The following is a 57,092-nucleotide window of genomic DNA, read 5'->3' as shown; positions in this document are numbered from 1 at the left end:
CGCCTCGCGCAGCGGCCTGCCGTCGACGGTGCTCCTCGACGGGACCGGCACCATGGTGTCGCCGTGCGAGCCGAGGGTCAGGGTCTTCACCGACCGCACCGGCACGGCCAGGGCCTCGGCGACGAAGTTGGTGAACCGGGCGGAGTCGAGCATGCCGGCCTGGCCGAGCACCCGGTTCCTCGGGAACCCGGTGGCGAGCTGGGCCAGCGCGGTCATCTCGTCCAACGGGTTGGACACGACGATGACCACGGCGTCCGGGGCGTGCCGGGCCACGTTCTCGGCGACCTGGCGGACGATCTTGGCGTTGGTCTCCAGCAGGTCCATCCGGCTCATGCCCGGCTTGCGCGGCAGGCCCGCGGTGACCACCACGACGTCCGAGCCCGCGATGGCCTCGTACCCCTCGCCGTCCGGGCCGGTGGTGACGCCGACGACCGTGGTCTCGAAGCCCTCTACGGGGCGCGACTGGTTGAGGTCCAGGGCGAGGCCGGCCGGCTTGCCCTCCACGATGTCGGTGATCACCACGGTGTCGAAGACGTCGTACTCGGCCAGGCGCTGCGCGGTGGTGGAGCCGTAGAAGCCGGCCCCGACGACAGTGACCTTCTTACCCATGGTCGTCCCACTCCCTGATACCCGGCGGATTACCGGCCCGTATCAGTCATCCTGGCACCGATCGGGGCATAACCGGCGACCTTTCGACAGGATGAGTCGAGGCCCCGCCGCCGGCCCCGGACGGCAGCCACGGACCGGACGGCAGCCACGGAGACGGCAGCCACGGACCGGACGGTGGCTCAGTTGCCCTCGGCGCGCTCGACGACGTTGGTGAGCAGCATGGCGCGGGTCATCGGGCCGACGCCGCCGGGCATCGGGACCAGCTTCCCGGCCACCTCGGCCACCTCGGGGGCGACATCGCCGGTGTAGCGGCCCTTGCCGTCCTCGCCGATCACCCGGGTGATGCCCACGTCGACCACCGTCGCACCGGGGGTGACCATGTCCGCGGTGAGCAGCCCCGGCACCCCGGCCGCGACGATGACGACGTCCGCCGCCCGGGTGTGCGAGGCCAGGTCGAGGGTGCCGGTGTGGCACAGGGTCACCGTGGCGTTCTCGCTGCGCCGGGTGAGCAGCAGGCCGAGCGGGCGACCCACGGTGTTGCCCCGGCCGACGACGGCGACATTGGCGCCCCGCAGGGCCACGTCGTGCCGGCGGAGCAGCTCGACGATGCCGCGCGGGGTGCAGGGCAGCGGGCCGGGGTAGCCGAGGACCAGCCGACCGAGGTTGACCGGATGCAGCCCGTCGGCGTCCTTGTCCGGGTCGATCATCTCCAGCGCGCGCTGGGTGTCGAGGTGGCCCGGCAGCGGGAGCTGGACGATGTACCCGTGGCAGGCCGGGTCGGCGTTCAGCTCGGCCAGCGCGTCGTCGACCTGCTGCTGGGTCGCGTCGGCGGGCAACTCGCGACGAAGCGAGGCGACGCCCACCTCGGCGCAGTCGCGGTGCTTGCCGTTGACGTACGCCTGGGAACCGGGGTCCGCCCCGACCAGGACGGTGCCCAGCCCCGGGGTGATGCCGCGCTCCGCCAGTGCCTTGACCCGCGTCCGCAGCTCGTCCTTGATCTCCGCCGCGGTCGCCTTGCCGTCCAGGATCGTCGCCGTCACGTCCAGATCGTCTCACGCCCCGGGCACGTCGATCCGGGGACCCGCGCCCGCCGCGACGGGCGGCCGGCCCGACCCTGGGCCGGGCCCGGCCCACCACAGTCCGTGACGATGAGCCCGCGTGGGCATTGTCACTGATTGTGACGATCTGTGGACCGCATCACCGGTCGATCCGGGCGGACGGCCCGGCTGGGCCGCATACCGAACTCTCGGCGGCCGACCGGACGCATGGCGCGTATTGATGCATCTCGGCTTGATCCGCGCCCCCGAGGGCCGCTGACAGCCCATTTCTCCGACAGGGCGTAGCAGGGCGGGCGGCTGCGGGCAAGGCCGGAGACCCCGCTCCGTGACCGGTTCGCCACGGCTCCGTTGCCGATCGCCGCTCCCTCGACCTACCGTTACCGATCGTTGCGCAGCGTTACCCCAGCGCCGGGCCTGACCGCGCAGCGTAATGGAGATGAGGAGACCGAATGCGTGTTCGTAGGCTTGCCGCCTGGACCGCCCTCCCGCTCGCGGTGACCCTGGGCCTGGTGGCCTGCGGCTCGGGCGGCGACGGCGGATCCGGCGAGAGCGACCCCAACGCGGCCGTGCGGATCGAGATCGCCGAGCCGCAGCACCTGGTGCCGACCAGCACCAACGAGACCAGCGGCGCGCAGGTGCTCAGCGCCCTGTTCAGCCCGCTCGTCGACTACGACGAGGCGAACAAGCCGTACGAGGTGGCCGCCGAGTCCGTGACGTCGTCGGACAACAAGGTCTGGACGGTCAAGCTCAAGGACGGCTACACCTTCCACAACGGCGAGAAGGTCACGGCCGAGAACTACATCGACGCCTGGAACCACGGCGCGTACGCCCCCAACGGGCAGAACTCCAGCTACTTCTTCGAGAAGATCGCCGGCTACGACGATCTCCAGGGCGAGCAGCCGAAGGCGAAGACGCTGACCGGTCTGAAGAAGGTCGACGACCTGACCTTCACCGTGACGCTGTCCCAGCCGTACAGCGAGTTCCGGACCATGCTCGGCTACACGGCGTTCTACCCGCTGCCGAAGGCGGCGTTCTCCGCCCCCGGCGTGCTCGCCGAGGGGTACGAGCAGGCCCCGATCGGCCAGGGCCCGTTCCGGATGAAGGGCTCGTGGCAGCACGACGCCAAGGTCGAGGTGGAGAAGTACGACGCCTTCCCCGGCCAGCAGCCGAAGGTGGCCGGCGTCGAGTTCCGGATCTACCAGCAGCCGACCGCCGCGTACGCGGACGTGTTGTCGGACAACCTCGACGTGATCAAGACGATCCCGACCGAGAACCTGTCGACCGCCGGCACCGACCTCGGCGACCGGTTCAAGCAGAGCCCCGCCTCGCAGCTCCAGGTGCTGGCCTTCCCGACGTTCCAGAAGGAGTTCAGCAACCCCGAGGTGCGCAAGGCGATCTCGATGGCGATCGACCGGGACGAGATCACCAGGTCGGTATTCAAGGACTCGCAGCAGCCGGCCCGCTCGTTCGTCTCGCCGGTCGTCGCGGGCTACCGGGAGAACACCATCGGCGCCGCCGGCGAGTTCGACCCGGCCAAGGCCAAGGCGGCGTACGAGGCCGCGGGCGGCCCGAAGAAGATCGAGCTGTCGTACAACGGCGACGGCGGCCACAAGGACTGGATCGACGCGACCTGCAACCAGCTCAAGGCCAACCTGGGCGTGGATTGCGTGGGCAACGCCGAGCCGAAGTTCGCGGACCTGCTGACCAAGGTCAAGGCCAAGCAGCCGGTCGGCCTGTTCCGGATGGGCTGGGTCATGGACTACCCGTCGATGGAGAACTACCTGGGCCCGCTGTACAGCAGCAACGGCTCGTCGAACTACTACGGCTACAGCAACCCCGAGTTCGACAAGCTGCTCGCCGAGGGCGCCAAGGCCCCGAACGAGGAGGAGGCGGTCAAGAAGTACCAGGCCGCGGAGGACCTGCTGGCCGAGGACATGCCGGTGATCCCGCTCCGGTACGGCCAGAACAACTTCGGTCACTCGACCAAGGTCATGAACGTGGAGATGGACCTCTTCGACCGGATCGACCTGCTGAAGATCGAAGCCGTCAAGTAGCTCCCCCGGGAAGGCGGGTCGGGTCGCCGCGAGGTGACCCGACCCGCCACCGATTTGCCCCTTTTCAGGAAGACTGCTCAGTATGCTCCGCTTCATTCTGCGGCGACTGCTCCAGATGGTCCTCGCCTTCTTCGGGACCACGCTGATCGTCTACGCGCTGATGTTCGCCGGTCAGGGCGACCCGATCCAGGCGCTCGCGGGGGAACGCCCGGTCACCGCCGCCCAGCGGGCATACCTGACGGACAAGTTCCACCTCGACCGGACCGGTGTCGGCGGCTTCTTCTACCGCTACTTCGACTACCTGAAGAACCTGCTCCAGGGCGACCTGGGACAGTCGCTGACCGGCCGGCAGATCGGCGACATCCTCGCCGCCGCCTGGCCGGTCACGGTCAAGCTCGCCCTGATCGCCATGGCGGTGACGATCGTCTTCGGGGTCACCGCCGGGGTGATCGCCGGCATCCGACGGGGCAGCGTCTTCGACAACGCGACGCTGGTGCTCACCCTGCTGGTGCTCGGCATCCCCACGATCGTGCTGGCCCCGCTCGCCCAGTACCTCCTCGGCGTCAAGTGGCAGCTCTTCCCGGCCACCGCCGGCGCCGATCCCGACCTGTACGCGCTGCTGCTGCCCGGCATCGTGCTCGGCTCGCTGTCGCTGGCCACCGCGCTGCGGCTGACCCGGACCTCGGTCGCGGAGAACCTGCGCGCCGACTACGTCCGCACCGCCCGGTCGAAGGGCCTGGTCAAGCGGCGGATCGTGGGCGTGCACGTGCTGCGCAACTCGCTCATCCCGGTGATCACCTTCCTCGGCGTCGAGCTGGGCAACCTGATGAGCGGCGCGATCATCACCGAGGGTGTGTTCAACATCCCCGGCGTCGGGTTCAACCTGTTCCGCGGCATCCGCACCGAGGACGGCCCGCTGGTGGTGGGCATCGTCAGCGTGCTCGTCGTGGTCTACCTCGTCTCCAACCTGGTGGTGGACGTCCTGTACGCCGTACTCGATCCGAGGATCCGCTATGAGTGAAGCAGCGTGCGCAAGTGAGCGCAGCGAGGTGGCGGCATGAGTGACTTCGAGACCGTGGCGGCCACCGAGAACCAGGCCGCGCGACGGGGGCCGTCGGGCGAGCCCGGGGCGCCCAACCAGGTCGGCGTGCCGCGGAAGCCGCGCAGCCTGGCCGGCGACGCCTGGCGCGACCTGCGCCGCAAACCGATCTTCTGGATCAGCCTGTTCCTGGTCGTCCTGATCGCCGCGATGGCGGTCGTCCCGGCGCTGTTCACGGCCAACGACCCGCGCGACTGCGTGCTCTCCCGCCAGCACGCCGGGCCGTCCGGCGGGGCCATCTTCGGGTACGACTTCCAGGGCTGCGACACGTACGCCCGGGCGGTCTACGGGGCCCGCGCGTCGCTGCTGGTCGGCGCGCTCTCGGCGCTGTTCACCGGGCTGATCGCGGTGGTCGTCGGGATGCTCGCCGGGTACTTCGGCCGGTGGGTCGACGCGGTGCTCTCCCGGGTGATCGACATCGTGCTCGGCATCCCGCTGCTGCTCGCCGCGATCGTGCTGCTCAAGCGGGTGAGCGCCAGCAGCGACAACGTCCGGCTGTTCGCGGTGATCTTCGTGCTGGCGGTGCTCGGCTGGACCACGGCGGCCCGGGTGATCCGCTCCTCGGTGATCACCGCCAAGGAGCAGGACTACGTCGCCGCCGCCCGGATGCTCGGTGCCGGCAACGGCCGGATCATGTGGCGGCACATCCTGCCGAACGCGCTCGCCCCGGCGATCGTGGTGCTCACCATCGCGCTCGGCTCGTTCATCTCCGCCGAGGCGACGCTGAGCTTCCTCGGCATCGGCCTCAAGGCGCCGACCATCTCCTGGGGCATCGACATCGACGCCGGCCGGGTGCACATGCGGGAGTCCGCCACCCCGCTGGTGGTGCCCTCGACCTTCCTCGCGCTGACCGTGCTGGCCTTCATCATGCTCGGCGACGCGATCCGTGACGCCTTCGACCCGAAGCTGCGGTGATCCCCTCATGAGCCACTCCGCCGTCAGGCCGACGCCGGCCTCTCCGACGCCCGAGGGCGGCCACCTCCTGGATGTCCGGGACCTGCACGTCGAGTTCCGCACCAGCGAGGGGGTGGCCCGGGTGATCAACGGCGTCTCGTACCACCTGGACGCCGGCGAGACCCTGGCCGTGCTCGGCGAGTCCGGGTCCGGCAAGTCCGTCACCGCGCAGGCGATCATGGGCATCCTGGACACTCCCCCGGCGCACGTCCGCTCCGGGCAGATCCTCTACCGGGGCCAGGACCTGCTCGGCCAGTCGGAGGAACAGCGTCGCCAGGTGCGCGGCAAGGAGATCGCGATGATCTTCCAGGACGCCCTGTCCGCGCTGAACCCGGTCTTCCCGGTCGGCTGGCAGATCGGCGAGACGCTGCGCCACCGGGAGGGGATGTCCCGGGGCGACGCCAGGGCCCGGACCGTCGAGCTGATGGACCTGGTACGGATCCCGGCGGCGGCCAGCCGGCTCGGCGACCACCCGCACCAGTTCTCCGGCGGGATGCGGCAGCGCGTCATGATCGCGATGGCACTGGCGCTGAACCCGAAGGTGCTGATCGCCGACGAGCCGACCACCGCGCTGGACGTCACCGTGCAGGCCCAGATCATGGACCTGCTCGCCGACCTGCGGCGGGACCTGGACATGGCGATGATCCTGATCACCCACGACCTCGGCGTGGTGGCCGGCGTCGCGGACCGGATCGCCGTCATGTACGCGGGCCGGATCGTCGAGCACGCCGACGTCCGCTCGCTGTACCGGGCGCCGGCGCACCCGTACACGAAGGGGTTGCTGGAGTCGATCCCGCGCCTGGACGTGCGCGGCCAGGCCCTGTCGACGATCAGAGGGCTGCCGCCGAACCTGATGCGGATCCCCTCCGGATGCCCCTTCCACCCCCGGTGCCCGTACGTGCAGCAGGTCTGCGTCGACGTGGTGCCGCACGACCTGGTCCTCGGCGACGGCCGGACCAGCGCGTGCCACTTCGCGCAGGAGGTCCGTGATGACAGCGCCCGCTAGCCCGGCCAAGGTGCGGGGCGAGACCGTCCTCGCCGTCGACAACCTGGTCAAGCACTTCCCGATCACCAAGGGGGTGCTGTTCCAGCGCCAGGTCGGCGCGGTACGTGCCGTCGACGGGGTCAGCTTCGAGCTGCGCCGGGGCGAGACGCTCGGCATCGTCGGCGAGTCCGGCTGCGGCAAGTCCACCCTGGCCCGGCTGCTGATGCGGCTGGAGACGCCCACCTCCGGCCGGGCCACTCTGGAGGGGAAGGACCTGTTCAGGGCGTCTGGGGCGGAGCTGCGCCGGCTACGACGCAACATGCAGATGGTGATGCAGGACCCGTACACCTCGCTGAACCCGCGGATGACGGTCGGCGACATCATCGGGGAGCCGTTCGACATCCACCCGGACGCCGCGCCGAAGGGCAGCAAGCGCAAGCGGGTGCAGGAGCTGCTGGACGTGGTCGGGTTGAATCCGGAGCACGTCAACCGGTACCCGCACCAGTTCTCCGGCGGCCAGCGTCAGCGCATCGGCATCGCCCGGGCGCTCGCCCTGCGCCCGGAGATCATCGTCTGCGACGAGCCGGTGTCGGCCCTGGACGTCTCCATCCAGGCCCAGGTCATCAACCTGCTGGAACAACTCCAGGACGAGTTCGGCCTGTCCTACATCTTCATCGCCCACGACCTGTCCGTGGTGCGGCACATCTCCGACCGGGTCGCCGTGATGTACCTCGGCAAGATCGTCGAGGTCGGCACCGAGGACGAGATCTACGAGCGGGCCACCCACCCGTACACCCAGGCGCTGCTGTCGGCGGTGCCGGTGCCCGACCCGGACGCCCGCGACGACCGGACCATGATTCGGCTCGTCGGCGACGTGCCCAGCCCGGCGGATCCGCCGAGCGGCTGCCGCTTCCGCACCCGCTGCTGGAAGGCCCAGGAGGTCTGCGCCCGCGAGGAACCCCACCCGGTCCCCCGGGCGGCCGACCCCCACCCGTCGGCCTGCCACTTCGCCGAGCTCCGCCCCACCACCACCTGACCCGCCGCCGCCCGGCTGCGGGCGGCGGCGGGCGGGCGGGTCAGTGGAAGAAGTGGCGGGTGGCCGTCAGGTACATGGTGATCCCGGCCTCCTTGCAGGCGGCGATCACCTCCTCGTCACGGATCGAGCCGCCCGGCTGGATGATCGCCTTCACCCCGGCCTCGATGAGGATCTTCGGGCCGTCGGCGAACGGGAAGAACGCGTCCGAGGCGGCGACCGAGCCCCCGGCCCGCTCGGCGCCGGCCCGGGTGACCGCAAGCTGCGCCGAGTCGACCCGGTTGACCTGACCCATGCCGACCCCGACGGTCGCGCCGTCCTTGGCCAGCAGGATCGCGTTGCTCTTCACGGCGCGCACCGCCCGCCAGGCGAACGCCAGGTCGCGCAGCGTCGCCTCGTCGGCCGCCTCGCCGGTGGCCAGCCGCCAGTTGGCCGGGTCGTCGCCGTCGGCGTCGATCCGGTCGGCCAGCTGGACCAGGATACCGCCGGTGACCTGCCGCCACTCCGCCGGCAGCGGGGCGTACGCCGGGGCGCGCAGCAGCCGGATGTTCTTCTTGCCCTGGAGGACCTCCACCGCGCCGGGCTCGAACTCCGGCGCGACCAGCACCTCGGTGAAGATGTCGGCGACCTGCCGGGCCAGCTCCACGGAGACGGGCCGGTTGACCGCGATCACCCCGCCGTACGCCGACACCGGGTCGCAGGCGTGCGCCCGGCGGTGCGCCTCGGCCACGTCGCCGCCGACCGCGATCCCGCACGGGTTGGCGTGCTTGATGATCGCCACGGCCGGCTGGTCGGCGAAGTCGTTCGCCGCCCGCCACGCGGCGTCCGCGTCGACGTAGTTGTTGTACGACATCTCCTTGCCGTGCAGCTGCTCGGCCTGGGCCAGGCCCGCCGGGCTGCTCGGGTCGGCGTAGAGCGCGGCGGCCTGGTGCGGGTTCTCGCCGTAGCGCAGCACCGGCCCGCGGCGCAGCGCCAGCCCGGCGAACTCCGGCCACCCCCCGGCGTCCGGGGCCAGGGTGACGGCGCACCACTCGGCCACGGCCACGTCGTACTCGGCGATGGCGGCGAACGCGCGGGCGGCCAGCACCCGGCGCTGGGCCAGGGTGAACCCGCCCTCGCCGAGGGCCGCCAGCAGGGCCGGGTACCCGGCCGGGTCGGTGACCACGGCCACCGAGGCGTGGTTCTTGGCGGCGGCGCGGACCATCGCCGGGCCGCCGATGTCGATCTGCTCCACGCACTCCTCGACGCCGGCGCCCGAGGCGACCGTGGCCTGGAACGGGTAGAGGTTGGACACCAGCAGGTCGATCCCGGCGATGCCGTGCTCGTCGAGCTGGGCGGCGTGCGAGTCCTTGCGCAGGTCGGCCAGGAGGCCGCCGTGGATCGCCGGGTGCAGGGTCTTCACCCGGCCGTCGAGGATCTCGGGGAAGCCGGTCACCGACTCGACCGGGGTCACCGGCACCCCGGCGTCGGCGATCCTCGACGCGGTGCTGCCGGTCGAGACGAGCTCCACGCCGGCCGCGTGCAGGGCCCGGGCCAGCTCGACCAGGCCGCTCTTGTCGTAGACGCTGACCAGCGCCCGCCGGATCGGGCGGCGCTCGGCCTCAGTGGCACTCACGGAAAGGTGACCTTTCTTCCGGTGATCGTCCAACCTTCGCGGACCAGCCGACCGACCTGCTCGACGAGCTGGCGCCGCTCGGCGGACTTGATGCGCTCGGTGAGCGCATCCTCGTCGTCGTCGTCGAGCACCGGCACGGCGACCTGGGCGACGATCGGGCCGGTGTCCATCCCGGCGTCGACGAAGAAGAGGGTGGCCCCGGTGATCTTCACGCCGTAGGCGAGGGCGTCCCGGGGGCCGTGGATGCCGGGGAACGCCGGCAGCAGGGTGTTGTGCGTGTTGAGGTAGCGGTCGCCGAACGCGGCGAGGAAGTCGGGGCCGACCAGCTTGAGGAAGCCGGCGGAGACCACCAGGTCGGGGCGGTGCGCGGCGACCTGCGCGGTGAGCGCGGCGTCCCAGTCCGCCCGGGTCGGGTGGTCGGAGACCCGCTCGACGAAGGTCGGCACCCCGGCGGCGGCGGCCCGGTCCAGGCCGGCGATGCCGTCCCGGTCCGCGCCGACGGCGACCACCCTGCCCCCGTACGCCGGGTCGACGGCGGCGTCGAGCAACGCCTGGAGATTACTGCCGGAGCCGGAGACGAGGACGACGATGCGGGCGACGGGCGCGGGCTCGGTCACGCCGCCACCCTATCGGGCAGGTCGGGGCCGCCCTCGTGTGGGCGGGCAGGCCGGACCGGCCGTCCGCGTGGGCAATCAGGATCCGGACAACGACGAATTGGTGACCGCCGTTGTCGCCCCCACCCTGTACTCTGCCGGTCGCTCGGTGCCCGGCACAAGCCTGGCTCCGCACCCGTCAGTGACCCGACATGCGCGTTGTGTCGATGGATTAGAGGAGTAGGCCGCGATGCAGCCCGACTACAAGTCCCCCCAACCGCAACAGATCAATAACAACATGACGATGTCCATCGTGGCCATCTTCCTCTTCTGGCCGCTGGCCATCCCGGCGATCATCAACGCGTCGAAGGTCAACCCGCTCATCCAGCAGGGTGACTACGCGGGGGCCCAGGCGGCGGCCGCCGAGTCGAAGAAGTGGTCCAAGTGGGCCCTGATCGTCGGCATCGCCTGGTATGTGATCGCCATCGTGTGCTGCGCGCTGGGCGGCATTGGGGCGATCATGGGTGCGGAGACCAGCACCACCAGCTACTGACAGCAGCCTCAGGCAAGGAGCACCAGCGAATGCAGCCCGGTCAGGACCCGTACGGCCAGCAGCCCAACGACCCGAACCAGCCGCAGTACCACGACCCGCACGCCCAGCCCCCACAGGCGCCTTACGGGCAGCAGCCCACATCGGGGCAGCCGTACGGGCAGGACCCGTACGGCCAGCAGCCGCAGGCGCCGTACGGCCAGCAGCCTGCCGCCGGTCAGCCGTACGGCCAGCCGACGTCGGGTCAGCCGTACGGCCAGCCGACGTCGGGTCAGCCCTACGGCCAGCCCGCCCCGGGTCAGCCCTACGGGCAGGACCCGTATGCCCAGCAGCCCTACGGAGCCGCGCCGGGCTACCCGAACGCCGGCTACCCGCAGGCGCAGGGCCAGCAGAACACCCTCGGCCTGGTGTCGATGATCCTCGGCATCGCGTCGATCCCGCTGGTCTGCTGCCTGTACCTGGGCATCCCGGTCGGCATCGCCGCGATCGTCACCGGCTACCTCGGGCGGCAGAAGGCGAACCAGGGCCTGGCCAGCAACGACAGCCAGGCCAAGACCGGTCTGATCTGCGGTGCGGTGGGTGCCGGGCTCGGCATCGTGCTGTTCATCCTCGGCCTCGTGGCGAACGTCAACCTGCCGACCACCTGAGTCGACAGCACCACCGAGGGGCGCTCCGGGCAGTTTCCGGGGCGCCCCTCGGCGCAGGCGTCAGGAAGGCGTCCGGCCCTTCGACAGGGAGCGGGTGGCGGCGGCGCCGAGCAGGGCACCGGCCGCGAGCACCGCCGTGGCCGTCCCGGCCACCTGCCACGGGACCGGGCCGATCTCGGCCAGCCGCCCCCCGCCGAGCGGCCCGCCGGAGGCCCCCGCGAGCACCCCGAGCAGCAGCCCGGCGACCGGGCCGGCTAGGGCCGCCGGGACCAGCAGGGCCCGCCAGGCCACCTCCGTCCGATCCTCGGCGGCCCGCCGCAGCAGCCGCCGGGCGAGCAGGCAGCCGGCAGCCATGCCGGCCAGGACCGGGATCGCGAGCAGGGCCGCCCCGAAGTCGTCCACCGGCCCGCTGGGCAGGCCGGCCAGCAACGGTACGGCCGGCAGCGCGCCGAGCGAGACCTCGCCGGTGCGTACGGCGGTGTCGGTGCCGACGGCGAACCCGGGACCGAGCAGATAGCTGGTGGACCAGACCGTGGCGTTCGGTGCGTAGGCGAGGCTGACCAGGGTGATCCCGGCCTGCCCGGCCACCCCCGTGCGGTACGCCCCGATCATGTCCGCGGCGTCCCCGCCGCCGGTGGCGATCGCCAGCCCGGCTACTCCCGCCCCCGCCCCGAGCAGCAGCAACCCGGCGACCAGGCCGGTACGCACCCCGTCCCGCACCGGGGCGGGCGCCCGCTCGACGAGCAGGCCGGCCACGCCGGTGGTGCGGGCCGCCCCGGCCAGGGCCGCGAACGCGCCGAAGACCGCGAAGGTCCCGCCGGCGCGGATCGGGGACACCGCCGGCCCACCGACGCCGGCCAGCACTGCGGCGAGGGTGCCGAGCAACGCGTACCCGACGCCGACCGCGCCTGCGGCGGTGAGCGCCTGGCGCGGCGAGCGCCCGCCCCGGGCCCCGATCGCCCGGCTGGTGTGCACGCCGGCCCGGAACAGCCGCCAGACCGCCAGCACCGTGAGCGCCACCGGGGCCAGTCCGACCGGGCCGGCGTCGGTGGTCAGCGGGACCCCGTGGCCGAGCAGCCAGCCGCCCAGCCCGGCGCGCAGCGCCCCGGCGACGGAGCCGGCGTCCTCGCTGAGCTGGGCGAGCCCGAGCACCAGCGCGACCGGTAGGTACGACGTGAGCGCGGCCCAGGTGGCGGCGACCCCGGCGGCGACCGCGAGCGGGGCCCGGCTGCGGCGGGCCTCCCCGGCCCGGGGCGCGGGCACCCGGGGACCCGGTGGGCGGCCGGCGAGCCGGTCGTCGGCGCCCACCCCGGTGGCCGGACGGCGGGGCTGATCAGGGGTGACGGAGGACATCGCGTCTACTCTGGCACGCCGCGCCGTCGAGGGCAGTCCGATACCGCGCCCGATCGGCCGCAAGTTCGTGATCCACCGACTTGTCGCCCACGATCCGGTCTAGCCTCGGCCCAGGACACGAACTTTTCCTGTCGCGGCCTCTTCCGGGTGCCGGCCAGCGTCGGCCGGCTGGAGCAGGTCGACGCGGACCGCTCGGAGGTAGCCGTGAACGCTCCGTATCCACCGCCGCCACCGGCCGCCGGCCGGGACCGCACCACGCTGTGGGGCGTGCTCGGCATCGTCCTGGGCCTGATCTGCTGCGGCGTCCTCGGCATCGTCTTCGGGTACCTGTCTGTCCGGGACGCCAAACGGTACGGCCAGTCGCCGGTGCTGGGCTACCTCGCCATCGCGTTCGGCGTGATCAACATCATCGGCAGTCTGATCCTGCGGGCGAGCGGCAACTACCCGTTCTGGAACAACGACTGATCTACATGACGCGAGGGGGCCGACCGCCCGGTCGGACCCCCTCGGCGTCTCAGGCGGTTCAGCCGGCGGACATGATCTCCCGCATCAGCTTGGCGGTCTCGGTCGGGGTCTTGCCGACCTTCACGCCGACGGCCTCCAACGCCTCCTTCTTCGCCTCGGCGGTGCCCGCCGAGCCGGAGATGATCGCGCCGGCGTGGCCCATGGTCTTGCCGGGCGGGGCGGTGAAGCCGGCGATGTAGCCGACCACCGGCTTGGTCACGTTCGCCTTGATGAAGTCGGCGGCCCGCTCCTCGGCGTCGCCGCCGATCTCGCCGATCATCACGATGGCGTCGGTCTCCGGGTCGGCCTCGAACGCGGCCAGGGCGTCGATGTGGGTGGTCCCGATGATCGGGTCGCCGCCGATGCCGACGCAGGTCGAGAAGCCGATGTCGCGCAGCTCGTACATCATCTGGTACGTCAGCGTGCCGCTCTTGCTGACCAGGCCGATCCGACCGGTGCCGGTGATGTCGGCCGGGATGATGCCGGCGTTGGAGGCGCCCGGCGAGGCGATGCCCGGGCAGTTCGGCCCGATGATCCGGGTCCGCTCCCCCTTGGCCACGTTGTACGCCCAGAACGCGGCGGTGTCGTGCACCGGGACGCCCTCGGTGATCACCACGGCCAGCGGGATCTCCGCGTCGATGGCCTCGATCACGGCGGCCTTGGTGAACTGCGGCGGGACGAAGATCACCGTGACGTCGGCACCGGTCTGGGCCATGGCCTCGGCGACGGTCGCGAAGACCGGCAGCGCGGTGCCGTCGAAGTCCACGGTCTGGCCCGCCTTGCGCGGGTTGGTGCCGCCGACGACGTTGGTGCCGGCGGCAAGCATCCGCCGGGTGTGCTTGGAACCCTCGGAACCGGTCATCCCCTGCACGATGACCTTCGAGTCCTTGGTCAGCCAGATAGCCATGATCAGACCCCCGCAGCCGCCAGCTCGGCGGCCCGCTCGGCCGCGCCATCCATGGTGTCGACCCGCTGTACCAGCGGGTTGTTCGCGCCGTCGAGGATCGCCCGACCGGCCTCGGCGTTGTTGCCGTCGAGGCGGACCACGAGCGGCTTGGTGACCTTCTCGCCGCGCTGTTCCAGCAGGGCGAGCGCCTGCACGATGCCGTTGGCGACCTCGTCGCAGGCGGTGATGCCGCCGAAGACGTTGACGAACACGCTGCGCACCGACGGGTCGGACAGGACGATCTCCAGCCCGTTCGCCATCACCGCGGCGCTGGCGCCGCCGCCGATGTCGAGGAAGTTGGCCGGCTTGACGCCGCCGTGCCGCTCGCCCGCGTAGGCGACCACGTCGAGGGTCGACATGACCAGACCCGCGCCGTTGCCGATGATCCCGACCTCGCCGTCGAGCTTGACGTAGTTGAGGTCCTTCTCCTTGGCGGCCTGCTCCAGCGGGTCCACCGCGGCCTGGTCGATCAGGGCCTCGTGGTCGGGGTGCCGGAACCCGGCGTTCTCGTCCAGGGTCACCTTGGCGTCGAGCAGCAGCAGCTTGCCGTCGCTCGTCGTCGCCAGCGGGTTCACCTCGACCAGCGTGGCGTCCTCGGCGACGAACGCCTGCCACAGCCGGACGGCGACGTCGACGACCTGGTCGGCGACCCCGGCGGGGAAGTTGGCGGCGGTGACGATCTCGCGCGCCTTCGCCTCGTCGACGCCCTTGACGGCGTCGATCGGGGCCTTGACGACCTTGCCCGGGGTCTCGGTGGCGACCTGCTCGATGTCCATGCCGCCGGCGACGCTGGCGATGCAGAGGAAGGTGCGGTTCGCCCGGTCGAGCAGGTACGAGAAGTAGTACTCCTCGGCCACGTCCGCGGTCACCGTGATCATGACCTTGTGGACCGTGTGACCCTTGATGTCCATGCCGAGGATGTCGGTGGCGCGGGCCACCGTCTCATCCTCGCCCTCGGCCAGCTTGACGCCGCCGGCCTTTCCTCGGCCGCCGACCTTCACCTGTGCCTTGACGACCACGCGACCGCCGAGGCGTTCGGCGATCGCGCGGGCCTCCTCCGGGGTGTTGGCGACGCCGCCGGCGAGCACGGGCAAGCCGTGCCGCTCGAACAGGTCCCGCCCCTGGTACTCGTACAGGTCCACGATTGCGCGTCCCGTCCCGTCTCCGCGGCGCGCCGTCGCGCCGCCACCAGCGTGTGAAAACAGTTTGATGCCTGTCATCAGTTGAAACAGGCCATTGGGCGCAGCCTAGCGAGGTCGGCACGGCCGGCAACCGAGCGGGTGCACGGTGTGCCCTAATCCACAACCAGCCCGGCGCTCCCCCGTGCTGCCCGGATCCGGGCAGCCCCGCGCGGTCGGCCGAGCCGTTTCGTTGGGCGGCCGGGTCGTTTCGTTGGGCGGCCGGCGGGGCCGACGGGCCGGGTGGGGGCCGGCTGTGGGATTCCTGTCGACGATGTTCGGCGGGCCGCGTAACCCCCTGGCCAGGGCCTCGTTGAGTCAGATGTCGGAGCGCTGCTGGTCAGCGCGACGGCGGGAGACGGCCGATGCCCTGTCGGTCGAGGGGTGGCGGCGGGGCATCGTGCATAGAGGGGCCGGACGTGTGAGGGGTGCGTCCGGCCCCTCCCCCGTGTCTGGGGGAGGGTGGCGACCGCCGGGTCAGGCGACCGGCTGGGCGACGTTGGCCCGGACCCACTCCACGATCGACCGGGTGGTCGCGCCCGGGGTGAAGACCTTCGCTACGCCGAGCCGTTCCAACTCGGGGAGGTCGGCGTCCGGGATGATGCCGCCGCCGAAGACGACGATGTCGCGCGCGTCCCGCTCACCGAGCAGCTCGATGACCCGCCGGAACAGCGTCATGTGCGCCCCGGACAGCACGGAGAGCCCGACGGCGTCGGCGTCCTCCTGGATGGCGGTCTCCACGATCTGCTCCGGGGTCTGGTGCAGGCCGGTGTAGATGACCTCCATGCCGGCGTCCCGCAGGGCACGGGCGACCACCTTGGCCCCGCGGTCGTGGCCGTCGAGGCCCGGCTTCGCGACGACGACCCGGATACGAGAGCTCATCAGCGGACACCTTTCGAGGCGCTAAGACTGTCACCTGAACGAACGGTAACCCGACGGGTCGGGACCAGGGAATCCGGGCGTCCGAACCAGGAGAAGCGTAGGGGTGCGGGCCGGATTCGGATATCCGGTGGGCGACGTCACCCTGCGCAACGAACGGGCAGCTACGAGGGCATACGTCGACCGTGACGAGACATGACAATAAGGGACACAAACGGACGGATCGACACGCCAATTACCCCGTCTGGCTTGTTACCGGCGTGGTGGTTGGCTAACGTGACCACGGTTGTCATCAGGTCCACCGACGGGTGACGACGCGGCCAGCCGACGTTCACCTTCGCTTCACGGGGCGCCGGCCGACCGCTTCGGAACCCCGACAACGGAGGGTGTGCGTGCGCCAGCGCCTGTCGTCTGAGCCCGATCGATATCGCGGCCGCCGCCGCGTACCCGCGCCCCCGCGCAGCCGCTACGCAGCCGTCGTCACCACCGCGTTCGTCGGTGCGGGCATGGTCGCGCTCGGCGCGGCCGCGCTGCCGGACGCCAAGAGCGTCAGCCCGTCGGTCCTGGACGAGCTCAAGCAGGCGTCCATCACCAGCCAGGACGTCGCGGCCCGCGCAGACTCCGACGAACCGGCCTCCCGGGACAGCCGGACGGAGACGAAGGTCTCCACCGAGCAGGACGTCTGGCTCCTGCCCCTGCAGGACTACGACTTCAACACGCCCTACGGCATGCGCTGGGGCAAGTTGCACACCGGCGTCGACCTGGTCGCCCCGGAGGGCACCCCCTACGTCGCCATCCACGGCGGCACCGTCACCAAGGCCGGCTGGTTCGGCGGCTACGGCTACGCGGTCATCGTCAAGCACACCGACGGCAGCGAGGCCATCTACGGCCACTCCTCAGCGGTGACCGTCAAGGAGGGCCAGCAGGTCAAGGCCGGGGAACAGCTCGGACTGGTCGGCAACACCGGCCACTCCTACGGCGCGCACCTGCATCTGGAGATCCATGTCAACGGGGAGCCACGGGACCCGGTGCCGTGGCTCCAGAGCCGCGAAGTGGACATCAAGATGCAAATCCAGGCGCTTTACAGCGACGTGACCACGCCCTGACCCTGAGCATCGCCCGTTGACCGCCCGGATCAGTCGATCCGGGCGGTTTTTTCGTCGTCCGGCGGGCCGAATGTCTGCTAGGCCACACCGGCAGATGTGACCGGCGACACCTCGACCATGATCACTTATCGGGACGAAGCCCCCCTAGGCGGGAGGGAACGGGCGGGAGCCGGCTGCGGGCGGGGCGACGGAACCCCGCCCCCACCCGCCGGCCACCAGCGCAAACACCAAGATTTCGAGGTCCCTGCCCCTCGAAGACGTGAAGGTCCCCGCCGTGCAGGAAGAGAACATCCGCAACGAGAGCACCCCCGACGCGCCGATCCGCCGCCGACTGCGCCCCCGGCGCGGCGGACGGGCCCTGGTGATCGGCGCGGCGGCCCTGGTCGGGCTCGGTCTCGCCAGCGTCGCCGTCGCCACCACGGGCGGTGGGGACGAGCCGACCCCGGCCGCCGTGGCGATCGACGCCCAGGCCCGCACCGAGGCCGCCGAGCGCGCCGACCGGGCCGTCCGCGAGTCGGTCGCCCCGGTCACCCCGTCCGCCAGCCCCACCACCCCGTCGCCGAGCCCGTCGAGGGCCAGCGCCAGCCCGACGAAGCAGGTCACCACGAAGCCGAAGCCGAAGCCCACGCCGAAGAAGACCAACAAGCCCGCGTCAGCCTGGGTCATCCCGATGGCGGGCGCCCAGATCACCTCCTGCTACGGCCAACGGTGGGGCGCCCTGCACGCCGGCATCGACTTCGCCCTGCCCGCGGGCACCCCGATCCACGCCGCCGCCGCGGGCACCGTGGTCAAGGCCGGTGACGTCGGCGACGGGTACGGCATCTCCGTCTTCGTCGACCACGGCAACGGCTACCTGACCCACTACGCCCACCAGAGCCGCACCGCCGTCGGCGTCGGCGCGAAGGTGAAGGCGGGGCAGGTCATCGGCTACGAGGGCTCCACCGGCGACTCCACCGGCCCGCACCTGCACTTCGAGGTGCACCAGGGCGCGATGTGGAACCAGATCGACCCCGCGCCGTTCCTGCGCGCCCGGGGCATCGACGTGGCCTGCTGACAGCCCGCCGCCCGGGTGCGCCCGCGCCCGGCCGCCCGGCCCGGCAGCGCAAGCCGACCCGCCAGCCCGGCCCGGTCCGGCAGCACGCCGGCCGGGCGGGCCGGCGGGTCAGAGCTTGTCGACCGGGGCGTGCCGCAGCACCAGCCACATCGTCTGGTCGCCGAAGTCGATCTGCGCCCGCGCCCCGGGCCCGTGCCCCTCGACGGCGAGCACCCGGCCCAGGCCGTACCGCTGGTGGTTGACCCGGTCCCCGGCCGCCACCTTGGGCCCCTGGGGCAACTCGCTGGCCGTGGTCAGCCGGCTGCCGTCCACGCCGAGCCGCTTGGCCAGTTGGGCCGCCTTGGGCGTCCCCCCGGCGAAGCCGCCGGGGCGGTCCGCGCGACCCCCGACGCCGCCGCCACCCCCGGCCCACGAGGTGTACGTCCCCTCGGTGCGCTCCCAACGGACCAGCTCCGGCGGCAACTCCTCCAGGAACCGCGACGGCGGGTTGTAGGCCGGCTGCCCCCACGCCGAGCGGGTCACCGAGCGGGACAGGTAGAGCCGCTGGCGGGCCCGGGTGATGCCCACGTACGCCAGCCGACGCTCCTCCTCCAACTCCCGGGTGTCGCCCAGTGAACGCAGGTGCGGGAAGACACCGTCCTCCAGCCCGGTGAGGAACACCACCGGGAACTCCAGTCCCTTGGCGGTGTGCAGGGTCATCAGGGTGACCACGCCCTGGTGGTCCGGGTCGTCGGAGGGGATCTGGTCCGCGTCCGCGACCAGCGCGACCTGCTCCAGGAAGCCGGCCACGGTGGCCCGCTCGCCCTCGGCGCCCAGCGCCTCGATCCGCTCGGTGTACTCCCGGGCGACGCTGACCAGTTCCTGGAGGTTGTCCACCCGGCCGGCGTCCTGCGGGTCGAGGCTCTCCTCCAGCTCGGTGAGGTAGCCCGAGCGGGTGAGCAGCGCCTCCAGCACCTCCTCCGGGGTGCCGGTCTCGGCCAGCTTGCGCGCCCCGTCGAGCAGCGCGATGAAGTCGCCGATGCCGTTGGCGGCCCGGGTGGAGATGCCCGGGGCGTCCTTCGCCCGGCGCAGCGCCGCGCCGAAGGAGACCCGGTCCCGGCCGGAGAGCGCCTCGACGCATGCCTCCGCGCGGTCGCCGATGCCCCGGCGGGGAGTGTTCAGGACGCGGCGCAGGCTGACCGTGTCGTCGTCGTTGACCACCGCGCGCAGGTAGGCCAGCGCGTCGCGGACCTCCTTGCGTTCGTAGAAGCGCACCCCGCCGACCACCTTGTAGGGCAGGCCGATCCGGATGAACACCTCCTCGAAGACCCGGGACTGGGCGTTGGTGCGGTAGAAGACCGCCACGTCGCCGGGGCGGGCGGCCCCGTCGTCGACCAGCCGGTCGACCTCCCGGCTCACCCAGTCCGCCTCGGCGTGCTCGGTGTCGGCGACGTACCCGACGATCTGCTCGCCCGCCCCCGCGTCGCTCCACAGCCGCTTGGGCTTGCGGGAGGTGTTCCGGTCGATCACCGCGTTGGCGGCGTTCAGGATGGTCTGGGTGGAGCGGTAGTTCTGCTCCAGCAGGATCGTGCGGGCGTCGGTGAAGTCCCGCTCGAACTCCAGGATGTTGCGGATCGTCGCGCCCCGGAACGCGTAGATCGACTGGTCGGCGTCGCCGACCACGCACAACTCGGCCGGGTCGATCCCCTCGGTGCCGGAGACCAGCTCCTTGATCAGGGTGTACTGGGCGTGGTTGGTGTCCTGGTACTCGTCGACCAGGACGTGCCGGAACCGGCGGCGGTAGCTCTCCGCGACGTGTGGGTGCGACTGGAACAGGTGCACCGTGGTCATGATCAGGTCGTCGAAGTCCAGCGCGTGCGCCTCGCGCAGCCGCCGCTGGTAGAGCGTGTACGCCTCGGCGAGCGCCCGCTCGTTGGGGCCCTTGGCCCGCCCGGCGAACTCCTCCGGGTCGACCAGCTCGTTCTTCAGGTTGGAGACCTGGGCGGCCAGCCCGCGCGCCGGGTAGCGCTTCGGGTCGAGGTCCAGCTCGCGGGCGACCATCTGCATCAGCCGACGGGAGTCGTCGGCGTCGTAGATCGAGAAGGTCGACTTCAGGCCGGCGTGCTCGTGCTCGGCCCGCAGGATCCGCACGCAGGCCGAGTGGAACGTCGACACCCACATCAGCCGGGCACGCGGGCCGACCAGGTGGGTCACCCGCTCCTTCATCTCACCGGCGGCCTTGTTGGTGAAGGTGATCGCGATGATCTCGCCGGGGTGCACGTCCCGGGCGGCAAGCAGGTACGCGATCCGGTGGGTGAGCACCCGGGTCTTGCCCGAGCCGGCGCCGGCCACGATCAGCAACGGCGAGCCGGCGTGGGTGACGGCGTCACGCTGGGGCCCGTTCAGGCCCTCCACCAACTGCTGTGGGTCGAGCCGGACCGGCGGGCCGGCGCGGCGCGGCGGGGCCGGCTCGGGCTCGGGCTCGGGCGGGGACACGGGGATGTCGAAGAGAGGCTGCATCGCAGGGCGAGTCTATGCCGCCCGCCGGACACTTCCCGACTCACCGCCCCGCCCGCCGCCACCCCCGTGGCCCGGCGCGCAGCCCGAAGAGACCAACCCGTCACCCGACCGGCTCTGGCGCCTCCGTCCCCGATCCACGACGATGACCGGGAAACCCCGGATCCCTCCCCCGTACACGATTTGGGAGAAAAACCATGAGTCAACCGCGCTCGCGCGGTCGGGCGGTGCTGCGTCACCTCGCCGCGCCGGCCCTCGCACTGGCCGTCGTCGCCACCCTGCCGGCCGCCACGCGGCCCGCGCCGGCCCCGGCCGCCGACCCCTGGGCGGCTCTCGCCCCGGTCTCGGTCTCCTACGCCAAGCCGCTCGGCGGCGAGGTCAAGGGCAACTTCCTCAGCTACAACGACTTCCACGGCGCCATCGACCCGCCCGCGGGCAGCGGCGCCACCGTCAACGGCACCCCGGCCGGCGGCGTGGAGTTCCTCGCCACCTGGCTGAAGAAGCTCCGCGCCGAGGCGAAGGCCGAGGGGCGGACCAGCACCACCGTCGGCGCTGGCGACCTGATCGGCGCCTCGCCGCTGGTCAGCGCCGCGTTCCACGACGAGCCGACGATCGAGCTGATGGACGAGATCGGCCTCCAGGTCAGCTCGGTCGGCAACCACGAGTTCGACGAGGGCATCAACGAGCTGATCCGGCTCAACAAGGGCGGCTGCCACCCGGTCGACGGCTGCCAGGACGGCGACGGCTTCGCCGGCGCGAAGTTCACCTACCTCGCGGCCAACACGGTCAGCAAGAAGACCGGCCTGCCGATCCTGCCCCCGGTCGACGTCAAGTTCGTCAACGGCGTGCCGGTCGGCTTCGTCGGGGTCACCCTGGAGGGCACCCCGGGCATCGTCAACCCCGCCGGCATCACCTCGGTCACGTTCAAGGACGAGGTGGAGACCGCCAACAAGTGGGGCGGCCTGCTCAAGCTCTTCGGCGTCAAGGCGATGGTGCTGCTGGTGCACGAGGGCGGCGCGCAGTCCCCGCCGCCGAGCGCCCCTGGCGTCTCCGACTGCGCCAACTTCTCCGGCCCGATCGTGGACATCGTGCGCGGCCTGCGGCCGGAGTTCGGCCTGGTCGTCTCCGGCCACACCCACCGCTTCTACTCCTGCTCACTGCCGAACTCGGCCGGCCAGCAGAGCGTCGTCACCAGCGCCGGCACCAACGGCCAGCTGATCACCGACGTGGACTACTCGCTGGACCGCCGCTCCGGCCGGTTCACCGGGATCTCCGCCCGCAACGTGGTCGTCGAGAACGGCGTCCGCAACGCCGACGGCACCTGGCAGCAGAGCGCACCCGGCGTGTTCGCCCGCAACCCCGCGCTGGTCGACGCACGCGCGAAGGCGCTGTCCGACAAGTACCGCACGGCGGTCGCCCCGATCGCCAACCGGGTGGTCGGGAAGATCAGCGCGGACATCGTCCGGGACGTCCGGCCCAACGGCGAGAGCCCGCTCGGCGACGTGATCGCCGACGCGCAGCTCGCGTACACGGCCGGCGACGGGGCGCAGATCGCCCTGATGAACCCGGGCGGCGTTCGGGCCTCCCTGTCGTACGGGGCGTCGGCCGGCGGCGAGGCGCCGGGTGAGGTGACCTACGGCGAGGCGTTCAGCGTGCAGCCGTTCAACAACCTGGTGGTCACCCAGACGTTCACCGGGGCCCAGCTCAAGAACGTGCTGGAGCAGCAGTTCCCCGGCTTCAACGGGCAGACCGCCCAGCGGATCCTCCAGGTCTCGGCCGGGCTGACCTACTCGTACGACAGCACCGCCCCGGCGGGCTCCCGGGTGAGCGCCCTGGCGCTGAACGGGACCCCGGTCGACCCGGCGGCCAGCTACCGGGTCACCACGAACGACTTCCTGGCCAACGGCGGCGACGGCTTCACCGAGCTGGCGGGCGGCGCCGGCCGGACCACCGCCCCCGGCTTCGACGTCGACGCCCTGGTGTCGTACGTGGGCGCGGGCGCCCCGGTGGCGCCGGGCCCCGCCGATCGGATCACCCGCCTCGGCTGAGGTACGCGCAGGGGCCCCTTCTCCCCGCCTGACGCCGGCTTGGAGAAGGGGTCCCCGCACCGCGAATCCCCGTGGACCCGGCGCGAATCCTTGCGGATCGGGTCGGCGGGTGGGCATACTCGACGACGTGTTCGGTCAGCGCTTCTACTTTTACTACGGCACCGGGAGTCCGGCAGCCGTGGGTCGCGCCTGATCAGATCAGACCTACGAAAAGCCCCGGGCTCTGGAGAGCCCGGGGCTTTTCCGTCCCGGGATCCGGGCACCGGGCCCGACGTCCGAGGGGTACGGCGATGATGGCAGACGTGGTGGAGCAGAGCGGCAGCGTGGCACAGTCCCGGCCGGGCGACGAGCACGAGGCCGGCGGGTCGGCCGGCGATGGCAGGGCGGAGCCCGCGTCGGCGGCCGGCGCGACGCCCCGGACCGGGACCGACGACTCGGTGGCCGCGGCGCGGATCGTCGCCATCCGGGAGCGGATCGACGAGATCGACCGCACCCTGATCGAGCTGTGGCAGGAGCGGGCCGCCCTGTCCCAGGAGGTCGGGGCGACCCGGATGGCTTCCGGCGGCACCCGACTGGTGCTCAGCCGGGAACGGGAGATCCTTGAGCGGTTCCGCCAAACCCTCGGCGCCGACGGCACCCAGCTCGCCCTGCTGCTGCTCCGCGCCGGCCGCGGCCCGCTGTAACCCTCCCCACCGTCCCACCCCCGCCGTCCCGCCCCGCCCCGCCGGGCCACCCGTGACCCGTGGGCCCGCAAGGTCGCGCTAATACACGGAATTAGTGGCCTCGGAGGCGTGCGAGGCCACTAATTCCGTGTATTAGCGCGATCCGGGGCGGCCGGCCCCGCCGGGGCGGGCGGGGCGGGCGGCGGGCGGCGGGGCGGGAACGCCGAACCGCCTGCCGGCGTCGGGCGGACGTCGGCAGGCGGTCGGGGTCGGTCAGCCCGGGAGGCTCAGGCCTCGTGGGTGGCGAGGATCTCGCGCTTCTCCGCGAAGTGGCAGGCGCTCGCGTGGTCCGAGCCGGAACGGATCTCCAGCAGCGGGACCTGCTCGGCGCAGACGTCCTGCGCCTTCCAGCACCGGGTACGGAACCGGCAGCCCGAGGGCGGGCTGACCGGCGAGGGGACATCACCGGTGAGCCGGATGATCGCCTTCTGGTCGCGCAGGGTCGGGTCGGGCACCGGCACCGCCGACAGCAGCGCCTGGGTGTACGGGTGGGTCGGCCGCTCGTAGATCTCGTCCTCGGTGCCGACCTCGACGATCTTGCCGAGGTACATCACCGCGACCCGGTCCGACAGGTGCCGGACCACCGACAGGTCGTGGGCGATGAAGACGTACGACAGGCCGAACTCGTTCTGGAGCTTCTCCAGCAGGTTCATCACCTGCGCCTGGATGGAGACGTCCAGGGCCGACACCGGCTCGTCGCAGACGATGATCTCCGGGCGCAGAGCGAGCGCCCGAGCAATACCGATGCGCTGGCGCTGGCCGCCGGAGAACTGGTGCGGGTACCGGTGGATGTGCTCCGGGTTCAACCCGACCAGGTCGAGCAGTTCCTTGACCTTCTGCCGCCGGCTGCCCTTCGGGGCCACCTCGGGGTGGATCTCGAACGGCTCACCGATCAGGTCGCCGACCGTCATCCGCGGGTTCAGCGAGGTGTACGGGTCCTGCATGACCAGCTGGATCTGTCGGCGCAGCCGGCGCAGCGCGCCGCCGGACAGCTTGGAGATGTCCTGCCCCTTGTAGAGCACGCTGCCGGCGGTCGGCCGCTCCAGGTTCATCAGGACCCGGGCCAGCGTCGACTTGCCGCAGCCGGACTCGCCGACCAGGCCGAGCGTCTCGCCGGACTTCAGCTCGAACGAGACCCCGTCGACGGCCTTGACCTGACCGATGGTCTTCTTGAAGACGATGCCCTGGGTGACGGGGTAGTGCTTGACCAGGTCACGGACCTCGAGGATGTTCTCAGTCACGGTTAACCAGCTCCTCGGCGAAGTGGCAGGCGCTGGCCCGGTTGCTGCCGATCTGCAGCAGTGGCGGCACCTTCTCCCGGCAGACCGGCTGCGCCATGGGGCAGCGCGGGTTGAACGGGCAGCCCGGCGGGATGTTCATCAGGTTCGGCGGCAGACCCTTGATGGTGCGGAGCTGCTGCCCCCGCTCGTCCATCCGCGGGATCGAGTCGATCAGGCCGATGGTGTACGGGTGTGCCGGCTTGCCGTACAGCTCGAAGACGTCGGCTTCCTCGACGATCCGCCCGGCGTACATGACGGCGATCCGGTCCGCGACGTCGGCGACCACGCCGAGGTCGTGGGTGATCAGGATCAGGCCCATCTGCCGCTCGCGCTGAAGCTCGGCGAGCAGGTCCATGATCTGGGCCTGCACGGTCACGTCGAGCGCGGTGGTCGGCTCGTCCGCGATCAGCACCTCCGGGTCGAGCGCCAGCGACATCGCGATCATCGCGCGCTGCCGCATGCCGCCGGAGAACTGGTGCGGATAGTTGCTGAACCGGTCCTTGGCGTTCGGGATCTTGACCTGGTCGAGCATCTCGATGGCACGCTTCTTGGCCTCGGCGCGGCCGAGGCCACGCCGGACCCGGAACTGCTCGGCGATCTGGAACCCGATGGTGAAGACCGGGTTCAGCGCGGAGAGCGCGTCCTGGAAGATCATCGCGATGCCCTCGCCGCGGATGCGGCGGCGCTGCTCCCCGGACATGGCGAGCATGTCCTTGCCGTGGAAGCGGACCTGGCCCCCGGTGACGAACCCGGGCGGCGTGTCGAGGATGCCCATGACGGCCTGCGCGGTGACGCTCTTGCCGGAGCCGGACTCGCCGAGCACGGCGAGGGTCTCCCCCGCGTCGACGTGGTAGGTGACCCCGTTGATGACCTTGGCGACGCCGTCCCGGGTGCGGAACTCCACCCGCAGGTCCTCGACCTCCAGGAGGCGGCCTGAGGGGCGGCCGGATCCGTCGGCGCCCGGCTGGGACTGCTCGGTCACGAGAATGTCGGACAACTCAATCTCCCCTAGCGCAGTTTCGGATCGAGGGCCTCGCGGACCGCCTCACCGAGCATCACGAAGCTGAGCACGGCGGTGACGAGGAACGCGGAGGGGAAGAAGAGCAGGAAGGGCGAGACCCGGATGTAGTTCTGCGCTTCGCTGATCATGATGCCCCACGAGACCACCGGGCTCTTCAGGCCGATGCCCAGGAAGGACAACGTCGCCTCCGCGCCGATGAACGACCCGACCAGGATGGTGCCGTAGACCAGCAGCGGGGCCAGGCAGTTCGGCAGCAGGTGCTTGATGATGATCCGGCCGGTGCCGGCTCCCAGCGCCCGGGCCGCCACGATGTAGTCGGCCTCCCTGGTGGCCAGCACCGAGGAGCGCATCAGGCGCATCACGACCGGCCAGCTCAGCACGACCAGGGACATGATGACCAGGCTCATGATGTACCACTCGTTGTTGCTCGACCCCGCCCCGTTGAAGGTGGTCAGGATGACGATCGCGCCGAGCACGAAGGGCAGGCCGAAGAAGATGTCGCCGAAGCGGGAGAGCAGGGAGTCCACCCAGCCGCCGCGGTAGCCGGCGATCATGCCGATCGTGCCGCCGATCAGCAGCGTGCCGATGGTGGAGACCAGGGCCACGATGATCGAGGCGCGGGCGCCGTAGATGACCCGGGCGAAGACGTCCCGGCCCTGCACGTCGTACCCGAACCAGGCGTCGCCCGAGGGCTCGACCCGGCTGTTCGCCAGCGCGCCGTTGACCGCGTCGCCGTTGGTGAACAGCCACGGGAAGGCCGCCATCAGGATGAAGATCAGAATGAACGTCGCCGAGATCCAGAACAGCGGCTTGCGGCGCAGGTCGCGCCAGGCGTCGCCGAGCAGGCCGCGGGGCTTCTCCCTGCGGACGTTCTCCGGCAGGCCGGCGCCGGCGGGGGCGCCGGGCTCGGCCTCGGTTGACGTGGTCGCTGACGGGGTCGAGACGATCGATGCGGTACTGGGGTCACTCATGCCGCCACCTCGCTCCGCTGGGTGCCGCGACGGTGGTCACGGCACGCTGCGTACAAAAATCGTTCGCCGCGCTGCTCACTCATAGCGGATCCTTGGGTCCAGGGCGGCGTAGAGCAGGTCCACCACCAGGTTCATCAGGAGGTAGACGAGCACGAGGACCACCACGATGGAGACAACGGTAGCGCTCTCCTTGGTGACGATCGCCCGGAGGACGGAGCGGCCGATGCCGTTGATGCTGAAGATGCCCTCGGTGACGATGGCGCCGCCCATCAGCGCGCCGAGGTCGGTGCCGAGCAGGGTGACCACCGGGATCAGCGAGTTGCGCAGCAGGTGTACGCCGACGACGCGGCGCATCGGCAGGCCCTTGGCGATCGCGGTGCGCACATAGTCGGCCCGGCGGTTCTCCGCGATGCTCGTCCGCGCCACCCGGGCGACGTACGCCATGGACGCGCTGCCCAGGACGAAGCCCGGCATGAGCAACTCAGACAGCCGCATCTCGCTGGAGACGGTCGGATTGACGATGCCCCACTTCACGCCGAGCAGCCACTGCAGGATGAAGCCGACGACGAACACCGGCAGCGCGATCAGGAACAGGGTGGAGACGAGGACCAGGTTGTCGAGGAAACCGTTGCGCCGCAGGCCGGTCAGGACACCGGCGGACAGGCCGATGATCGCCTCGATCGACAGGGCCACCACCGCGAGCTTCAGCGTGTTCGGGTACGCGGCGGCGATGATGTCGCCGACAGCGATGTTGTTGTACGTGACGCCGAAGTCCCCCTGGAACAGGTTCTTCATGTAGGTGGCGTACTGCACCCAGATCGACTCGTCGAGCTGGTACTTCTCGGTCATGAAGTTGATGTACGTATCCGGACACCGGCGGTCGCCGCACTTGCCGGCGAACGGGTCGCCCGGCACGGACCAGACGAGCCAGTAGATCAGGAATGTCGTACCGATGAAGACCGGGACGAGTTGCAGTAGCCGTCTCAACAAATAACGGCCCATGGGGTGGTCCTCCTGACAGGGGGCGCGTCGGGCGAGGGGCCGACACGGATGGCGTCAACGTGGCGAGGGATGTTGTACGCCCCTCGCGAGACGGCCCCGGGCCGGACCCACCGGTAGGTGAGCCCGACCCGGGGTCAGACCGTACGGATCAGAGCTCGACCGAGGTGATGTCGAGCTCGCCGACGTTGGTCAGCTCCATCTTCTTGATCTTGTCCGACCGGCCGGACTGCTGGCCGGAGAAGTAGACCGGGATCGAGGGCGCGTCAGCGTCGATCAGCTTGACTGCCTCGGCGAACTTGGCGTGCGAGGCGTCCAGGCTCGGCGCGGCGCTGGCCTCCTTGGCCAGGGCGTCGACCTGCTTGTTGCTGTACAGGCCGTCGTTCGAGGAACCGCCGGTCACGTAGAGCGGGTTGACCCAGTTCTCGACGTCCGGGTAGTCCTGCTGCCAGCCGGCGCGGTACGGGCCCTTCATCTTGTGGGCGTTGATGTTCTGCCGGAACACCGCGAAGGTCGGCACGCCCTCGGCGCGGGCGTTGATGCCGAGGTTGGTCTTGACCTGCTGCGCGACGGCCTCCATCCACTCCTTGTGGCTGGCGTCCGCGTTGTAGTAGAAGACCATCTCGCCGCTGAAGCCACCGGCCTCGGTGAGGAGCTTCTTGGCCTCGTCGACGTTGAACTGGCAGGCGGTGCAGTTGCCCGGCGCCGCACCCGGGGCCAACGGGTTGGCCCAGCTGTCGGCCGGCTTGCGGTTACCGAAGAAGATCTTGTCGGTGACCTCCTGCCGGTTGATCGACAGGGAGACGGCGCGACGCAGCTTCGGGTCGGCGAAGCGCTTGTCGTAGATCGGGAAGGCGATGATGCCGGTGACCGGGGCAACCGACGAGATGGCCCGGTCGCCAAGGTCGGTCTTCCACTTGTCACCCGCGAGGGAGGAGACCGGAACCTGCTGCTGGAAGTCGATGTTGTTGGAGACCAGCTCGCTGTAGACGGCGTCGTCGTTCTGCGAGAGCTTGACGTTGACGTCCTTGATCTTCATCTTGTCGCGCAGCTGGTAGTCCTCGAACCGCGTGAGCTTGATGAGGACGTTGTTCTCCCACGACACGAACTTGACCGGGCCGTTGCCGATCGGCTTCTTGCCGAAGTCCTCCGCGGTGCCCGCGAAGAACGCGTCCGGCAGCGGCATGAAGGTGCTGTAGCCGAGCTTGGTCGGGAACACGGCGGTCGGCGCGGCGAGGGTGACCTCGAAGTTCCAGTCGTCGACGACCTTCAGGCCGGACATCTCCTTGGCCTTCGGCTCCGGGGCCTTCTGCGGGCCGTCCGCGCCATCGGGGTCGGCGGTGTTGACCTCGTCGAAGCCCTGGATGTCAGCGAAGAAGCTGGAGTTCTGCGCGCCGTTCGGCGAGTAGGCACCCCAGTTCCAGGCGTCCACGAAGTTCTTGGCCTTGACGGCGGTGCCGTCGTGGAACTTCGTGCCCTGCTTGATCTTGATCTTGTAGACCTTGGAGTCGGCCGTCTCGATCGACTCCGCCACGGCGTTCCGCGGGGCGCCACCGTCGTTGGGGTACTCGACCAGGCCGGTCCACATCCAGTCGATGATCTTGCCACCGTTGGTCTCGGTGGTGTTCGACGGAACCAGCGGGTTCTCCGGCTCGCCGCCGTCGATCGTGATGACACCGTCCGCGCTGTTGCCGGCGTCGCCGCCGTCGTCGCTGCTGGAGCAGCCGGACGCGACGAGCGCGAAAGCCGCGCCCAACGCGATCGCGCCACTCGCCCGCTTCGAGACTCTCATTCCGAGGGGCCTCCTCTTTCTAGCCTGGTTCCGTCGTGAGTTCTCACGTACGTATGGGGGTGACACCGCCGGCGACCGCAACCGCGCACCGCCGGTTTAACGCAGAAAAATCGGGACACCCCTGATGCACCGATCCGCCGGGCCACCACACCGCACCGGGCTCGGCTCCGCGCAGGGCCGGGCGGCCACGAACCGTGACTGCTCAGCGGCTTCCGTGGTCGCGGGACCATGCGTGGGTGCCTCACGCCGGGGGTGAGGTGCTGCAACTGTGACACCTACCGGCCCGTTACGTGAAGGTGCCGTTATCAAGCCGTTAGTTGGTCGCAGCGTTGCCGATACTTGAAAAAAGATCATGATGCGACCCAAAAGCATCGCTCTGACCAGGGAAAACGTGGCCGGATCCCCTCGCCCAGGTCGGCGCGTAGGCTCGGCCCTGTGAGCTTCCCCGCCTCCGCCCCGGCGCTCGCCGGCATCCACCGTGCGCTGGCCGTATTTGCCCATCCGGACGATGTCGACTTCGGCTGTGCGGGCACCATAGCCGGCTGGGTGGACGAGGGGACGGAGGTGGCCTACCTCATTGTCACCCGGGGTGACGCCGGCGGGTTCGACGACACGCCCCGCGCGGAGGTGCCCCGGCTGCGCGAGGAGGAGCAACACGCCGCCGCCGCGGCCGTCGGGGTGCGCCGGGTCGAGTTCCTCGACGGGTACGTCGACGGCGCCCTCGCCCCGACGACCGCGCTGCGCCGGGACATCACCGCGGTGATCCGCCGGTTCCGACCCGACCGGGTGCTGACCAGTTCCCCGCTGCGCCGCTGGGAGCAACTGGCCGGCCCGAGCCACCCCGACCACCTGGCCGTCGGCGAGGCCACCACCTGCGCGATCTACCCGGACGCGCGCAACCGGTTCGCACACCCCGAGCTGCTGACCGCCGGGCTGGCGCCGTGGGTGGTCCGCGAGGTCTGGTACGCCGGTGGCCCCGGCCCGGACCACGTGATCGACGTCACCGACCGGTACGACCGCAAGGTCGCCGCGATGCGCGCGCACCGCTCGCAGACCGCCCACCTGGACGTGGAGACCTGGGTCCGGGACCGGCTCACCACGGTCGCCGACAACGCCGGGCTGCCGCCGGGCCGGCTGGCGGAGGCGTTCACCGTGCTGCGGACGGAGTGACCGGGCCGGCCCCGGCCGGCGTCAGACCAGGCGGCGGTCCGCCGCCCAGCGGGACAGCTCGTACCGGTTGGACATCTGGAGCTTGCGCAGCACGTTCGACACGTGTGTCTCGACCGTCTTGATCGAGATGTAGAGCTCCTTGGCGATCTCCTTGTACGCGTACCCCCGGGCGAGCAACCGGAGCACCTCGCGCTCCCGGTTGGTGAGCAGGTCCAGCTCCGGGTCGGCCACCGGGGCGTCCGGTCGGGCGGCGAAGGCGTCCAGCACGAACCCGGCCAGCCGAGGGCTGAACACGGCGTCCCCGTCGGCCACCCGGCGCACCGCCGCGGCCAGATCGTCCGGGGAGATGGTCTTGGTCACGTAGCCCCGGGCACCGGCCCGGATGAGGCCGATCACGTCCTCCGCCGCGTCGGAGACGCTCAGCGCCAGGAACCGCACCTGCGGGTGGGTCCGGCGCATCGCCTCCAGCACCGCCCGGCCGCCGCCGTCGGGCATGTGCACGTCCAGCAGCACGACGTCGGGACCGGTGGCGGCGATCCGAGCGACCGCCTCGGCCACCGTGCTCGCCTCGCCCACCACCTCGACATGGGCGCCCAGCTCGGCGCGGACCCCCGCGCGGAACATGGCGTGGTCGTCGACGAGGAAGACGCGCAGCCGCTCGGGGCGGCCCTGTGCCCCCTCGACCGGCCCGTGCTCGGCCATGGTCATCTCTCCCTCTCCGTCGTGGACTGGTCGCGGGAGATCGGCAGGATCAACCGGACCTCGGTCCCCTCACCCGGCTCGGAGCGGATCTCCGCCCGGCCGCCGTGCCGCCTCATCCGTCCGATGATCGACCCCCGGACCCCGTGCCGGTGGTCTCCCACGGTATCCGGGTCGAAGCCCTTGCCCCGGTCCCGGACGAAGGCGCTCACCTGGTCCGGCTCCACCTCCGCGTACAGCGAGACGGTCCGCACCCCGGCGTGCCGGGCCGCGTTCACCAGCGCCTCCCGGGCAGCCGCGACCAGCGCGCCGATCCGCTCGTCGGTGTCCCGGTCGCCCACCACGACCGTTTCCACGGTGATCGCGAAGGTGTCCTCGACCTCGGCCGCGGCCTGCTCCAGGGCCGCCGCGAACCGTTCCGTGGGCGAGGCGGCCGGCTTGTAGAGCCAGTTGCGCAGCGAACGCTCCTGGCCACGCGCCAGCCGCTGCACGGTCGTCACGTCGGCGGCGTTGCGCTGGATCAGCGCGAGGGTGTGCAGCACCTGGTCGTGCACCATGGCGGCCAGCTCCGCCCGTTCCTGCTCACGGATGCGCCCCTCGCGCTCCGAGCGGAGCTGGTTGTACGTCCGCCAGAGCACCGGCGCCGCCACCACCCCCACGCCGGCCAGCCCGACCAGCGCGAAGATGACGCCGTTGAGCACCGCGTCGAAGTTCTGCACCGGCGAGTAGACCGCCACGACGCCGATGATGCCCACCGCGACCAGCACCCCGCCGCCGATGAAGCGCAGCACGAAGGCCCGCCGGTCGCTCTCCTCCACCACCGCGCCCAGCCAGGGCACCGGCATGGACTCGCCCCACTGCCGGCGGCGCTCCGGCGCGGCCTGGTGCCAGATCACCCCGGCGCCCACCGCGATGATCGCGACCAGCCAGCCGGCGGTGCCCGCCGCGCCGACCGAGTCGAAGACCATCACCTGCACCAGCAGCACCCCGAGCCCGATCGCCACGAACGGCAGCAACTGCCCGATGTCCCGCCGGGGCGGGACGGCCGTGTCGCCCGGCCGAAGCGGGACGACCGCCCAGAAGGCGGCATAGAGCAGCATCCCGAGCCCGCTGAGGCCGAGCAGCACCGTGAAGGCGATCCGTACCCGCACCACCGAGATGCCCAGGTGGTCGGCGATGCCGGCGGCGACACCGGCGGCCATCCGGTGCTCGGGCACCCGGTAGAGCCGGGGCGGCTGGATCACGGTGCTGATCGGATACTCCCTGAACAGGTGCGACGGGGCGGGCGCCGGGCCGGCGTGCCGGTCTCGATCGTCACACGCGGGGACCCCAACGGACCACGGGGACGCCCCCGACATCCCGGCCGCCCGGATCTCAGGGTGGGGTCAGGGTCGGGTCCTGAGGCCACCCGGCCGGTCGGGGCAGCAGGATCGAGGCATGACCGAGGAAGCTGCCCCGCCGCCCCGTCCCGGGGCGGCATGGCCGGACGGGCCGCCACCGGCGGATCCGGCGCCCACCACGCCCGCCAGCTGGACCGCACCGACCGTCTTCGGTCCGGCGAGACCCGCCGGGCCGGGGTCGGGTGCGACCGGCTCCCCCGCGACACCGGGTGCCGCCGCGACCGGAACCCCGGCGGGACCGGGCACTCCCGGCGCCGCCGACCCGAGGGCGTCCGCGCCGGGCGGCTGGCCGCCGCCGACCGCCGGGGGCGACCCGGCCTGGTCGCCGCCGGCCGGGGAGCCCCCCGGGCCCCACGGCCCGGGACCGGGCGGCCCGCCGCCACCACCCCCCGGGGCGGGGCCGCCCCCGCCGCCCGAGGGTGCCAGCTTCACCTCCCGGTACGGGCTGGTCCGGCCCCGCGAGGGCCGCTACCTGGCCGGCGTCTGCGCGGCGATCGGCCGGGCCACCAACACCGACCCGGTGCTGTGGCGGGTGCTGCTGGCCGTGCTCGGCTTCTTCGGCGGCATCGGCATCCTGGTGTACGTCACGGCCTGGCTGATCATCCCGGGCGAGGGCGACAGCGCCTCCCCGGTCGAGTCCATGCTGGGCCGGGGCCGGTCCAGCATGTCCCCGCTCACGGTGATCGTGCTGAGCATCCTGGTGGCGGTGAGCTTCGGGTACATCGTCACCGACGCGTTCCGGGCGGTGCTGCTGGGCGCGGCCATCCTGGTCGGCGGCGCGCTGCTGCTCAACCGCGGGCGCGGGACGTTCGACCGGGGCGGCCCGGGTCCGGTGCCCGGCGCACCGGCCGCCACCCCGCCGGGCCCGGTGCCGCCGGTCGCGTGGCCCGCGCCCGGCCTCTTCACCCCGCCTGCCGGCCCCGGGCTGCCGCCGCTCGGGCCTGCGGTCCCCGGTCAGCCCTCCTGGGCGCCGTTCGCCGGGCAGCGGTCCGGGGCGGCGGCGCCCGAGCAGCCCGCCGCCGCTTGGACGGCCGCCCCGGCCAGGCCGGTCGTCGGGTTCCCCGCCTGGCCGCCGGCGGGCACGTCGACCGGCTCCCTCCCCCCGGTCGGCGTGCCCGCGACCGGCTACCCGCCGGTCGCCGCGCCCCAGCCGCCGACCGGCTACCGGCCGCCGTTCGCCCCGCACGGCCCGTACGCCAGAGGCCCGCAGCCGGCTCCCCCGCCGCCCCGCCCGGTCAAGCCCCCGAAGCAGCCCCGGGAACGCTCCCCGCTGGGCGCCGTGACCTTCTCGCTGGTCTTCCTGGCGCTCGGGGTGGTCGCCGTGCTCGACCTGCTGGACGTGATCCACGTGGGCGCGTCGGCGTACTTCGCGGCGGCCCTGGCGACGGTCGGGCTCGGCCTGCTCGTCGGCGCCTGGTTCGGCCGCGCCCGCTGGCTGATCGCCCTCGGGCTGGTCACCGCGGCGGCGCTCGGCATCGCGACCGTCGCCGAGTCCTACGACCGGATCCGGGGCATCGACGGGAACGTCACCTGGGCCCCCACCGACCGTCGTGACCTGGCCGACCGGTACGAGAACAACTTCGGCGACGCCGTGCTCGACCTGCGCGGGATCGACTTCGACAAGCAGGACACCCAGATCACCGTCGCGATCAAATTCGGGACGGCGACCGTGGTGGTGCCGGCGAACGTCGACGTCACGACGATCGCCGAGGTCAACGCCGGGGACGCCAAGGTCTTCGGCAAACGCTCCGGAGGGCTGGACGGCCGGCTCCGGGAGAGCACCGACCTCGGCGCGGACGGCGCCGGGGGCGGGAAGCTGCGCCTGTACGTCCACATCAACGCCGGCAACCTGGAGGTGACCCGGTGAAGGCCCACCGCACCGATGTCGTGTCGCTGGGCTTCGGCCTGGTCTTCGTCGCCCTGGCCGGGTGGTGGCTGCTCGCCCAGCTGCTCGGCCTGGACCTCCCGCCGGTCGGCTGGTTCCTGGCCGGCGGGCTGATCCTGATCGGCGCGCTGGGCCTGGTCGGCGCGCTGCGCTCCGGCCGGGGCGACCGGCGCGACGCCGAACGGCCGGCACCGGCGGACGCCGTGGACGTGGGCTCGGACGACCGGCGTGACGCCGAACGGCCGGCACCGGCGGACGCCGTGGACGCCGGCTTCGGCGACCTGCCGGGCTCCGAACGGCCGTTCACCGAGGCCGGGTCGCCCTCGGCCGACGAGTGGTCCACCGCGGCGGTCACCGACGAATGGCCCGGGGCGGTCGAGGACCGGCCGGTCAGCGACGGCGGGCCGGCCCGCTGGTCGCCGGCGGACCCGCTGGACGCCGACCCCGCCGGCGGGCCACCGCCCGGCCCGGCCGCCGAGCGGGTCACCGAGCCGCTGCCCCGGTTGACGGCCGATCCGACCGTCGTGGGGCCGACGTCCGACCCGGCCGACCCGGACGCGCCGCGCCGCGGGTCGCAGGGGGCGGACGGCTGACCACGGCGGTGCGGTCGCCCGCGCCGGGCGCATATGCTGGCCGGTGGAGAGCTCGCCTCCGCCGGCCGGCACGGGCCGCGCCCACGGCCGCTTCGGCAGGTCGCCGGCCCGTTCTGCGGCCGACCCGACCGGGTCGCCGTGGCGGTCCCGCCGCGATTCCGTCTCTACCCCGTCAGGAGCCCGTCCGACATGACCCAGTCCCCCGCCGTGCGAACCTCCGGCCAGCCTGGTCCGGTCCGCATCGGCGAGCGCGCCGCCCGTACCCTCGTCACCGAGCTCGCCCGGCGCAACGACCCGAAGGTCGCCCTGCTGGTCGGCGCGACCCCGAAGTCCGCGGTGCTGGCCGCGGCGATCGACGCCCTGTTGCCCGGCGACTCCCTCACCGTGGTGCCGTCCGCGACGGCCACGCCCGCCGCGCTGCGCGAGCACGTGACGGCCCAGGGCCGTTGGGTCGCCGACCGGGTTCGGGTGGCCGACTCCCTCGCCGAGGCCGACGCCGCCGAGGTGGTGATCGCCGCCGAGCCGCTCACCGGCACCGCCGAGGAGACCCGCTCGACCATCGACGACCTGACCAAGTACCTCGCCGACGGCGCGGTGCTCAGCCTCGCCGCGCCCGCGGCCCCGGGGCGCACCGCCGGCGCCGCCGCCGAGATCGAGCGGCAGGGCGCGCTGTACGGCGTCGGGGCGGACCTGGTGCTGCGCAACTCCCCGCCGGTACGGGTGCACCGGCTCCGCTTCACCCCGGCCGGCACGGCCGTCGCGGCCCGGCTCGCCCCGGCCCACCGGCCGTCCAGCGTCCCGCTGACCAGGGGCATGCACATCGACTCCAACGGCGTGGCCGCGGCCGGGATCGCCCTCGGGCTCGCCGCGCTGACCCGGGCCGTCCGGCCGAAGTCGAAGCTGTGGCTGCTGCCGGCGCTGGCCGCCGTCCCGGTGGCCGCGTTCTTCCGGGACCCGGAGCGGGACGTCCCCGAGGACCCGTCGGCTGTCGTCGCGGCCGCCGACGGGCAGGTGCTCTCGGTGCAGCGGCTGCACGACGAGCGCTTCGGCGACGGCGAGTGGCTGCGGGTCGCGGTCTTCCTCTCGGTGCTGGACGTGCACGTCAACCGGTCCCCGGTGGCCGGCAAGGTGGTCGACTACTTCGTCGCCGACGGCGGCTTCGTCAACGCGATGAAGCCGGACGCCGAGCACAACGTGGCGGCGTACACGGTGCTGGACACCGAGCACGGCACGGTGGTCGTCGCGCAGCGCACCGGGCTGATCGCCCGGCGGATCGTGCAGCGCGCACCGGTCGGGTCGCTGCTGGCCAGGGGCGAGCGGTTCGGCCTGATCCGGTTCGGCTCGCGGACCGACGTCTACCTGCCGGCCGACGCGGCCGACCCGCTCGTCGGGCCGGGCGACAAGGTCATCGGCGGGTCCACGGTCATCGCCCGCTGGCGCTGACCCGAGGACGACGAAAGGGGCGCCGCTGTTCGCGGCGCCCCTTTCGGGTAGATCGTCGGTCAGGCGGTGCGGCGCTGGTGCAGCCAGAGCAGCGGACCGCTGACCAGGTAACCCATCACGATCAGGGCGAAGGTCAGCCGGACGTCGACGAGCCCGCCGATCACCGGGGCCAGCCAGAGCCACGGCGGCAGCTTGACCAGCCGGGCCAGCTTCGCGTAGGGGAAACTGGAGACCATCGCGACGGCCAACAGCGCGACCCCCGCGATCTGCACCAGGCCGGGCAGCGGCAGCCCGATGGCGACGGTCAGGGCGAGCACGGCCGCGGCCATCGTGGTCGGCACGCCGCAGAAGAAGCGGCCGTCCTTCGGCGAGACGTTGAACCGGGCGAGCCGGATCGCCGCGCAGGCGGCGACGAGCGCTGCGGCCACCGCGGCGGCGGCGGGCGGGGCCTCCCCGGCCAGCGAGGCGTAGACCACCACCGGGGCGGCGAGGCCGAACGAGCACATGTCGGCCAGCGAGTCCATCTGGGCGCCGAACGGACTGGCCACCCCGAACTTGCGGGCGAGCGCACCGTCGAGCCCGTCGAACACGACGCAGGCGATGAGGAGGAGCGCGGCGATGCGCACCTCACCCTGCATGGCCAGGAAGATGGCATTGATCCCGAGCACCAGGCTGGCCAGGGTGCAGGCGTTGACCAGCGCGAACTTGGCCCGGCGGGCCGCCGTCCGGTCGCCCGGCAGCAGCGGGATCGACATCGACGCCTCATCGTCGACCGGGGTGCTGGGGGCGAGGGCCGGGCTCACCGGCACGATCGCCTGGACCTCGGTGCGCTCGTACCGGTCGAGGCCGTACCGGCGGCGCTGCCGGTCGAGGTAGCGGTGCTCGGGCGATGCCAGGTCGGTGCCTGCGGCGGCGACGCCGTCGCGGCGACCCACCCGGACCAGCAGCACTTGGCGGGCGAACGTGCTGCTGCGGCGCAACGGGCCCGCCCAGCGACGCCCTGCGGGGCGCGGACTGTCAGTCGTACGACGCCGGCGCCATGGGGCTCTCGGCACGTTTCCTCCATCACCGGATCGACTGGCCGCCACGGGGGCGGGCGTCCGGCTGTCTCGTGCCGGACCGCTTCTGGCCCGGCAGCCGTTCAAGCGGAGTACACCATTGCACAGGGGAGTGGGGCTTGGCGATAGCTGCCGGCGGTACTTGCACCTGGTCAAACCGCGCGAAACGCCTTGTTATTCCTGTCTCGGGCTTCATCGCCCGTTCCTCCATCAACCCTGCTTCACAGACTACCGGAGCCGTTCGATGTCGGCTGAGCGGGCGGGCGCTATACGACGTGATGTCCGGTTGCCAGGGCCGCGACCTCGGTCATGGGCAGCCCTTCGAGCCGGTCGGGCGGGAACCAGGCCGCCTCGGCCGTCGATCCCCCGGCCAGCTCGGTGACCCGCGCCTCGGTCGGATTCTCGACCTGCACCCGGTAGACCACCCGCACCCCGTGCCAGTCCAGCGGCCGACCCTCCGGCCCCAGCGCGGCGGGATTGTGCAGGTTGTGCACCATCAGCAGCTCCACCACCCGGCCGAGCTGGCCGGCCTCCTCGACCAATTCGCGGAGCAGCCCGCCGGCCGGCTGCTCGCCGTGGTCGGTGCCGCCGCCGGGCAGGTGCCACCAGCCGGCGCCCGGGTAACCGTCCGCGATCATGGTGAGCAGCACCCGGCCGGCCGGGTCGGTGACCAGGCCGTACGCCGCGAAGCGCTGGTGCCGGTCGGCCGTCGGCGGCGGGTATGACGCGCGCGGCGCGGTGCCGGGCGCAGTCCGCCGCAGCGGGGTGACCGGCAGGCCGAGCGCCTCGGCGGTGAACGGCATCAGCGGCAGCCCGGCCGCCTCCTCGATGCTCGACCAGCGCACCAGGTCGGTGGTGCCGTCGGCCTCGTCCCGGAGCGCACCGCCGCTCACCCGCACGGCGAAGACGATCCGGTCGGTGTGCAGCTCGACGCCCGCGCCGGGTAGCGGTGTGACGTCCGCGACAGCGGCGAGCAGGCCGGTCACCTCGACGGCGAGTCCGGTCTCCTCGGCGAACTCCCGCCGCGCGCCGGCCTCGGGGTGTTCCCCGTGCTCCAGGCCGCCCCCGGGGAGCTGCCACACCCCCGGGAATTCGACCCGGTCGGACCCCCGCACGAGCAGCACCCGCCCGGCCCGGTCCCGACAGACCCCGTACGCCCCGATCCGCCGCCGCTGCTCCATGCGCCCTCCCCGTCCGCCCCGGATCGCGTACCCGGTCGATCATGAAGCTATCGCCTACCGAGACGGCGTGTCGCGGCGACAACCCGACGAGCGACCGGCCCGCGCGGGCGCGGCCCGACGGCTGACCTCCGTCAGCGGGCGCGCAGCAGACGGACCGGGCCCGCGCGGGCGGGCGGGGACGGACGGAGGGGACGCTCAGGTGAGCCGGGCGGCCTGGACTGCCTCGGCCGTGACCTCGGTGAGCCGGTCGGTGGGCAGGGCGCCGAGCTCCTCGCGGGCGAACCAGCGGGCCTCGCAGGTGGAGCCGCCGATGTCGGTCACGGTGGGCGGGGCGGGCTGGTCGACCGCCACCCGGTAGAAGGCGCGCACGCCGTGCCAGTCGATCGGGTAGCCCTCGGGGCCGAGCGAGGCGGCGTCGCGGTGGCTGGCCACGCCGAGCAGCTCGACGAGGCGGCCCCGCTGGCCGGTCTCCTCGACCAGCTCCCGGATCAGCGCCGCGCCCGGCTGCTCGCCGTAGTCGGTGCCGCCGCCGGGCAGGTGCCAGCAGCCGGCGCCCGGGTACCCGTCGGAGACCCTGGTGAGCAGCACCCGACCCTCGGGATCGGTCGCCACCGCGTACGCGGCGAAGCGCTGGGCCCGGTGCAGCCCGTCCGGGCCCGGGACCGCGTAGAAGGAGGGGAACTCCGGCGGCTCGTCGGGCACCACGTCGGCCGAGGAGGCGGGCAGGCCGAGGGCGCGCGCGGTGAACGCGCGCAGCGGCAGCTCGCGGGCCTCGGTGCGGGTGAACCAGCGGGCCAGGTCGGTGGGCCGGTCGACCCGGTCGGCCAGCGTGCCGCCCCGCACCGAGACCTGGTAGATGAGCCGGTCGGTGTGGATGGTGATGCCCCGCTCGGGCAGGGCCCGCATGTCCGCGAGCACGTCGTCCAGCCCGGCGACGGCGACCGAGAGCCCGGTCTCGGCGGCGGTCTCCCGGACGACGGTGTGGTTCGGGTCCTCCCCGTGGTCGACCGCCCCGCCGGGGAGGGACCAGGTTCCAGGGGTGCCGGAGCGCTCAGATGCGCGGACCAGCAACAATCGGCCGACTGAATCAGCACAAACTGCGTATGCCGCGATCCTGCGGAGCGGCTCCAGCATGGTGGTCACGGGGGGGAATTCTCCTCGGCCGGCGTTACCTGGATCGAAAAGAGTCAGATTCCTGACTAATGACTGGATCATCAGGGATCGGTCAGGGTAGCGATCCGGGCCCTCACCGAGGTCGCCACGCCGCCCGGCGCGGACCCTGGGGGCATGACCTCGACACCGCCGCACCAGGCCCCGTACAAGCAGCTCCGCCGCCCCACCACCGACCGGATGGTGGCCGGGGTGGCCAGCGGCGTCGGCCGCTACTTCGCCGTCGACCCCACCCTCGTCCGGGTGGCGTTCGCCGTCGCGACCGTGCTCACCGGCGGGCTCGCCGCGCTGGCGTACCCGATCATGTGGTTCCTGATGCCGGAGGAGCCGGCCGGCGCCCCGGCCTGGCCGCACCCGGCGGGCCCCGCGACGCCCGGCCCGTCGCCCACCCCGGGGTACGGCCCGCAGCCGACCTGGCCGCCGGCTCCGGCGACCGTGCCCGGGGCGGCCGGGGCGCCGGACGGGCCGGTGCCGCCGACGGCCGGCTGAGCCGGCGTCACTCCCACTCGATGGTGCCCGGCGGCTTGCTGGTGACGTCCAGGACCACCCGGTTCACCTCGGCCACCTCGTTGGTGATCCGGGTGGAGATCCTGGCGACCACCTCGTAGGGCAGCCGGGACCAGTCGGCGGTCATCGCGTCCTCGCTGGAGACCGGGCGCAGCACCACGGGATGCCCGTAGCTGCGCCCGTCGCCCTGCACGCCGACGCTGCGCACGTCGGCCAGCAGCACCACCGGGAACTGCCAGACGCCCCGGTCCAGGCCGGCGGCGGTCAGTTCCTCGCGGGCGATCAGGTCGGCCTGGCGCAGCAGTTCGAGCCGCTCCCGGTCGACCGCGCCGATGATCCGGATGGCCAGGCCGGGACCCGGGAACGGGTGCCGCCAGACCATCGCCTCGGGCAGGCCCAGCGCCAGGCCGAGCGCCCGGACCTCGTCCTTGAACAGCGTGCGCAGCGGCTCGACCAGGGCGAACTTCAGGTCCTCCGGGAGACCGCCGACATTGTGGTGGCTCTTGATGTTGGCGGTGCCGGTGCCGCCGCCGGACTCCACCACGTCCGGGTAGAGGGTGCCCTGGACCAGGAACTCGACGTCGCCGTGCGAGGCGATCTCCCGGGCGGCGGCCTCGAAGACCCGGATGAACTCCCGGCCGATGATCTTCCGCTTCTGCTCCGGGTCGATCACCCCGGCCAGCGCGCCGAGGAACCTCTCCTGCGCGTCGACCACCTTGAGTTTGATGCCGGTGGCGGCGACGTAGTCCTTCTCCACCTGCTCGGCCTCGCCGGCCCGCAGCAGGCCGTGGTCGACGAAGACGCAGGTGAGCTGGTCACCGACGGCCTTGTGCACCAGCGCGGCGGCGACCGCCGAGTCCACCCCGCCGGACAGGCCGCAGATGACCTCCTTGTCGCCCACCTGCGCGCGGATCCGGGCCACCTGCTCGTCGATGATGTTCGCGGGGGTCCAGGTGGGCTCGATGCCGGCGATGTCGTACAGGAACCGGGTGAGCATCTCCTGGCCGTGCGCGGTGTGCCCGACCTCCGGGTGGAACTGCACCCCGGCCCGGCGGCCGGCCAGGTCCTCGAACGCGGCGACCGGTGCCCCCTCCGACTCGGCGGTGACCGTGAACCCGGCCGGGGCCTCGGTGACGCAGTCGCCGTGGCTCATCCAGACCGGCAGGTCGGCCGGCAGGTCGCGGAGCAACACACCTGGTTCGAGGAGGCGGGGGCGCAGCGGGGTGCCGCCGTACTCCCGGTTGCCGGTGCGCGCCACGGTGCCGCCGAGCGCCTGGGCCATCGCCTGGAAGCCGTAGCAGATGCCGAACACCGGGACGCCGGCGTCGAACATCCCGGCGTCGATCTGCGGGGCGTCGGGGGCGTAGACGCTGGCCGGGCCGCCGGACAGGATGATCGCGGCCGGATTCTTCGCCAGCATCTCGGCCACCGGCATCGAGTGCGGCACGATCTCCGAATAGACCCGCGCCTCACGCACCCGGCGCGCGATGAGCTGGGCGTACTGGGCTCCGAAGTCCACCACGAGGACGGGACGAGGCGTGCTCATGTGCAGGAAGCCTACCGACAGTCACACCCGCTCCGGTGCGCGGGCGGCCCTTCCCGCGCGGATGTTCCGGCGACAGGGGAGCCATCTGCTGCCGGGGGCGTCGAAAGGTGTCCTTCCGCTCACGCCCGCAGGGCGCCGGGGGCGTCCGCCGGGACGGCCGGGTGGGCCGGCGGCACCGGGTCGAGGCGCCGGTACGGCTCCCCGAGCGGCGGGCGCGGATCGGCCTCGCCCTTGTTGGGCCAGAGGGACATCGCCCGTTCCGCCTGGGCGGTGATGGTCAGCGAGGGGTTCACCCCGAGGTTCGCCGAGACGGCCGCGCCGTCCACCACGTGCAGCCCGGGATGGCCGTGCACCCGGTGGTACGGGTCGATCACCCCGTCGGCCGGGGTGACGCCGATCACCGCCCCGCCGAGGATGTGCGCGGTCATCGGGATGTTGAACGGCTCGGTGAGCGCCCCGCCGGGCGTGCCGCCGATCTCCTCGGCGAGCAGCCGGGCGGCGGCGTTGCCGGCCGGGATCCAGGTCGGGCTGGGCTCGCCGTGGCCCGCGACGGCGGCCAGCCGCCGGCCGAACAGGCCGCGCCGCCAGCGGGTGGTCAGCGAGTTGTCGGCGGACTGCATGACCAACGCGATGACGGTCCGCTCCGACCAGTTGCGGACGGTGAGCATCCGGGCGGCGGTCCCGGGCTGGCGCAGCAGGGTGGCCACCCAGCGCCGGACCCGGTGCGGGCCGCCGTCGACCAGCAACGACTGGAGCAGCCCCATCGCGTTCGAGCCGCGCCCGTAGCGGACCGGCTCGATGTGGGTCTGCGGGTCGGGGTGGAACGAGCTGGTGATCGCCACCCCCTCGGTGAAGTCCAGCCCCTCGGCGCGGGCCCGCCCGGGGGGCACCGACGCGCCGAGGATCGCCTCGGAGTTCGTCCGGGTCAGCTCGCCGAGGCGGGGCGACAGGGCGGGCAGCGCCCCGGTGGCCTTCATCTCGTGCAGCAGCCGCTGGGTGCCGAGCGACCCGGCGGCGAGGACCACCTGGTCGGCGTGGAACACCTGGCGGCGCCGGCGCAGCCAGGCCCCGGTGCGGACGGTCTCCACGCGGTAGCCGCCGCCGTCGGCCGGGCGGACGGCGGTGACCGTGGTCAGCGGGTGCACCCGCGCGCCGAGCCGTTCGGCCAGCCACAGGTAGTTCTTGACCAGGGTGTTCTTCGCCCCGTGCCGGCAGCCGGTCATGCATGCCCCGCAGTGCGTGCAGCCGGTGCGCTCCGGACCGGCCCCGCCGAAGTACGGGTCGGCGACCCGCTGCCCCGGCCGGCCGATGTGCACCCCGACGGGGGTGGAGTGGTAGGTGTGGCCGACACCCATCCGGTCGGCCACCGCCCGCATCGCCCGGTCCGCCCGGGTCTGTACCGGGTACGTGGTGACGCCGAGCATCCGCTTCGCCTGGTCGTAGTGGCGGGCCAGCTCGGCACGCCAGTCGGTGACGTCCCGCCACTGCGGGTCGGCGTAGAACGCGTCGAGCGGCTCGTAGAGGGTGTTCGCGTAGACCAGCGAGCCGCCGCCCACCCCGGCGCCGGACAGCACCAGCACCCCGCCACCGGTTCCGCGTCCGGCGGACCGGAGCAGGGTGATCCGTTGCAGCCCGTAGCAGCCGAGGCGCGGGGCCCAGAGGAACCGGCGCAGCCGCCACGAGGTCTCCGGGAACTCGTCGTCGGCGAAGCGCCGCCCGGCCTCCAGCACGCCGACCGAGTAACCCTTCTCGGCCAGCCGGAGCGCGGTGACGCTGCCGCCAAAGCCGGACCCGATGACGAGCACGTCGTACCGCATGGAGGCATCATTACCGACGGGTAGCTATCGCGCCAGGGCCCGTTTTCGCGGCATCATGCACCCCGCCGCCGGCGATCCGTCGCTCAGCGGCCGCAACCCGGCGACTCGGTCGGAGCGTTGTACGAACGGGGGTGTGACATGGCCGGAGAGGCGGGAACCGGACGCCGGCGGTGGCGGGTGGGGCTGGCGGTCCTCGCGGCCCTGGTCCTGGTGGCTGGCGGCGCGACGGTGGCCGTCCGGCTGATCTCCGACCGGCAGCCCGAGCGCGGGGCGGGTCGGGTCACCGCCGCGCCCACACCGTCGGAGGCCGCGCCGAGCCCCACCCCGCCGCCGGGGGCCGACGTGACCGGGCCGCTGAACCTGCTCATGGTCGGCGTTGACACCCGGGTCAGCGTGCCCGGCTGGGAGCCGCACGGCGACGCCGTGCTGGTGGCGCACGTGACGAAGGAGCTGGACCGGGCGTACGTCTTCTCGCTCCCCCGCGACCTGCTGGTCGACATCCCCGCCTTCCCGAAGGCCGGATACAAGGGGGGAAAGACCAAGCTCACCCACGCGATGAGCTACGGCAGCCGGGTGCCCGGCAAGCCGAAGGAGCCGAGCGCGACCCAGGGGTACGAGCTGCTGCGCAGCACGGTCAGCGGGTACACCGGGCTGCGCTTCGACGCCGGGGCGGTGGTCACCTTCCAGGGCTTCGAGAAGCTGGTGAACGCCGTCGGCGGCATCGACGTCTACATCGACCAGCGCACCGTCTCGCTGCACCGGCGGCCCGACGGCCGGCACCGCGAGCCGGCGCCGGGCGGCGGCGGCTACGTCGGCCCGCAGATGGTCTACGAGAAGGGCGAACGGCACCTGAACGGCTGGCAGGCGCTGGACTACTCCCGGCAGCGCTACGGCCTGGACGGCGGGGACTACGCCCGGCAGCGCCACCAGCAGCAGCTGATTCGGGCGCTGGTCCGCAAGATCCAGGGCGAGGACCTGGCCCGGCAGCCGGACCGGGTCGAGCAGGTCCTCGGCGCGCTCGGCGACACCCTGATCTACGCGGGCGGGCCGAGGATCGTCGACCTCGCGTACGCCCTCGGCGGGCTGCCCGCCGACCGCCTCGTCCTGGTCAGCCTGCCCGGCGAGGGGGTGGGCAAGGGCAGCGCCTACCGCGGCGAGCAGCTCAAGCCGGTCGGCCGGAAGTTCCTCACCGAGCTGAAGGCGGGCCGCGCCGAGCAGTACCTGGCCGCCCACCCCGAGCTGATCGTGAAGAAGTGACCGACGCCGGGGCGGCCGGTCCACCGGGTCGCCGCGCGGGCGACCCGGGTCAGCGCGTCGGCCCCGGCCTCTCCGGCCGCTCGGTGCCGTAGAGCCACGCGTCGAAGAGCGTGTCGAGCTGCTTGCCGGAGACCTGCTCGGCGAGGGCGACGAACTCCGCGGTGGTGGCGTTGCCGTCGCGCTTGTCCGCCGCCCAGGTCTTCAGCAGCGCGAAGAACGCCCGGTCGCCGACGGCGACGCGCAGCGCGTGCACGGTCATCCCACCGCGCTGGTACACCGACTCGCTGAACAGGTTCGCCGCCCCCGGCTTCCCCGGCGGGGTCCGCCAGACCTGACCGGACGCGCCGAGGTACGCCGCGTCGAACGACTGCCGCGCCGTCCGCCCGCCGCGGTGCTCCTCCCACAGCCACTCCGCGTACGTGGCGAGCCCCTCGTTGAGCCAGATGTCCTGCCACCTGGCCAGCGCCACACTGTTGCCGAACCACTGGTGGGCCAGCTCGTGCGCGACCACCCCGGTGTTCTCGCCCCCGCGGAAGAAGTTGGCCGAGTAGACCGGCCGGCTCTGCGTCTCCAGCGCGTACCCGATGCCCGGCTCCGAGACGACCACCCCGCCGTACGCGCCGAACGGGTACGGCCCGAAGACGCCCTCCAGGTAGTCGGCCACCTCGACGGTGCGGGCGATCGACGCGTCCGCGGCCCCCTTCGGCAGCTTCGTGGTGACCGCGCTGAACACCGGCCGTCCCTTGTGCTCGGCGCGGGTCACCCGGAACTCGCCGATCGCCAGGGTGCTCAGGTAGCTGGCCATGGGCGAGCGCTCTGCCCACTTCCAGGTGGTCCAGCCGGCCCGGGTGGTCTTCCCCAGCGGCACCCCGTTGCTGACCGCGGTCAGCCCCTCCGGCACGGTGATCTCGAAGTCGTACGCGGCCTTGTCCAAGGGGTGGTCGTTGACCGGGTACCAGGTGCTCGCCGACTCGGGCTGGCCGAGGGCCACCGCGCCGTCGGAGGTGGCCCGGAACCCGCCCTCGCCGAGGGCCTCGTTGCGCAGCAGCTTCGGCTCGCCGTCGTAGCCGATCTCGGCGGTGAAGCCGTTGCCGGAGGTCAGCCCGACGGCGGGGGTGACCACCAGCTCGTCGCCGGTGCGGGCGTGCCGGGCGGGGACGCCGTCCACGGTCACCTTCCGCACGGTCAGCCCGGCCAGGTCCAGGTTGAACGAGGACAGGTCGGCGGTGGCCGTGGCCTGCACGACGGTGGTGCCGGTCAGCCGGTCCTTCGCCGGGTCGTAGCGGACCCGCACGGTGTACCGCGTCACGTCGTACCCGGCGTTGCCGTACCGGGGGAAGTAGTCGTCGCCCACCCCGGCCGCGCCGGGCCTGAACTGCCGGGCCGAGGTCGCCGACGCGGCTGCCTCCGGCGCGGACGGCTCGGTCGGCGTCGAGGAGCAGGCGGCCAGCCCGAGCGCAACGGCCAGCAGCAGCCCGGTGCCGGGGCGCAGGCCCCGCAGGGTCAGCGTCATCACGTCGTCCCTCCCGGCGGAGGTCCCCGTGACCGCCCGACCCCGGCCGGCCGCTCCGCCCGCGGCAGCCTACCGACCGCCGGCCACGGTGTGGTCACGCCGGGTGGGATCAGGGCAGGGGGTGGGATCAGCGCAGGGCGGGAGCGGTGCCGCCGACGAGCCAGGCGTCGAAGAACGCGCCGAGCCGCCGGCCGGAGACCCGCTCGGCGAGGGTGACGAAGTCCGCGGTGGTGGCGTTGCCGCCGCGCCGCTCGGCGGTCCAGGTGCGCAGGGTCCGGAAGAACACCTCGTCGCCGACGGTACGCCGCAGCGCGTGCACCGCGAGCGCGCCCCGCTGGTAGACGGCGGCGCCGAACATGTCCGCCCGGCCCGGGTTGACCGACGGCCGCGTCCAGTCGGTCGCGGCGTGACGCAGCTCGAAGGTGCGCTGCGCGGTCCGGCCGCCGCCGTGCTCCGTCCAGAGCCACTCGGCGTACGTCGCGAAGCCCTCGTTGAGCCAGATGTCGCCCCACCGGTCCAGCGAGACGCTGTCGCCGAACCACTGGTGGGCCAGCTCGTGTGCGACCACCTCGGTGATCGGGCCGCCGGCGAGGAAGAACCCCGGCCCGTAGACCGGGCGGGACTGGGTCTCCAGCGCGTACGAGATCCGCCCGTCGGCGAGCGCGATCCCGCCGTACGAGTCGAACGGGTACGGCCCGAAGCGGTCGGCCAGGAAGTCGGCGATCTCCCCGGTGCGGGCGATCGAGGCGGCGGCCGGACCGTCCGCCGGCAGGCCCGCCGCGACGGCGGTGACCATCGGCTTGCCGGCGTGGGTGCCCGTGGTCACCCGGTAGTCGCCGATCACCAGCGTGCACAGGTAGCTGGCCATCGGCGCCCGCTCGGCCCAGCGCCAGGTGGTCCAGCCGCCGCTGCTGCTCCGCCCCACCGGCGTCCCGTTGCTCAGCGCGGCGAGCCCGTCCGGCACGGTCACCTCGACGTCGTAGGTCGCCTTGTCGGACGGGTGGTCGTTGACCGGGAACCAGGTGGCCGCCGAATCGGGCTGGCCGAGGGCCACCGCGCCGTCCGGGGTGGCCAGGAAGCCGCCGACGCCCAGCTCGCTCTCGACCGGCGTGGGCACCCCGGTGTACTCCACGTCGACGGCGAACCGGGCGCCCCTCGCCAGGCCGCGCGCCGGGGTGACCACCAGCTCGCGCCCGTCCCGGTCGTGCCCGGCGGGAGCCCCGTTGACGCGGACCGCGGTGACGGTCAGGCCGGCGAGGTCCAGGTTGAACCGGGACAGGACGGCGTCCGCAGTGGCGGTGACCGTGGCGTGGCCGGTGAGCCGGTCGTCGGCAGGGTCGTAGCGGACCCGCAGCCGGTACGCGGCCACGTCGTAGCCGCCGTTGCCGTGGCCGGGGACGTACGGGTCGCCGACGTCGACCGGGCCGGGGCGGGGGCGATCGGGATCCGGGGGCGCCCCGGTGCAGCCGGCGAGCCCGGCCACGACGAGCCCCCGGCCAGCAGAGAACGCCCCGCCCACCCGGTACGGACGCCCCCCGACCTCGGCCGAGCGCCACTGCTGCATGTGGCAACTCCCCGAACCGGCCGCCCTCCCACTCGAACCATCACTCATACCTCGCCACACTCAGAAACCCCTACCCACCCCAACCACCCCATACCCTCCCAAACTCCCCCGCCCCTCCCGTCCCCACCCCCGCCTAATACACGGAAAGAGTGGTTATTCCGGCGGGAATAACCACTCTTTCCGTGAATGTGCGGCCGGGGGGGTCCCGGGGTGGGGTGGGGGTGGGTCAGCGGTCTAGGACTAGGCCTACCTTTTGGAATTCCTTGAGGTCGCGGTAGCCGCACTTGGCCATCGCCCGGCGTAGGCCGCCGAACAGGTTGAGCTGGCCGTCCGGTTCGTCGGCCGGGCCGAACAGCAGTCGCTCCATCTCGCCGAGCGGCTCGCCGGCCACCTCGAACGCCCCGCGCGGCAGCGACGGGTGGCTGGCCGCCGAGTGCCACCACGCGCCGCCGGCCGGGGCCTCCTCGCACAGCGTCAGTGGCTCGCCGAGCATCACCGCGTCCGCGCCGCAGCCCAGCGCCTTGGCGATGTCGCCGGAGGTCTGGATGTCGCCGTCGGCGATCAGGTGCACGTACCGGCCGCCGGTCTCGTCCAGGTAGTCGCGGCGGGCCGCGGCGGCGTCGGCGATCGCGGTGGCCATCGGCACCCGGATGCCGAGCACCGACTCGGTGGTCGACCAGTCGTCGCCGCCGATGCCGACGATCACGCCCGCCGCGCCGGTGCGCATGAGGTGCAGCGCGGTCTTGTAGTCGGTGCAGCCGCCAACGATGACCGGGAGGTCGAGGTCGGCGATGAACTCCTTGAGGTTCAACGGCTCGTCGGTGGTGGAGACGTGCTCGGCCGACACGATGGTCCCCTGGATCACCAGGATGTCCACGCCCGCGTCGAGGATCACCGGGGCCAGCGCCAGGGTGTGCTGCGGGGAGACCCGGACCGCCACGGTGCCGCCGCCGGCCCGCAGCTCGCGGACCCGCTCGGCGATCAGGTCCGGGCGGATCGGCTCGGCGTACACCTCCTGGAGCCGCTTGGTGGCGCGGGCGTCCTCGCCGAGGCCGGCCAGCTCCTCAAGGATCTTGGTCGGGTTCTCGTACCGGGTCCACAGGCCCTCGACGTTGAGCACGCCGAGCCCGCCGAGCTGGCCGAGCCGCACGGCCGACTGCGGGCTCATCGTCGCGTCCGAGGGATGCCCCACGCACGGGATGCCGAACTGGTACGCGTCGAGCTGCCAGGCCGTGGAGACGTCGTCGACGTCCCGGGTGCGGCGGCTCGGCACGATGGCGATGTCGTCCAGGTGGTAACCGCGCTGCGCGGTCTTCCCCTGGCCGATCTCGACCACATCACGCATGGGGGCTCCAGGTGTCTTGAGGGGATGGGGTCAGCGGGAGTGGTAGTTCGGCGCCTCGACGGTCATCTGGATGTCGTGCGGGTGGCTCTCCTTGAGCCCGGCCGCGGTGATCCGGATGAGCTGGCCGCGCCGGTGCAGCTCGGGGATGCTCTCCGCGCCGACGTACCCCATGGCGGCGCGCAGCCCGCCGGTGAGCTGGTGGGCGACGGCGGAGAGCAGGCCCCGGTAGGGCACCTGACCCTCCACGCCCTCCGGGACCAGTTTGTCCTCGGCGAGCACGTCCTGCTGGAAGTAGCGGTCCTTGCTGTACGACTTGGCCTGACCCCGGGACTGCATCGCGCCGAGCGAGCCCATCCCCCGGTACGCCTTGTACTGCTTGCCGTTGATGAAGATCAGCTCGCCGGGGCTCTCCTCGCAGCCGGCCAGCAGGCTGCCGAGCATCACCGTGTCGGCGCCGGCCACCAGCGCCTTGGCGATGTCGCCGGAGTACTGGATGCCGCCGTCGCCGATCACCGGGACGCCGGCCGGGCGGGCGGCCCGGGCCGCCTCCATGATCGCGGTGATCTGCGGGACGCCGACGCCGGCCACGATCCGGGTGGTGCAGATCGCGCCCGGCCCCACCCCGACCTTCACGCCGTCGGCGCCGGCGTCGACCAGGGCCTTCGCCCCGGCGTACGTGGCCACGTTTCCACCGACGATGTCGATCCTGACGTCCTTCTTGAGCTGGCGCACCATGTCCAGCACCGCCCGCTGGTGGCCGTGCGCGGTGTCCACGATCAGCACGTCCACGCCCGCGTCGACCAGGGCGCGGGCCCGCTTGTAGGCGTCCTCGCCCACGCCGATGGCGGCGGCCACCCGGAGCCGGCCGGCGTCGTCCTTGGTGGCGTTCGGGTACTGCTCGCTCTTGGTGAAGTCCTTGACGGTGATCAGCCCGCGCAGCCGGCCCGAGTCGTCGACGATCGGCAGCTTCTCGACCTTGTGCTGGCGCAGCAGCGCCAGCGCCTCGTCCTTGCTCACCCCGACGGGCGCGGTGACCAGCGGCGGGCGGGTCATGATCTCGTGGACCGGGGTGGCCGGCTCGGAGACGAAGCGCATGTCCCGGTTGGTGACGATGCCGACGAGCTGACCGTCGCCGTCGACCACGGGAACGCCCGAGATCCGGTACCGGCCGCAGAGCGCGTCGACGTCGCGCAGGGTGTCCTGCGGGCTGGCGGTCACCGGATTGGTGATCATGCCGGACTCGGAGCGCTTGACCAGGTCGACCTGGAGCGCCTGGTCCTCCAGGGAGAGGTTGCGGTGCAGCACGCCGATGCCGCCCTGGCGGGCCATCGCGATGGCCATCCGCGCCTCGGTGACGGTGTCCATCGCGCTGGACAGCAGCGGAATGGTCAGCTCGACGTTTCGGGTCAGCCGGGTGCGGGTGTTGACCCGGCTGGGCACCACGTCCGACTCGCCGGGCTGGAGCAGCACGTCGTCGAAGGTGAGGCCGAGTGGGACCACCCGGGCCGAGCCGGCGGGCAGCTCCGGCAGATGGCCGCCCAGCTCGCCGCGGTCGGCGCCGGCCGGAAGATCGATGCTGGGCGAATTGTCCACGAAAGGCTCTCCTGAGCTGGTCGGGCGGGGCTTCAGCGAGGCGGCGCGCGCGGGCATCCAGCGCACGCCGGGTGATGACGCGTCGGTGCCATCGTACCCATCGGCCCGGGCCGACCCCGCCGGAGCCGGCCCGTTCGTCGACGCTGCGTGACGGCCGCCCCCGTCAGCCCCGACGCCGGGTGACCAGGCGGACGGGGGCGGGCGGCACGTGGTCGCGGGGTCTACGGTGAGGGGGTGCACGACGAGCCCATCGACCCGTTCAACGGCGACCCGGCCGATCCGGCGGCGGAACTGCACGACCCGGACGGCGACGCCGCACTCGACCCGCTGACCGAGGTCGAGCGGCAGGACGTGCTCGAGGACCTCGCCGACCTGGAGATCTACCAGGCCCTGCTGGCCCCCGTCGGGGTGCGCGGGCTGGTGATCGAGTGCGAGGACTGCCGGGAGCCGCACTACTTCGACTGGGACCTGCTCCGGGGCAACCTGCGTCACCTGCTCAGCTCCGGCCGGCCCCGGGTGCACGAGCCGGCCTACGACCCGGACCCGGACCACTACGTCACCTGGGACTACGCGCGCGGCTACGCCGACGGTGTGCACGACACCCTGACCGAGGGCACCGAGGACGACACCGAGCCGGGCAACTGAGCTACCCCGCGGGTCCTGCGCGTTGCTGACGTACGGGTAGAGGCTCGCGGCGCTTGTCCGGACAGCACGGCGTCGAACCAGGCGTGATCTGCGAGACCGGACCCGGCCGGGCAGCGGGCCCGACGGCGCGCTCAGGCGACCAGGCCGGCGCGGAAGCCGGCGGCCACCGCGTGCGCGCGGTCGCGGGCGCCGAGCTTGCGGAACAGCCGGCGGGCGTGTGTCTTGACGGTGTCCTCCGAGACGAACAACTCCCGGCCGATCTCGGCGTTGCTCTTGCCCTCGGCCATCCCGAGCAGCACCTGGAGCTCCCGTTCGGTCAGGCCGACCGCCCCCCGGCTCCCCCGGGCCGGGGCGGCCCGCCGTGGGTTTGCCGGCTCCTCGGTCTCGCCGCCGGTCGGCTCCGGCTCGTCGTCGCCCCGCTGCACGGGCACCATCGACGGCAGGCCGCCCGGCCCCTCCTGGGTCGCCGGCCAGGCCGAGCCGGGATTGTTGGGGGCGCGACCGGCCGGGGTGGGGCGCTTCTGGCCGCCGACGGCCGCGGCGTCCCGCGCCGGGTCGGCCACCCGGTGCCGGGTCGCCCGGCCCGGCGCGGAGAGCAGCAGCAGGGCCTTGGCCACCGCGCTGGTCAGGTCGTGGTCGGTGCCCTGGATCAGCCCCCGGGCCCCGGCGCCGATGCTGGCCGCGGCCGCGTCGGACTCCTCGGCCCCGAGCAGCAGCACCGCGGCGTGCGGGGCGCGGGCCAGCACCCGACGCACGAAGCCGGCGCTGTCCGGCCGGGTGAGCGCCGTGTCGGCGAGCACCACGTCGGGCGGCCCCTCCGCCAGCCGCAGCATCACCTCGGGATCAGAGACGGCGGTACGGACGGCGGCGGACAGTCCGAGCCGGGCTGCCGCGGAGTTCAGTTGCTGCGCGGCGAGCGGTGTCCGAACGCACACGAGAACAGTACGCACTGTGTGGTCTCCTCTCCGACCCGAAGCAGACCACGGCGGGGTGTGGTCGGGTGGGTGTTCCCAGCAATCCTCCGAACTTTTCCGACAGATAGGGCATAAGCCGCGCAATGTCCGAGGTTTTCGATCACAGAAGTGTGAGCCCGCGCGAGCCGGGGTACCGGAAGCCCGAGCCGGAAATCGGTGCGCCAGCGCGGCCGCCGCCCGGACATCCGGTCAACTGAGAGTCTCCGCGGTGCCGCGGGAGGAGGGGTGCTGATGTCGAACGTACGCAGGCTGCCCGGACCCATCGTCGACCTCTGGGACTGGCAGCGGCTCGGTGCCTGCCGGGGCCGCGACAGCGCCCAGTTCTTCCACCCGGACGGGGAGCGCGGCTCCTCCCGCCTGCGCCGCGAGTCCGGCGCCAAGGCGGTCTGCCGGGCCTGCCCCGTACGCGCCGAGTGCGCCGCGCACGCGCTGTCCGTCCGTGAGCCGTACGGCGTCTGGGGCGGCTTCAGCGAGGCGGAGCGGCTGCGGCTGCTCGCGGTCGGCTGGGAGGACCTGGCCGACCGCCGGCACAGCCGCGTCGACGTGGCCCGCCTGGAGTCCCGCCTCGGCCGCCCGCACAAGTCCGCGATGTCCGCCCAGCGCAGCGTCGCCTGACGACCGCGCCCACCGCACGCCGACGCCGCGCCCCGGCCGCCCGGGGCGCGGCGTCGTGTCACGTCCCGGCCAGGCGGATGTCCCACCGTTCTGCCAGGATCCTCGGATGCTGATCGACATCGCGGATCCGGACACGCTCTGGGCCCGGTGGGGCGCGCTCGCCTCGGCGCTCGCCACCCTCGGCCACGACGACGTCTACTGGTACGACGCGGACGGCGCCCACCACGACGACCACGGGGGCAACTGGGCGCGGCTGGTGCGTGTCGAGGGCGGCCGGGCGGTGCTCTTCGGCTACGACCACGAGTACAGCGACACCGTCAACGTCAGCCCGCCGCTCGACCTGCTCGCCGGGGCCCCCGCCTGGCTGCCCTGGCCGGAGCTGATCCGGCATGCCGAGGGCGACCAGCTCGGCTACGCCTACTGGTACGACGGCGGCTGGTCCCGGGTGCCGTACCCGGAGCCGCTGCTGCCCGACGGGCTGCGGGCCACCGCCGGGGCGGTGCTCGACGACGACCGGGCCCGGCGGGAGCTGGGCGAGGTGGTCTTCGAGTGGGGCGGATACCAGCCTGCTGACGAGGCGACGGAGCAGGCCGAGGTGGCGGAGGCCGCCGGCCGGCTGCTCGACGCCGCTGCCGACCGCGCCCTCGACGCGGGCGCGCTGGACGGGCTGCTCGGCCGGCTCCGGCCCGGCCCGGTCGACGTGCCCGCCGGCCTGGCGATGGCGGCCCGGGCCGGGCTGACCCCGGGCGAGCGACCACCGGCGGTGGTGGCGGCGGCAGGGGCCCCGCCCCGGCGGGTCCGGGTGCTCAGCGACGACCAGCACGACCGGCTGGTCTGGACGGCGATGCGGCGGGCCACGGAGGCGCCCCGCCCGGCCCCGGCACCCACCCCCGAGCTGACCGAGCTCGTCGACTGGGCACGCGGCCGGGCCCCGGCCGGCGACGGCCGCTGCTCGCTGTTCATACAGGTCACCGACACCGCGCTCAGCCAGCACCCGGGCGAGGCTCCCCCGGCCAACCGTCCGGGCGAGGACGGGTGGGCGGCCTTCCGCCAGGCCGGTGACCTGGTCCGCCGGCTCCGGGCGGCCGAGGCCGATTCGGCGCACGGGCAGTGGATCTTCCTACGGCTGGAGACGACCGCCGGCGGCTTCACCCTCGAACGGCGCTACGACTCGTGGCCCGGTTGGCTGACCGACGACGGGCACGGGCCCTGGCGCAGCCACCTCCAGCCGGAGCTGGACCGCCGGGCACCGGCGTTCCGGCCCGCGTGGGCGGTGCTGCTGGCGCCGGAGGTCGCTTACCTCGGCCCGCCGCCGCCCTTCGACACGCCCACCATCGGGTGACGGGCCTGCCGGCGCGCGCCCGCCACCTCAGGGGGCAGGAAGGGCGGCAGGGCACGCCGTCGGGTGAAGGCGTGCCCTGCGCGGTGTCGTACGGCGTCGGTCAGAAACCCGGGCCGTGCTGGTGGCCGTGGCCGTGCGAGTGGCCGTGGCCCCCGGCGGCCGGCTCGGCCTTCTCCGGCTTCTCCACCACCAGGCTCTCGGTGGTGAGCAGCAGGCCGGCGATCGAAGCGGCGTTGGAGACCGCGCTGCGGGTCACCTTCACCGGGTCGATGATGCCGGCCTTCGCCATGTCGACGTACTCGCCGGTGGCGGCGTTGAGGCCGTTGCCCCACGCCTGGTCGACGACCTTCTGCACCACGACGTAGCCGTCGTGGCCGGCGTTCTGCGCGATCCAGCGCAGCGGCTCGACCAGCGCCTTGCGCACGATCGAGACGCCGATCTTCTCCTCGCCGGTCAGGCCGAGGTCGTCGTCGAGAACCGACCGGATCTGCGCCAGGGCGGCGCCACCACCGGGCACCGTGCCCTCCTCGACGGCGGCCTTGGTCGCGGCGATGGCGTCCTCGATGCGGTGCTTGCGCTCCTTCATCTCGACCTCGGTCGCCGCGCCCACCTTGATGACCGCGATGCCGCCGGAGAGCTTCGCCAGCCGCTCCGCCAGCTTCTCCCGGTCCCACTCGGAGTCCGAGGCCTCGATCTCCTTGCGGATCTGGGCGACCCGGTCGGCGACCTCGCTGGACTGCCCGCCACCGTCGACGACGGTGGTGTTCTCCTTGTCGACCACGACGCGCCGGGCGGTGCCGAGCACCTCCAGGCCGACCTGGTCCAGCTTGTAGCCCAGCTCCGGGGCGACCAGCTCGGCGCCGGTGAGGATCGCCATGTCCTGGAGCATCGCCTTGCGGCGGTCGCCGAAGCCGGGGGCCTTCACCGCGCAGACCTTGAGGGTCTTGCGGATCGAGTTGACCACCAGGGTGGACAGGGCCTGGCCCTCGACGTCCTCGGCGATGATCAGCAGCGGCTTGCTGTTCTGGAGGACCTTCTCCAGCAGCGGCAGCAGCTCCTCGATCGCCGAGATCTTCTGCGTGGTGATCAGGATGTACGGGTCCTCCAGGACCGCCTCCTGCCCCTCCACGTCGGTGACGAAGTTCGGCGAGATGAAGCCCTTGTCGAACTGGAGGCCCTCGGTCACGTCCAGCTCGGTGGCGAGGGTGGAACCCTCCTCGACGGTGATGACACCGTCGCGGCCGACCCGCTCCATCGCCTCGGCGATCAGCTCGCCGATCGTGGCGTCCTGCGCGGAGATCGTCGCCACGTGCGCGATCGACTCCTTGCTGGCGACCTCGACGGCCCGTTCGAGCAGGGCCTCGGAGATCTTGTTGGCGGCCAGGTCGATGCCGCGCTTGAGGCCGGCCGGGTTGGTGCCGGCGGTCACGTTGCGCAGGCCCTCGCGGACCATCGCCTGGGCCAGCACGGTCGCGGTGGTGGTCCCGTCGCCGGCGACGTCGTTGGTCTTGGTCGCCACCTCCTTGACCAACTGCGCGCCGAGGTTCTCGTACGGGTTGGTGAGCTCGATCTCCTTGGCGATGGTCACGCCGTCGTTGGTGATCGTGGGCACACCGAACTTCTTGTCCAGGACGACGTTGCGCCCGCGCGGGCCGAGAGTGACCTTGACCACGTCCGCGAGGGCGTTGACACCGTGTTCCAGCAGGTGTCGGGCGTCATCCGAGAAGCTGAGGATCTTCGCCATTAATGTCCCTTCGAGGCGTCACTGCCCCGGCCCGGCGAACCGGACCGGGGCAGTGACACTGATCGGTTGCCTACTTCTCGATGACCGCGAGAACGTCGCGGGCGGAGAGCACCAGGTACTCCTCGCCGGCGTACTTGATCTCGGTGCCGCCGTACTTCGAGTAGATGACGGTGTCGCCGACGGCGACGTCAACCGGGATCCGGTTGCCCTTGTCGTCGATCCGGCCCGGGCCGACAGCGAGGACAGTGCCCTCCTGCGGCTTCTCCTTGGCGGTGTCGGGGATCACGATGCCCGACGCCGTGGTGGTCTCAGCCTCGTTCGCCTGGACCAGGATCCGGTCCTCGAGCGGCTTGATCGCAACCTTGGTCGCGGTAGTCACGGGCATACCCTCCTGGGGTATTGGTTTCGTTGCTGGCCGACGGGGCCGACCAGCGTCAATCTGCCACATGCCACCGGGCGGGGCCGTCGTCGCGGGTGCCGGTCCG

Annotated in this window: 48 protein-coding genes and 1 pseudogene (1 of these 49 cut by a window edge); 21 read left to right on the top strand and 28 right to left on the bottom strand. The window is 72.5% G+C overall.

The features are described from left to right. Together mdh and OG559_RS16170 are read right to left on the bottom strand one after the other, a co-directional pair. Nucleotides 1-609, bottom strand: partial view of a malate dehydrogenase gene (gene mdh, locus OG559_RS16175; protein WP_396670247.1) — the 5' portion only. It extends 342 nt beyond the left edge of the window; 609 of the gene's 951 nt are visible here — the first part of the coding sequence; it begins with the start codon at nt 607-609; its stop codon lies off the left edge, out of view. Between the two features lie 179 nt (nt 610-788). Next, entirely contained in the window at nt 789-1,649 is an 861-nt protein-coding gene (locus tag OG559_RS16170) for a bifunctional methylenetetrahydrofolate dehydrogenase/methenyltetrahydrofolate cyclohydrolase (RefSeq protein WP_350881760.1), read from the bottom strand. 467 nt (nt 1,650-2,116) lie between these two features. Between OG559_RS16170 and OG559_RS16165 the strand changes: the two genes are divergently transcribed. From OG559_RS16165 to OG559_RS16145, 5 genes are all read left to right on the top strand, one after another. Beyond that, nucleotides 2,117-3,721, top strand: a complete 1,605-nt coding sequence (locus tag OG559_RS16165) for an ABC transporter substrate-binding protein (protein WP_405104702.1) — start codon at nt 2,117-2,119, stop codon at nt 3,719-3,721. A gap of 82 nt (nt 3,722-3,803) precedes the next feature. Further along, on the top strand, nt 3,804-4,742 hold the full coding sequence (locus OG559_RS16160; RefSeq protein ID WP_405104700.1) for an ABC transporter permease: 939 nt from the start codon (nt 3,804-3,806) through the stop codon (nt 4,740-4,742). A gap of 36 nt (nt 4,743-4,778) precedes the next feature. After that, a complete protein-coding gene (locus OG559_RS16155) occupies nt 4,779-5,735 on the top strand; it encodes an ABC transporter permease (protein ID WP_396670251.1) in 957 nt (318 codons plus the stop codon). 7 nt (nt 5,736-5,742) lie between these two features. Then, complete coding sequence (locus tag OG559_RS16150) at nt 5,743-6,780, top strand: ABC transporter ATP-binding protein (RefSeq protein WP_405104698.1); 1,038 nt, start codon at nt 5,743-5,745, stop codon at nt 6,778-6,780. Beyond that, the gene (locus OG559_RS16145; protein WP_405104696.1) at nt 6,764-7,795 is read left to right on the top strand and encodes an ABC transporter ATP-binding protein; all 1,032 of its coding nucleotides are present in this window, start codon (nt 6,764-6,766) and stop codon (nt 7,793-7,795) included. The genes OG559_RS16150 and OG559_RS16145 overlap by 17 nt, the downstream gene beginning before the upstream one ends. A gap of 40 nt (nt 7,796-7,835) precedes the next feature. On the opposite strand, the gene purH is transcribed toward OG559_RS16145, so the two are convergent. Both purH and purN read right to left on the bottom strand, forming a co-directional pair. Further along, nucleotides 7,836-9,407, bottom strand: coding sequence for a bifunctional phosphoribosylaminoimidazolecarboxamide formyltransferase/IMP cyclohydrolase (purH, locus tag OG559_RS16140; RefSeq protein ID WP_405104694.1), 1,572 nt, complete (start codon nt 9,405-9,407; stop codon nt 7,836-7,838). Further along, on the bottom strand, nt 9,404-10,024 hold the full coding sequence (purN, locus tag OG559_RS16135; protein WP_161685699.1) for a phosphoribosylglycinamide formyltransferase: 621 nt from the start codon (nt 10,022-10,024) through the stop codon (nt 9,404-9,406). Before purN ends, purH begins: the two co-directional genes overlap by 4 nt. Before the next feature lie 274 nt (nt 10,025-10,298). On the opposite strand from purN, the gene OG559_RS16130 reads away from it, so the two are divergent. Together OG559_RS16130 and OG559_RS16125 are read left to right on the top strand one after the other, a co-directional pair. Then, nucleotides 10,299-10,553, top strand: a complete 255-nt coding sequence (locus OG559_RS16130) for a CD225/dispanin family protein (RefSeq protein ID WP_243639082.1) — start codon at nt 10,299-10,301, stop codon at nt 10,551-10,553. Nucleotides 10,554-10,582: 29 nt separating this feature from the next. After that, nucleotides 10,583-11,197 carry a hypothetical protein gene (locus tag OG559_RS16125; RefSeq protein WP_405104691.1) on the top strand — a complete coding sequence of 205 codons (615 nt, stop codon included), beginning with the start codon at nt 10,583-10,585 and terminating at the stop codon, nt 11,195-11,197. Nucleotides 11,198-11,257: 60 nt separating this feature from the next. Here OG559_RS16125 and OG559_RS16120 read toward each other — a convergent pair whose 3' ends face one another. After that, nucleotides 11,258-12,550 (bottom strand): DUF6350 family protein, encoded by a 1,293-nt coding sequence (locus tag OG559_RS16120; RefSeq protein WP_405104689.1) that lies wholly within the window; start codon nt 12,548-12,550, stop codon nt 11,258-11,260. Nucleotides 12,551-12,754: 204 nt separating this feature from the next. Between OG559_RS16120 and OG559_RS16115 the strand changes: the two genes are divergently transcribed. Next, nucleotides 12,755-13,015 carry a DUF4190 domain-containing protein gene (locus OG559_RS16115; RefSeq protein ID WP_387015218.1) on the top strand — a complete coding sequence of 87 codons (261 nt, stop codon included), beginning with the start codon at nt 12,755-12,757 and terminating at the stop codon, nt 13,013-13,015. Nucleotides 13,016-13,073: 58 nt separating this feature from the next. On the opposite strand, the gene sucD is transcribed toward OG559_RS16115, so the two are convergent. The 3 genes from sucD to OG559_RS16100 form a co-directional block, all read right to left on the bottom strand. Further along, a complete protein-coding gene (gene sucD / locus OG559_RS16110; RefSeq protein ID WP_396670259.1) occupies nt 13,074-13,961 on the bottom strand; it encodes a succinate--CoA ligase subunit alpha in 888 nt (295 codons plus the stop codon). Nucleotides 13,962-13,963: 2 nt separating this feature from the next. Next, on the bottom strand, nt 13,964-15,142 hold the full coding sequence (gene sucC / locus OG559_RS16105; RefSeq protein ID WP_396670260.1) for an ADP-forming succinate--CoA ligase subunit beta: 1,179 nt from the start codon (nt 15,140-15,142) through the stop codon (nt 13,964-13,966). A 513-nt stretch (nt 15,143-15,655) separates the two neighbouring features. Continuing rightward, entirely contained in the window at nt 15,656-16,060 is a 405-nt protein-coding gene (locus tag OG559_RS16100) for a cobalamin B12-binding domain-containing protein (RefSeq protein WP_161685713.1), read from the bottom strand. Between the two features lie 389 nt (nt 16,061-16,449). Between OG559_RS16100 and OG559_RS16095 the strand changes: the two genes are divergently transcribed. Both OG559_RS16095 and OG559_RS16090 read left to right on the top strand, forming a co-directional pair. Continuing rightward, a complete protein-coding gene (locus OG559_RS16095; RefSeq protein ID WP_405104686.1) occupies nt 16,450-17,163 on the top strand; it encodes a M23 family metallopeptidase in 714 nt (237 codons plus the stop codon). 274 nt (nt 17,164-17,437) lie between these two features. Beyond that, complete coding sequence (locus OG559_RS16090) at nt 17,438-18,217, top strand: M23 family metallopeptidase (RefSeq protein WP_405104684.1); 780 nt, start codon at nt 17,438-17,440, stop codon at nt 18,215-18,217. Between the two features lie 108 nt (nt 18,218-18,325). Here OG559_RS16090 and pcrA read toward each other — a convergent pair whose 3' ends face one another. Then, nucleotides 18,326-20,716: a DNA helicase PcrA gene (pcrA, locus tag OG559_RS16085; RefSeq protein WP_405104682.1), complete on the bottom strand. Its 2,391-nt coding sequence runs from the start codon at nt 20,714-20,716 to the stop codon at nt 18,326-18,328. Between the two features lie 194 nt (nt 20,717-20,910). Between pcrA and OG559_RS16080 the strand changes: the two genes are divergently transcribed. Then, nucleotides 20,911-22,761, top strand: a complete 1,851-nt coding sequence (locus tag OG559_RS16080; RefSeq protein ID WP_405104680.1) for a bifunctional metallophosphatase/5'-nucleotidase — start codon at nt 20,911-20,913, stop codon at nt 22,759-22,761. 290 nt (nt 22,762-23,051) lie between these two features. Beyond that, entirely contained in the window at nt 23,052-23,444 is a 393-nt protein-coding gene (locus tag OG559_RS16075; protein ID WP_405104678.1) for a chorismate mutase, read from the top strand. A 266-nt stretch (nt 23,445-23,710) separates the two neighbouring features. On the opposite strand, the gene OG559_RS16070 is transcribed toward OG559_RS16075, so the two are convergent. The 5 genes from OG559_RS16070 to OG559_RS16050 all read right to left on the bottom strand — a co-directional run bounded on the left by OG559_RS16070 (nt 23,711) and on the right by OG559_RS16050 (nt 29,546). Further along, entirely contained in the window at nt 23,711-24,724 is a 1,014-nt protein-coding gene (locus OG559_RS16070) for an ABC transporter ATP-binding protein (protein ID WP_396670266.1), read from the bottom strand. Continuing rightward, a complete protein-coding gene (locus OG559_RS16065; RefSeq protein ID WP_405116699.1) occupies nt 24,717-25,745 on the bottom strand; it encodes an ABC transporter ATP-binding protein in 1,029 nt (342 codons plus the stop codon). The genes OG559_RS16070 and OG559_RS16065 overlap by 8 nt, the downstream gene beginning before the upstream one ends. A 26-nt stretch (nt 25,746-25,771) precedes the next feature. Continuing rightward, entirely contained in the window at nt 25,772-26,755 is a 984-nt protein-coding gene (locus OG559_RS16060) for an ABC transporter permease (protein WP_405104676.1), read from the bottom strand. A gap of 75 nt (nt 26,756-26,830) precedes the next feature. Then, nucleotides 26,831-27,757, bottom strand: coding sequence for an ABC transporter permease (locus OG559_RS16055; protein WP_405104674.1), 927 nt, complete (start codon nt 27,755-27,757; stop codon nt 26,831-26,833). A gap of 148 nt (nt 27,758-27,905) precedes the next feature. After that, the gene (locus OG559_RS16050) at nt 27,906-29,546 is read right to left on the bottom strand and encodes an ABC transporter substrate-binding protein (protein WP_405104672.1); all 1,641 of its coding nucleotides are present in this window, start codon (nt 29,544-29,546) and stop codon (nt 27,906-27,908) included. A gap of 435 nt (nt 29,547-29,981) precedes the next feature. On the opposite strand from OG559_RS16050, the gene OG559_RS16045 reads away from it, so the two are divergent. Continuing rightward, nucleotides 29,982-30,716: a PIG-L deacetylase family protein gene (locus OG559_RS16045; protein WP_405104670.1), complete on the top strand. Its 735-nt coding sequence runs from the start codon at nt 29,982-29,984 to the stop codon at nt 30,714-30,716. A gap of 21 nt (nt 30,717-30,737) precedes the next feature. Here OG559_RS16045 and OG559_RS16040 read toward each other — a convergent pair whose 3' ends face one another. Continuing rightward, nucleotides 30,738-31,418: a response regulator transcription factor gene (locus OG559_RS16040; protein WP_350882108.1), complete on the bottom strand. Its 681-nt coding sequence runs from the start codon at nt 31,416-31,418 to the stop codon at nt 30,738-30,740. 2 nt (nt 31,419-31,420) lie between these two features. Then, nucleotides 31,421-32,617 (bottom strand): PspC domain-containing protein, encoded by a 1,197-nt coding sequence (locus OG559_RS16035; RefSeq protein ID WP_405116695.1) that lies wholly within the window; start codon nt 32,615-32,617, stop codon nt 31,421-31,423. A gap of 235 nt (nt 32,618-32,852) precedes the next feature. On the opposite strand from OG559_RS16035, the gene OG559_RS16030 reads away from it, so the two are divergent. From OG559_RS16030 to OG559_RS16020, 3 genes and pseudogenes are all read left to right on the top strand, one after another. Next, nucleotides 32,853-34,682: a PspC domain-containing protein gene (locus tag OG559_RS16030; protein WP_405104668.1), complete on the top strand. Its 1,830-nt coding sequence runs from the start codon at nt 32,853-32,855 to the stop codon at nt 34,680-34,682. Next, a pseudogene (locus OG559_RS16025) lies at nt 34,679-34,930 on the top strand (hypothetical protein); the annotation flags it as partial. The gene OG559_RS16030 and the pseudogene OG559_RS16025, both read left to right, overlap by 4 nt. Before the next feature lie 552 nt (nt 34,931-35,482). Further along, entirely contained in the window at nt 35,483-36,736 is a 1,254-nt protein-coding gene (locus OG559_RS16020) for a phosphatidylserine decarboxylase (RefSeq protein ID WP_405104666.1), read from the top strand. A gap of 59 nt (nt 36,737-36,795) precedes the next feature. On the opposite strand, the gene OG559_RS16015 is transcribed toward OG559_RS16020, so the two are convergent. The 3 genes from OG559_RS16015 to OG559_RS16005 form a co-directional block, all read right to left on the bottom strand. Next, complete coding sequence (locus OG559_RS16015) at nt 36,796-37,716, bottom strand: CDP-alcohol phosphatidyltransferase family protein (RefSeq protein ID WP_405104664.1); 921 nt, start codon at nt 37,714-37,716, stop codon at nt 36,796-36,798. A 344-nt stretch (nt 37,717-38,060) separates the two neighbouring features. Further along, nucleotides 38,061-38,975 carry an NUDIX hydrolase gene (locus OG559_RS16010; RefSeq protein ID WP_405104662.1) on the bottom strand — a complete coding sequence of 305 codons (915 nt, stop codon included), beginning with the start codon at nt 38,973-38,975 and terminating at the stop codon, nt 38,061-38,063. A gap of 195 nt (nt 38,976-39,170) precedes the next feature. Beyond that, nucleotides 39,171-40,118, bottom strand: coding sequence for an NUDIX domain-containing protein (locus OG559_RS16005; RefSeq protein ID WP_405104660.1), 948 nt, complete (start codon nt 40,116-40,118; stop codon nt 39,171-39,173). A 144-nt stretch (nt 40,119-40,262) separates the two neighbouring features. On the opposite strand from OG559_RS16005, the gene OG559_RS16000 reads away from it, so the two are divergent. Next, nucleotides 40,263-40,634, top strand: a complete 372-nt coding sequence (locus tag OG559_RS16000) for a PspC domain-containing protein (RefSeq protein WP_405104658.1) — start codon at nt 40,263-40,265, stop codon at nt 40,632-40,634. A 7-nt stretch (nt 40,635-40,641) separates the two neighbouring features. On the opposite strand, the gene guaA is transcribed toward OG559_RS16000, so the two are convergent. Together guaA and OG559_RS15990 are read right to left on the bottom strand one after the other, a co-directional pair. Then, the gene (gene guaA, locus OG559_RS15995; protein WP_405104656.1) at nt 40,642-42,198 is read right to left on the bottom strand and encodes a glutamine-hydrolyzing GMP synthase; all 1,557 of its coding nucleotides are present in this window, start codon (nt 42,196-42,198) and stop codon (nt 40,642-40,644) included. A 119-nt stretch (nt 42,199-42,317) separates the two neighbouring features. Beyond that, complete coding sequence (locus tag OG559_RS15990) at nt 42,318-44,015, bottom strand: FAD-dependent oxidoreductase (protein WP_405104654.1); 1,698 nt, start codon at nt 44,013-44,015, stop codon at nt 42,318-42,320. Nucleotides 44,016-44,153: 138 nt separating this feature from the next. Between OG559_RS15990 and OG559_RS15985 the strand changes: the two genes are divergently transcribed. Then, the gene (locus tag OG559_RS15985; protein WP_405104651.1) at nt 44,154-45,272 is read left to right on the top strand and encodes an LCP family protein; all 1,119 of its coding nucleotides are present in this window, start codon (nt 44,154-44,156) and stop codon (nt 45,270-45,272) included. A 49-nt stretch (nt 45,273-45,321) separates the two neighbouring features. Here the strand turns inward: OG559_RS15985 and OG559_RS15980 are convergent, their stop codons facing one another. The 4 genes from OG559_RS15980 to guaB form a co-directional block, all read right to left on the bottom strand. Further along, nucleotides 45,322-46,785, bottom strand: a complete 1,464-nt coding sequence (locus OG559_RS15980; RefSeq protein WP_405104649.1) for a M1 family metallopeptidase — start codon at nt 46,783-46,785, stop codon at nt 45,322-45,324. A gap of 127 nt (nt 46,786-46,912) precedes the next feature. Then, nucleotides 46,913-48,349 carry a M1 family metallopeptidase gene (locus OG559_RS15975; RefSeq protein ID WP_405104647.1) on the bottom strand — a complete coding sequence of 479 codons (1,437 nt, stop codon included), beginning with the start codon at nt 48,347-48,349 and terminating at the stop codon, nt 46,913-46,915. A gap of 226 nt (nt 48,350-48,575) precedes the next feature. Continuing rightward, entirely contained in the window at nt 48,576-49,694 is a 1,119-nt protein-coding gene (locus OG559_RS15970; protein WP_405104645.1) for a GuaB3 family IMP dehydrogenase-related protein, read from the bottom strand. 30 nt (nt 49,695-49,724) lie between these two features. Further along, nucleotides 49,725-51,287, bottom strand: coding sequence for an IMP dehydrogenase (guaB, locus tag OG559_RS15965; RefSeq protein ID WP_405104643.1), 1,563 nt, complete (start codon nt 51,285-51,287; stop codon nt 49,725-49,727). A 234-nt stretch (nt 51,288-51,521) separates the two neighbouring features. Between guaB and OG559_RS15960 the strand changes: the two genes are divergently transcribed. Beyond that, entirely contained in the window at nt 51,522-51,932 is a 411-nt protein-coding gene (locus tag OG559_RS15960; RefSeq protein ID WP_387015152.1) for a DUF5319 domain-containing protein, read from the top strand. A 131-nt stretch (nt 51,933-52,063) separates the two neighbouring features. Here the strand turns inward: OG559_RS15960 and OG559_RS15955 are convergent, their stop codons facing one another. Beyond that, nucleotides 52,064-52,882 (bottom strand): LuxR C-terminal-related transcriptional regulator, encoded by an 819-nt coding sequence (locus tag OG559_RS15955; RefSeq protein WP_405104641.1) that lies wholly within the window; start codon nt 52,880-52,882, stop codon nt 52,064-52,066. 255 nt (nt 52,883-53,137) lie between these two features. Between OG559_RS15955 and OG559_RS15950 the strand changes: the two genes are divergently transcribed. Beyond that, a complete protein-coding gene (locus OG559_RS15950) occupies nt 53,138-53,521 on the top strand; it encodes a WhiB family transcriptional regulator (protein ID WP_350881838.1) in 384 nt (127 codons plus the stop codon). Nucleotides 53,522-53,627: 106 nt separating this feature from the next. Next, the gene (locus OG559_RS15945; RefSeq protein ID WP_405104639.1) at nt 53,628-54,863 is read left to right on the top strand and encodes a hypothetical protein; all 1,236 of its coding nucleotides are present in this window, start codon (nt 53,628-53,630) and stop codon (nt 54,861-54,863) included. A 100-nt stretch (nt 54,864-54,963) separates the two neighbouring features. Here OG559_RS15945 and groL read toward each other — a convergent pair whose 3' ends face one another. Then, nucleotides 54,964-56,607 carry a chaperonin GroEL gene (groL, locus tag OG559_RS15940; RefSeq protein ID WP_405104637.1) on the bottom strand — a complete coding sequence of 548 codons (1,644 nt, stop codon included), beginning with the start codon at nt 56,605-56,607 and terminating at the stop codon, nt 54,964-54,966. A gap of 70 nt (nt 56,608-56,677) precedes the next feature. Next, nucleotides 56,678-56,992, bottom strand: coding sequence for a co-chaperone GroES (gene groES / locus OG559_RS15935; protein ID WP_350881844.1), 315 nt, complete (start codon nt 56,990-56,992; stop codon nt 56,678-56,680). Between the last annotated feature and the right edge of the window lie 100 nt (nt 56,993-57,092).

The sequence above is a fragment of the Micromonospora sp. NBC_01405 genome (assembly GCF_045040155.1).
Classification (GTDB): Bacteria; Actinomycetota; Actinomycetes; order Mycobacteriales; family Micromonosporaceae; genus Micromonospora.
Note: the sequence above shows the minus strand (reverse complement) of the source record. Positions and strands in the feature narration are given on the sequence as shown.

What these genes read in the sequence shown, in the direction of transcription:
- groES (WP_350881844.1), bottom strand. Translation starts at nt 56,992, where the DNA reads ATGCCCGTGACTACCGCGACCAAGGTTGCGATCAAGCCGCTCGAGGAC.
- OG559_RS16040 (WP_350882108.1), bottom strand. Translation starts at nt 31,418, where the DNA reads ATGGCCGAGCACGGGCCGGTCGAGGGGGCACAGGGCCGCCCCGAGCGG.
- OG559_RS15950 (WP_350881838.1), top strand. Translation starts at nt 53,138, where the DNA reads ATGTCGAACGTACGCAGGCTGCCCGGACCCATCGTCGACCTCTGGGAC.
- OG559_RS15970 (WP_405104645.1), bottom strand. Translation starts at nt 49,694, where the DNA reads ATGCGTGATGTGGTCGAGATCGGCCAGGGGAAGACCGCGCAGCGCGGT.
- OG559_RS16145 (WP_405104696.1), top strand. Translation starts at nt 6,764, where the DNA reads ATGACAGCGCCCGCTAGCCCGGCCAAGGTGCGGGGCGAGACCGTCCTC.
- OG559_RS16060 (WP_405104676.1), bottom strand. Translation starts at nt 26,755, where the DNA reads ATGAGTGACCCCAGTACCGCATCGATCGTCTCGACCCCGTCAGCGACC.
- OG559_RS16165 (WP_405104702.1), top strand. Translation starts at nt 2,117, where the DNA reads ATGCGTGTTCGTAGGCTTGCCGCCTGGACCGCCCTCCCGCTCGCGGTG.
- groL (WP_405104637.1), bottom strand. Translation starts at nt 56,607, where the DNA reads ATGGCGAAGATCCTCAGCTTCTCGGATGACGCCCGACACCTGCTGGAA.
- OG559_RS16160 (WP_405104700.1), top strand. Translation starts at nt 3,804, where the DNA reads ATGCTCCGCTTCATTCTGCGGCGACTGCTCCAGATGGTCCTCGCCTTC.
- OG559_RS15975 (WP_405104647.1), bottom strand. Translation starts at nt 48,349, where the DNA reads ATGCAGCAGTGGCGCTCGGCCGAGGTCGGGGGGCGTCCGTACCGGGTG.
- OG559_RS16055 (WP_405104674.1), bottom strand. Translation starts at nt 27,757, where the DNA reads ATGGGCCGTTATTTGTTGAGACGGCTACTGCAACTCGTCCCGGTCTTC.
- OG559_RS16035 (WP_405116695.1), bottom strand. Translation starts at nt 32,617, where the DNA reads ATGGCCGCCGGTGTCGCCGCCGGCATCGCCGACCACCTGGGCATCTCG.
- OG559_RS16000 (WP_405104658.1), top strand. Translation starts at nt 40,263, where the DNA reads ATGACCTCGACACCGCCGCACCAGGCCCCGTACAAGCAGCTCCGCCGC.
- sucD (WP_396670259.1), bottom strand. Translation starts at nt 13,961, where the DNA reads ATGGCTATCTGGCTGACCAAGGACTCGAAGGTCATCGTGCAGGGGATG.
- guaA (WP_405104656.1), bottom strand. Translation starts at nt 42,198, where the DNA reads ATGAGCACGCCTCGTCCCGTCCTCGTGGTGGACTTCGGAGCCCAGTAC.
- OG559_RS16150 (WP_405104698.1), top strand. Translation starts at nt 5,743, where the DNA reads ATGAGCCACTCCGCCGTCAGGCCGACGCCGGCCTCTCCGACGCCCGAG.
- OG559_RS16010 (WP_405104662.1), bottom strand. Translation starts at nt 38,975, where the DNA reads ATGGAGCAGCGGCGGCGGATCGGGGCGTACGGGGTCTGTCGGGACCGG.
- OG559_RS15945 (WP_405104639.1), top strand. Translation starts at nt 53,628, where the DNA reads ATGCTGATCGACATCGCGGATCCGGACACGCTCTGGGCCCGGTGGGGC.
- OG559_RS16155 (WP_396670251.1), top strand. Translation starts at nt 4,779, where the DNA reads ATGAGTGACTTCGAGACCGTGGCGGCCACCGAGAACCAGGCCGCGCGA.
- OG559_RS16120 (WP_405104689.1), bottom strand. Translation starts at nt 12,550, where the DNA reads ATGTCCTCCGTCACCCCTGATCAGCCCCGCCGTCCGGCCACCGGGGTG.
- OG559_RS15980 (WP_405104649.1), bottom strand. Translation starts at nt 46,785, where the DNA reads ATGACGCTGACCCTGCGGGGCCTGCGCCCCGGCACCGGGCTGCTGCTG.
- OG559_RS16050 (WP_405104672.1), bottom strand. Translation starts at nt 29,546, where the DNA reads ATGAGAGTCTCGAAGCGGGCGAGTGGCGCGATCGCGTTGGGCGCGGCT.
- OG559_RS16020 (WP_405104666.1), top strand. Translation starts at nt 35,483, where the DNA reads ATGACCCAGTCCCCCGCCGTGCGAACCTCCGGCCAGCCTGGTCCGGTC.
- OG559_RS15990 (WP_405104654.1), bottom strand. Translation starts at nt 44,015, where the DNA reads ATGCGGTACGACGTGCTCGTCATCGGGTCCGGCTTTGGCGGCAGCGTC.
- OG559_RS16080 (WP_405104680.1), top strand. Translation starts at nt 20,911, where the DNA reads ATGAGTCAACCGCGCTCGCGCGGTCGGGCGGTGCTGCGTCACCTCGCC.
- OG559_RS16030 (WP_405104668.1), top strand. Translation starts at nt 32,853, where the DNA reads ATGACCGAGGAAGCTGCCCCGCCGCCCCGTCCCGGGGCGGCATGGCCG.
- OG559_RS15985 (WP_405104651.1), top strand. Translation starts at nt 44,154, where the DNA reads ATGGCCGGAGAGGCGGGAACCGGACGCCGGCGGTGGCGGGTGGGGCTG.
- OG559_RS16130 (WP_243639082.1), top strand. Translation starts at nt 10,299, where the DNA reads ATGACGATGTCCATCGTGGCCATCTTCCTCTTCTGGCCGCTGGCCATC.
- pcrA (WP_405104682.1), bottom strand. Translation starts at nt 20,716, where the DNA reads ATGCAGCCTCTCTTCGACATCCCCGTGTCCCCGCCCGAGCCCGAGCCC.
- OG559_RS16125 (WP_405104691.1), top strand. Translation starts at nt 10,583, where the DNA reads ATGCAGCCCGGTCAGGACCCGTACGGCCAGCAGCCCAACGACCCGAAC.
- OG559_RS16075 (WP_405104678.1), top strand. Translation starts at nt 23,052, where the DNA reads ATGATGGCAGACGTGGTGGAGCAGAGCGGCAGCGTGGCACAGTCCCGG.
- OG559_RS16100 (WP_161685713.1), bottom strand. Translation starts at nt 16,060, where the DNA reads ATGAGCTCTCGTATCCGGGTCGTCGTCGCGAAGCCGGGCCTCGACGGC.